The sequence below is a fragment of the Rhodoferax saidenbachensis genome, from assembly GCF_031457975.1.
Taxonomy (GTDB): domain Bacteria; phylum Pseudomonadota; class Gammaproteobacteria; order Burkholderiales; family Burkholderiaceae_C; genus Allorhodoferax; species Allorhodoferax saidenbachensis_A.
In genome coordinates, this window is record NZ_JAVDXO010000004.1 from 1 (window position 1) to 55,120 (window position 55,120).

The following is a 55,120-nucleotide window of genomic DNA, read 5'->3' on the forward strand; positions in this document are numbered from 1 at the left end:
GTTGTTGCGCGTGGTCATGGATCAAGCCAATGCGTGCAGGCCGACGCGGTTGCCGTCCAGGTCGGTGATGTGGGCAAAGAAGCCCATGCCCGGTGCCACGCGCTTGAGCGGCGCGGCCTTGCCGTGGCAGACCTGCATATAGCCCTGCTGCGGCACCGCGCAGCCCCGGCGGGCGTGCGCGGCGCAGGCCACGGCAATCCAGTTGTTGCGCGTGGTCATGGATCAAGCCAATGCGTGCAGGCCGACGCGGTTGCCGTCCAGGTCGGTGATGTGGGCAAAGAAGCCCATGCCCGGTGGCAACGCGATGCGCGGCTGGGCGATCTGGCCGCCCTGGGCCACGGCGCGCTTCAGCGCGGCGTCCAGCGAGGGCGATGCGTCCAGGTAGACCAGCGTGCCGCCGGTGGACACCTTGGGCGCCGTGGGCCCCATCATCAGCGCGCCGCCGGTGCCGTCGCCTTCCATGTCGTAGGGGAACACGGCGCCTTCGCTGGGGCCCATGTTCTCGCGGCGCATGGCGCGGCCCAGCACGGCTTCGTAAAAGGCCTGGGCGGCGTCCAGTTGGGTGGTGGGGATTTCAAACCAGCTGATGGCGTTTTTCATGGTGCATTTCCTTGTTGCGTTGAAGAAGCCCTGATGGTGCCGGGGGGCTACTGACAGCGGTGTGTCAGGAGGGTGCAACGCGTGCGTCACCGACTGGCGCCAACGCCACACCCATGTTTGCGTTTCGCGACGCCAACAACCCTCAGTCCATCGCGGCCCTGGTCATGGACATCAGCGAGGGCGGCGTGCAAATCCTCTCCCAAGCCGGGCTCCAGCTGACCGGCAAGTCTTCCCGGTGAGCGAACACGCACTGGCCTGAGGCCAAGCTACTGTTGCTGCGCCCTCCGGGCGTCGGCGCAGTCTTGACCGATTGCGCCACGGCCTCACAAAACAGAAAATAATTTCTAAGTGTTTACACCTAAGTAAATAATTTCCATTGTCACTATAGTCTGCGGAGATCATCACAACCCCATCTCTACCCGATGCGCCCACGCCTGCCCCTGCCCCCCTCCGTCGCCCGTCGGCTGGCGATGCTGGCTCTGCTGGGGCTGGCCTTGGTATTGCTTGCAGTGGGGGCAGCCATGGGGGTGTTGGAACAACGCAGCACTCGTGCACTGGTGGTGAGCGCTGTAGCCGAGCAGGTGCAGAGCATGGTGGCCGTAGCCGACACGGCCGACCAGATCAATCGCGGCATGGTCTTGCGGGCCTATGCCAGCTTCCGCCGTAACTTCGACCATCAACCCCAAGTGGACGAATCCACCGGTGAAATGCAGAGCGGTGGCAGCGTTGTGAACGACGACTTCCTCGCGGTGGACAGGTTCACGAAGGAAACTGCCGGCGTTGCCATGGTGTTTGCCCGCAAGGGTGACGCCATGGTCTGCATCTCCAGTTCTACACGTACGGAGTCAGGCGAACGCTCCCTGGACATACCATTTGACGCACATCACCCGGCCTACGCCACCATCATGGCAGGTCAGCCCTACACCGGCTACGCGCGCCTTTTCGGCAAGTCCTACCTCACCCGCTATGAGCCGCTCAAGGCCGCCGATGGCCATGTCATTGGCGCATTTGGTATCGGCAATGATGTGTCGCTGCAGGAATGGGTACTGGAGCAACAGGTTGCCAAGGTGAAGATTTTCGACACCGGTGGCATGTACTACCTGGATGCCAACGGCGCGCCCTCGGACTTCCGATTCCTCGTCCACCCCACAGCGAAGGGAAAAAAGGTGCTGGCAACAGCACCCGCCGCGGCCAGCTTTCTAGAGGCTTTGGCCCAGGCCCCCGATGGCCATGTGCACGAAGCCTACCCCCTGCTGGATGAGACCACCGGTGCACGCTGGGCCGTGATGCGCAAGACACAGTCCGGCAGCGGATGGCTGGTCGCCGAGGTGTCGGAGGCCGAGTCCATGCGTAGCTACTGGCGCAACATGACCATCATCGGGAGCCTGCTGGTAGCCACGGCCTTGCTACTGGGCACCGGTCTGTTCTACCTGGTGCGCCGTACCGTAAGCGCGCCATTGGGAGAACTCACCAAGGCAGTCACACTGGTAGCCCAAGGCGACCTGACCCAGTCCTTTGCCAGCAGGCGGCGCGACGAAATCGGCACTCTGGTCAGCGGCGTGGAACACCTGCGCAAGAGCTACCAGCTGGCACTGGACAAGGTACGCACCACGTCCGAGGGCATCCGCATCGCCAGCATGGAAATTGCCACCGGCAACCAGGACCTGAGCAACCGCACCGAACACACGGCAGGCAACCTGCAAAGCACCGCGTCCAGCATGGCCCAGCTGATGCACACGGTGCAACGATCCGAAGACGCTGCGCGCCAGGCCAACCAGTTGGCGGCCTCGGCCGTGCAGGTGGCGCAACGCGGCGGCGCGGCGGTGAGTGACGTGGTCGCCACCATGGGCGAGATCACGCAGAGCTCCCACAAAATTGCGGACATCACAGGCGTCATCGACGGCATTGCCTTCCAGACCAATATCCTGGCCCTGAACGCTGCGGTGGAGGCCGCGCGCGCTGGAGAACAGGGGCGCGGCTTTGCCGTGGTGGCCGCCGAGGTACGCAACCTGGCCCACCGCAGCGCCGAGGCGGCCAAGGCGATCAAGCTGCTCATCGACGCCTCGGTGGAACGCGTTGCGTCCGGCTCCCTGCAGGTGCAGCAGGCCGGTGACACCATGCAAGAGATTGTGGGTTCGGTGCAGCGGGTCAACCACATCATTTCGGAGATCGCCGCCACCGCGGCGGCGCAGTCTTCCGACATCTCACGCGTCAACGCAGCCGTGGTAGAGCTGGACCAGCTCACGCAGCAGAACGCGGCACTGGTGGAGCAGTCCACCGCGGCGTCTGAGAGCCTGCACGACCAGGCCAACACCCTGGCCCAGGCGGTCGTGGCCTTCAAGCTGCAGACCACGCCTGCGCTTCCCCTTTAACCCTCACCAAGGCCCCCCTATGAAGCACATCCGTGCGCGAGCGTTGCTCGCACTGGCACTGACTGCCCCATTTGCCGCGCAGGCCCAGAAAATCGGCCTGGCCATGTCCGAAGTCGATGCTTTTTTGTCGCTGCTGAAAAACGGCGTGCAGGTCGCCAGCGCCCGGGTGGGTGCCAGTGTGGTGATGGAGAACGCCCAGACGGACAAGGTCACCCAGCTCAACCAGATCCAGAGCCTGATTGCACAGAAAGTGGATGCCCTCATCGTGGTGCCGGTCGACACCAGCGCCACCCAACGCATCACCAGCATGGCGATGAATGCTGGCATCCCGCTGATCTACGTCAACCGCAAACCGGCAGACTTTGAGCAGTTACCCTCTGGCGCGGCCTTCGTCGGTTCGGACGAAAAAGTGTCTGGCACCCTCCAGGCGCGGGAAGTGTGCCGCCTCATGAACGGCCGGGGCCATGTGCTGGTGCTGATGGGCGACCTCTCCAACGAAGCCGCACGCACCCGCACCCAGGATGTGGAAGATGTGCTGGGTACCGGCCTCTGTAGCGGCATCAAGGTGCTCGACAAGCGCATTGGCAACTGGAGCCGGGATCGCGCTCGCATGATCACCACCAACATCCTGGCTGCGGCCAAGCTGTCGGGCAAGAGGTTCGATGCCATCATCGCCAACAACGATGAGATGGCCCTGGGTGCCATTGCCGCCCTAAAGGCAGCGCAGCAATGGACGCCGGAGTTCATCGTCGGCGGCATCGATGCCACCCCCGACGCCCTGCAAAGCATGCGCGAGGGCGAACTCAAGGTCACCGTCTTCCAGAACGCCGAGGCCCAGGGCGGCAGGGCCGTGGAGGCCGCGCTGCGCCTGATCCGCCAACAGCCGGTGCAGCGTTTTGTGGACGTGCCCTTTGAACTGGTGACGCCCCCCTCCCTGCCCAAGTACCTGGCCAAGAACTAGATCGTTGCCGCCGCTCAGAGCACCGCCGTGGTGAGACGCCGCGCCGCCTGCGTATGCCCGCCATAACCCCAGTCAGTCGCCGACACCTCCCGCACGATGACGTAGCTGGCGGGCTCCAGCCCGTGCCCGTCGCCCAGCTGGTCTTCCAGCTCGGCAAATGCGGTGGCGATGAAGGCGGCCTTCTGCTCGGCCGTGTTCGTGCCCTGGGTGATGCTGATCTCCAGCAGCGCCGTGGGGCGCTGCACATCGCTGCCACCCACGTGCCAGCGCGCGGCGGGCACGTCGTCAATGACAACCGCAGTCACTTCGGCACGCTTGCCCAGTTGTTCGTGGGTGATGCGCGTCAGCGCCTCGGCCAAGGCGCGGTAGCGCGAGGGGTTTTGCAGCGGCGAGATTTTGAGTTGCAGCGTAGGCATGGTCAGGCTTTCGTGGTGGAGGATGTAGAACGGTGGTGGCGGGCCAGGCGGGCCTTCAGGCGATTCGCACTGCGCTGGGCGAAGCCCTGGCTGCGCTGCCACACGGCGTCGGCACCGCGCCAGAAGTCATCCGACGCCTCGCCACGCAGACGGTGGATTTCGGCGCGGGCTTGGGCCTGCAGGCGGGCAATGGCGGTGGCACTGGGCGGGGTGGGGAACATGGTGGACTCCGGTGGGTTCAGGGGCTGAGGCGATGGTCTGAACTTTATTGATACAACCAGCCTTCGGAAACAGCACCAAATCCATATTGGTTTTGCAATATTTGCAAAACCAAGCCAACCCGCCGCACAATGACGCCATGCAACTCCAACTCGATGACGTCGCCCTGTTCACCCGCATTGCCCAACTGGGCACCCTGTCCGCCGCAGCGCGGGAGCGCAATGTGCCCGTGAGCCAGGTCACACGCGCGCTGACCCGGCTGGAAGCCGCCTGCGGCGTTCGCCTGCTACACCGCACCACCCACGGCCTGAGCCTGACCGACGAGGGCGACACGCTCTTGGCCTATGGCCAGCGCCTGCTGGACACCACGGCCGAGTTGGACAGCGAACTCAGTGGCAAGCTCAGCGGGCCCAGCGGCTGGGTCCGCATCAGCGTGAGCCCGCTGATGGCCGAGTGCGTGATTGCACCGAGCCTGGAAGGTCTGTACCAGCGCTGGCCGCTGCTGCACCTGGACATCAACGCCGACGACCGCATTGCCGACATGGCGCGCGATGGCATTGACGTGGCCATCCGCACCGGTGCGTCGGTCAGCGACACGCTGGTGGCGCGGCAGATTGGCGAGTATGGCCGCACGCTGTATGCATCACCGCGCTACCTCGCGCGCTGCGGCACGCCCCAGCACCCGGACGACCTGGCCCACCACCACCTCATTGCCAACAGCGCCAGCCCCGCCCTGAACCGCTGGAGCCGCGCCGGCCAGCCCGCACCACCCGACCTGCTGGTGCCGGGGCAGACGCGCACCGACAACACAGCCCTGCTGCTGAGCCTGGTGGTGCACGGCGTGGGCATTTCGCGCCTGCACGATCTGATGGCCGCGCCCTGGGTGCGCAGCGGCGCGCTGGTGCCGCTGCTGCAGGACCACTTTGCCAGCCCGCGCATCCCCATCTATGCGGTGATGCTGCAAGAGCGCCACCGCCTGCCCAAGATCCGGGCCTGTATCGACTACTGGGCCGAGTGTCTGGCCAAGCTGGCGCTACCGGGTGACATGCCCCAGCAAAGGGCGTAGCGCACACAAAACGCGCTCAAAATCACCACACTGGTGCGCAAATCTTGTATACCAGTGGCACATTTTGTGCTGCAATGGATGCCACATGGCCAACGCATCCGACATCAGCACCCGCATCATTGAAGCCGTTATGGCGCAAAAACTCGCCCCCGGCGCACGCCTGGGCGAACAGCAGTTGGCCATGCTGTTTGACTGCAGCCGCACCATCGTGCGCGAGGCGCTCACGCGCCTTGCGGCGCGCGGCATTGTCACAGTCAGCAGCCGGCGCGGCTGGTATGTGATCGAGCCTTCGCTGAGCGAAGCACGCGAGGCCTTTGAGGCGCGCCGGGTGATCGAGATGGGGCTGATCCGCTGCACCACCGAGGTGAGCAAGGTTGCCATCAAGAAACTCAAAGCCCACATCAAGACCGAAAAAGCTGCAGTGAAGGGCACGGACGTGGGGTTACGCAGCTACCTGCTGGGCGACTTCCATGTGTGCCTGGCCGAGTGCCTGGGCAACAACCTGCTGGCCGACACCTTGCGTGACTTCACCGCGCGCACCACGCTGATCGCCATGCTGTACCAGTCCACCCACGACGCCGCCCACTCCTGCGAAGAACACGGCCGCATCGTCGAGGCACTGGAAGCCTCCGACTGGGTGCTGGCCGAGCAGCTCATGCAGGCCCACATCGGCCATGTGCAGGACGCCCTGCGCCTGCAAGCCCCCAATGGCGACCCGCTGGCCGAGTTGCGTAGCGCGCTCAGCCCTGTGGGCGAAGGCACCAAACCGAAGCCTGTCCGTTTGGCACATGACTTGCATACAAGTCTTGGCGACAAATCTCCCAAAGACCCCTCAACCTACCTTGGAGCCCTGCTATGACCTTCCCCTTGAACAAACGCACCTTCACCCTGGCCGTGGCCGCTGGCGCCGTGCTGGCCGCCGCGGGCGCGCATGCGCAAACCGCACTGGACGACATCATGAAGTCCAAGGTGCTGAAGGTGGCGGTGCAAACCGACTCCGCGCCCTACGGCTTTGTGGGCACCGACCTCAAGCCCATCGGCCTGGACGTGGACATGGCCAACTACATTGGTAAAAAAATGGGCGTGCCCGTGGAGCTGGTGGTGGTGGTGAGCGCCAGCCGCATTCCCGCGCTGCAAACCAAGAAGGCGGACCTGGTGATTGCCACCCTGGGTAAGAACCCCGACCGTGAAAAAGTCATCGACTTCTCCTCGGCCTACTCGCCCTTCTTTCAGGCCGTATTCGGCCCCAAAAACGTCAGCGTCAAGGCTTTCACCGACCTGGGCGGTAAATCGGTGGGCGTGACGCGCGGCGCCATGGAAGACCAGGAGCTGGGCAAGGTGGCCCCCGCCAACACCGACATCAAACGCTTTGAAGACAACAACGCCACCATCGCCGCGTTCACCGCCGGCCAAGTGCAGTTCGTCGCGCTGGGTGCCTCCGTGGCCGGCAACATGATGACCAAGAACCCGCAGCTCTCCAGCGAATACAAGCTCTTGCTGAAAGACAGCCCCAACTTCATCGGCATTGCCAAGGGCGAAGACAAGCTCAAGGCCAAGGTGAACGAGATCATTGCCGACGCCAAGAAAAGCGGTGAGCTGGAAGCCATGGCCAAGAAGTGGCTGGGTCGTGGCCTCGGTGACCTTCCCCAGTAAAACCTGGATAGCACGCAGACCATGCGGATTCAGCTGGACTTTGGCGCCGTGCTGGCGGAGTGGCCCCTGCTGCTCACCGGCATCGGTTGGACCCTGACACTCACGGCCGCCGCCGTGCTGGTAGGCACGGCCCTGGGCATTGGCTGCGCCTGGGTGCGCGCGCGCGGCTTCGGGGCCGAGCACGCGCCAGCCTGGCTGCGTGCCGCGGTGAATGGCTATGTGGAGCTGATCCGCAACACGCCTTTCATCGTGCAACTGTTCTTCATCTTCTTCGGACTGCCAGCCGCGGGCTTCAAGCTATCGGCCGAAACCGCGTCCTTCATTGCCATGGTGATCAACCTCGGCGCCTATGCGACCGAGATCATCCGCGCCGGGCTGGAGGCCACGCCCAAGGGGCAGATCGAGGCGGCGGTGAGTCTGGCACTGACACGGCTGCAAACCTTTACCCGTGTGGTACTGCCCCCCGCACTCAAAAAAGTGTGGCCCAGCCTGGTGAGCCAGATCGTCATCGTGATGCTGGGCTCCTCGGTATGCGGGCAAATCTCCACGCAAGAGTTGAGCTACGCCGCTGACCTGATCCAGAGCCGCAACTTCCGCTCGTTCGAGGCCTTCATCGTGGTCGGCGCGCTGTACCTGCTGCTGTCTTTCGCGGTGCGCCACCTGCTCAACTGGGCGGGAGCCACCTTTCTGTTCGGGAGGCGCTAGGCCATGGTTGATTTTTCCCTGTGGGACATTGTCCGCAACCTGCTGCTGGCCCTGCGCTGGACAGTGGGCCTGTCGCTGATCGCCTTCATCGGCGGTGGGCTGGTGGGCTTGCTGCTACTCATGTTGCGCCTGAGCAAGCTGCCGGGCGCCGGCGTGTTTGTGAGTGCCTATGTGCAGCTGTTCCAGGGCGTGCCGCTCCTGGTGCAGCTGTTTTTGGCGTACTACGGCCTGGGCCTGTTTGGCATCAACACCTCGCCCTGGGTGGCGGCCGGCATGGGGCTCACGTTCTACGCCAGCGCCTTCCTCACCGAAATCTGGCGCGGCTGTGTGGCCTCCATCCCCCGCGGCCAGTGGGAAGCGTCGCAAAGCCTGGCACTCAACTTTGCCGAGCAGCTGCGCTACGTCATCCTGCCGCAGGCCTTCAAGATTGCCGTGGCGCCCACCGTGGGCTTTCTGGTGCAGGTCATCAAGGGCACGGCGCTGGCCTCGGTGATTGGTTTCATGGAGCTGACCAAGGTGGGCAAGACCATTGCCAATGCCACCTACAGCCCGTTTCTCGTCTTCAGCTGTGTGGCCATCATGTACTTTGTGCTGTGCTACCCCGTGAGCCTTTACGCCAAATCCTTGGAGAGGAAGTTGCATGCCCCCCGTTGAAACCAGCGTCACTGTGGCGCCCATTGTGGACATCCGCGCGCTGCGCAAATCGTATGGCAGCAACGAGGTGCTCAAGGGCATTGACCTGCAAATTGCCCCGGGCGAGGTGATCGCCATCATCGGCAAAAGCGGCTCGGGCAAGAGCACGCTGCTGCGCTGTATCAACGGGCTCGAAGAGTTCCAGAGCGGTGAACTCACCGTGGACAGCAAGCCGCTGCTGCACAAGAACGCCGCCGCCATGCGCGCACTACGCCAGCGCGTGGGGATGATTTTTCAGGGCTTCAACCTGTTCCCGCACCTGACGGTTGGTAAAAACATCATGCTGGCGCCCAGCCTGGTCAAAAGCAAAGACGCCGACAGCGCCCAGACCCATGCCCGCGCCCTGCTGGCGCGCGTGGGCCTGGCCGAAAAGTTTGACGCCTATGCCGACCAATTGTCGGGCGGGCAGCAGCAGCGCGTGGCGATTGCCCGTGCGCTGGCCATGGAACCCGCGGTGCTGCTGTGCGACGAGATCACCAGCGCACTGGACCCCGAGCTGGTAGGAGAGGTGCTGCGTGTGGTGGAAGGCCTGGCGCAGGACGGCATGACGCTGCTGATGGTGACGCACGAGATGAGTTTTGCACGCCGCGTGTCCAACCGCGTGATCTTCATGCACCAGGGCCGCGTGCACGAGATGGGGCCACCGGCCGACATCTTTGGCAAGCCGCAAACGCCCGAGCTACAGCAGTTTTTGTCGTCCCTGCACGACTGAGCCAGACGCCCTAAAGACGTCCGCCGCGGCGTCTTCGATAATCGGGGCATGCGTAACCCCGTGACCCTGATTCCGCTGGACACCGTCAGCGGCGCCCCCTTGACTCCTCCATCCTCCCGGCCGACCGCCAAATTCATGTTCGCCCACCCGGCGCATCTGCTGGCGCTGGGCTTTGGCTCGGGCCTGTCACGCATTGCGCCGGGCACCTCGGGCTCGCTGTGGGCCTGGATGGCCTTTGCGGCGCTGCAGCCCTGGATGGGCGACACCGGATGGGCCCTGCTGATTGGCTTGGGCACCCTGGTGGGCTGGTGGGCCAGCACCGTGACGGCGCGCCACCTGGGCGTGCTGGACCCCAGCAATGTGGTCATCGACGAAGTCATCGCCTTCTGGCTGGTGCTGTGGCTGGTGACCCCGACCTCGCTGGTCGGCCAGGTCATGGCGTTTGGCCTGTTCCGCTTTTTTGATGCCGTCAAACCTGGGCCCGTGGGCTGGGCCGACGCCCTGTTCCACCACGTGGACCCGCAAACCGACCGCCGCGCCTGGCCCAAGGCCGGCTTTGGCATCATGCTGGACGACCTGGTGGCCGCGGGCTGCACCGTGCTGGTGGTGGCGCTGTGGAGGTTCATCTGAGTACCGCCAAATCGCTATCAAATCAGGAGCTTCTCGCGCAATATTCACGGGGGCTAGTGGCCGATTTGATGCTCAAACACCAGTGGATGCTGGCCACGGCCGAGAGCTGCACCGGTGGCCTGATTGCCGGTGCCTGTACCGACCTGGCCGGGTCCAGCGCCTGGTTTGAGCGTGGCTTTGTCACCTACTCCAACGCCGCCAAGACCGAGCAGTTGGGTGTGGACGCCGCGCTGATTGCCACCCACGGCGCCGTGAGCGAACCCGTGGTGCGTGCCATGGCGCAGGGTGCGCTGCAACACTCGCACGCGCAGGTGGCCGTGGCCGTGACCGGCGTGGCCGGCCCCACGGGCGGCAGTGCCGACAAACCCGTGGGTACCGTCTGGTTTGGCTGGGCCACCCCTGCCGGCGTGCGCAGCGAGGTGCAGCACTTTGCCGGTGACCGCGCCGCCGTGCGCGCCGCCACGGTACAGCATGCGCTGGCGCGGCTGGTCGAGTTCCTGGCCTAACGCCCCGCGCGTGCAGGCCACATTGCGCGCAATCGGCACCACGTCCAGCCCCGACTCAGTGAAGGAAAACCACCATGCCCACACCCTGGTTTGAACATTTCGAAGAACGTGATTTCGAGGCCCACGGTGTGCGCATCCATGCCCGCGTACCCAACACAGCGCGCGCCGGGCGGCCTGCCTTGCTGTTGCTACACGGCTTTCCGCAAAGCCATGTGTTGTGGCACCGTGTGGCCCAGCAACTGCAGGACCGCTTCTACTTGGTGATGCCCGATTTGCGGGGCTACGGCGACTCGGCCAAACCCGAAGGGCTGGCCGACCACAGCAACTACAGCAAGCGCACCCTCGCCCATGACATGGTAGCCGTGATGGATGCGCTGGGCGTTGACCAGTTCTATCTCTGCGGCCACGACCGCGGGGGCCGCGTCGCGCACCGCCTGGCCGTGGACCACCCCAGCCGGGTGCTGGGCCTGTGCGTGATCGACATCGCCCCCACACTGGACATGTATGCCGCCACGGACTTTGCCTATGCGCGGGCCTACTACCACTGGTTCCACCTGATCCAGCCTAAACCCCTGCCCGAGACCATGATTGGCGGCGCCCCACTAGCCTATCTGCATGCCAAGCTGGGTGGCTGGGGTTCGGGCGGGCTTGGCTACATCGAGCCTCGGGCGCTGGCAGAGTACGAGCGCTGCTTCACCCTGCCCGGCACCCTCCACGCCATGTGCGAAGACTACCGCGCCAGCGCAGAGATCGACCTGGAACACGACCGCGCCAGCCGCGCCCTGCCCGGCACTGGAGGAAAGATTGCCTGCGACACGCTGGTGATTTGGGGCGAACGCGGCGTGGTGCATCGCATGTTCCAGCCCGTGCCGCTGTGGCAGGCGCAATGTGCGGGCACCGTGAGCGCGATAAGCCTGCCCGCAGGGCATTTCATACCGGAAGAACTACCCAAAGAGACGGCGCAGTGCTTGGCAAGTTTTTTCCAGCTCAAATAGCAAATTTGAGAACACAGTTTCGCGAAAAACACAACAGGGTTCACCATGAGCCATTGGAACTATTGAAACAATCCACTTAAAATGTAAGCGGTGCTTCGGAGGGAGTGCCTTCATTTCACAATTCACACGCCAATTACATATGAAAAAAATTCTGATCGCCGCAGCAGTCACCGTCGCCACTTTGGGCGCACCACAAGCCTTTGCACAAGCCAAAAACTTTGAAGGTTTCAGCGTGGGTCTGAACATCAATTCCACCGCAAGCGACACCGACATCTCCAACTCAGGTGGTTCCGTAAAAGCTACGGGCCAAACCTCTGCCAACGGCGCATTCCAAGTCCAATACAACCTGCCCCTGGGAAGCTCTTTTGTACTTGGCTTCGGCGGCACTTACGAATTCGGTGACATTGACATCGGCAGCTCGGCAATATTCTCCGGTAAACGGAAAGAGGCTTCCTCTGTGTATATAGCGCCAGGATTTGCGATCAATGACAGCTGGCTGATCTATGGAAAAGTGGCCAGCATTTCAGCCAAATTCGAGTCCACAGGCGCAGCTATTTTCACCGGCAAAGCAGATGCGACTGGCATGGGCTATGGTCTGGGCTTTCAAAAGATGCTGGGCAAGAACCTGTACCTGCAAGCTGAATACATGCAAAACAAGTACAACGACCAAACCATCGTGACCAGCCTGACAACGCAAGCCAAAGCGGAAGCCCGCACCGTCTCTTTTGGCGTGGGCTACAAGTTTTAATCCTGTAGTTCCAAAAACAAAAAAGCCCACAGCGATGTGGGCTTTTTTTATGCTTGTCGGCTTATACGTCGGCTCCTCAAGCCCCGTGGCACTTCTTGTATTTTTTGCCGCTACCGCAATGGCAGGGGTCGTTGCGGCCGGGTTCGGCTTCTTTGCGCACGGTCTCCACGCGCGGGCCGAAGTTGCGCCATAGCTCGCGCAGGTCGTAGGTGGCCCACACGCCATCGGCAAAGGCGTTGATGCGCTGCTGGCTCACGCTGGGCGGACCGTCATCGTCAAATACCGACAACGTAGCTTCGTCGGTATCGTCTTCAGTCAACGCCACGATGGACTGCAGCGAGGCGTCTAGCCACTTCTCGGCTTCCTTATCGCGCGGCGCTGCCCACTCTTCTGGCCAGCTTTCCACCGCAAACATGAAACCCAGCGCCCACACCTGGGCAAACGATGGCAACGCCTGGTCGGCCATGGCGGCGCGCTCTTCCTCGGGCAGCACGGCCACGGCACCGCGCACGTCCATCACCTCGGGGTGGTAGGCGTTGTCCTCGTCCAGACTTTGCACTTCGGTGTTCAGCCCGCGCACCACATCGTTCCAACGCCGCGTCCACAGCGCCTGGAACTGCCGTGCCTGCTCCACACTGGAGAAGTCCCCAGCTTCACCGTCTGCGGGCATCTCCATGTCCAGCAGTACCGGGAAATATTCGGCGGGTGCAATCGGGCGGCGGCAGCACACCAGCGCAGCCATGAAGCCCTCACAAAACTCCCACTGGGGAGTTTCATCATTGCGGGAGCGCAAGTCGTCGAGGATGGCGTCGATCGCGTCGAACTCATCAGGGGTCAAGGCGTCCACGGGCGCACCGGAGGCGGCGTCAGCAGAGGGAGTTAGGGTAGACATAGGCTGTGCAAAAAGAGAGCAGGCTGGTATTGTCTCTCCGAACAAAGGGTTTCCATGCTGCATACACTCAATTCCATCTTCCCCATCCGCTACACCGTTCTGGGGCTCAGCGCCTTCGCCTTTCTGCTGAGTGGCTTCAGTGTGGTGGTGTTCGGGGTGGCGTGGGGCACGCTGCTGCTGTCGGCCCTGCTGGTGGGGGTGGGGGTGTATGACCTACGGCAGACCAAGCGCTCCATCCTGCGCAACTACCCCATCATTGGCCATATCCGCTTCATGCTGGAGTTTGTCCGGCCCGAGATTCGCCAGTACTTCATCGAGAGCGACAACGAGGCCACACCGTTTTCACGCTCCCAGCGTTCGCTGGTTTACCAGCGCGCCAAGACCGAGCCCGACAAACGCCCCTTTGGCACCCAGCTCGATGTGCATGCCGAGGGCTACGAGTGGATGAACCACTCCGTGGCGCCCACCAAGCTGGCCTCGCACGACTTCCGCATCACCATAGGCGCCGACACGGCCCAGCCCTACAACGCCAGCGTGTTCAACATCTCGGCCATGAGCTTTGGAGCGCTCAGCGCCAACGCCATCCTGGCGCTCAACGCGGGCGCCAAGCGTGGCGGCTTTGCGCACGACACGGGCGAAGGATCGATCTCGGTGCACCACCGCGTGCATGGCGGTGACCTGGTGTGGGAAGTGGCCTCGGGCTACTTTGGTTGCCGCAACGACGATGGCAGCTTCAACCCCGACAAGTTCGCCGCCAACGCGCGAGACCCGCAGGTCAAGCTCATCGAGCTCAAACTCAGCCAGGGCGCCAAGCCCGGCCATGGCGGCATGCTGCCGGGCCCCAAGGTCACGGCCGAAATTGCCGCGGCACGCGGCGTGCCCGAGGGCGTGGACTGCATTTCGCCCGCCGCGCACAGCGCTTTCTCCACGCCCGTGGAGATGATGCAGTTCATCGCGCGCCTGCGTGAGCTCTCGGGCGGCAAGCCCACGGGCTTCAAGCTCTGCATCGGCCACCCCTGGGAATGGTTTGCCATGGTCAAGGCGATGCTGGAGACCGGCATCACCCCCGACTTCATTGTGGTGGACGGGGCCGAGGGGGGCACGGGAGCCGCGCCGCTGGAATTCACCGACCATGTGGGCTCGCCGCTGCAAGAGGGTCTGCTGCTGGTGCACAACACCTTGCGTGGGGCCGGCCTGCGCGAGCGCATCAAGATCGGCTGCGCTGGCAAGGTGGTTAGTGCGTTTGACATCGCGCGACTGATGGCGCTGGGCGCCGACTGGTGCAACAGCGCGCGCGGCTTCATGTTTGCGCTGGGCTGCATCCAGGCGCAGCACTGCCACACCGGCGCCTGCCCCACGGGGGTGACCACACAAGACCCGCTGCGCCAGCAGTCGCTGGTGGTGCCCGACAAGGCCGAACGCGTTTACAACTTCCACCAGCAGACCCTGTACGCGCTCAAGGAACTGGTGCAGGCCGCCGGCGTGCTGCACCCCAGCGAAATCACGGCCCACCACATCGTGCGCCGATCTACCGACCACAAGGTCAAGTCGCTGGCCCAGCTGATCCTGACGCAGCTGCCCAACGGCGCCCTGCTGCACGACAGTGTGGCCGCGCTGCCACTGATTTACCGCCACACCTGGCCCCGGGCCAGCGCGCGCAGCTTTGCATTGCAGGGAGACTAGGTTCCTTTTGCCTTTTGCTTTGGCGGGCTTCGGAGTACAGTCGTTGAAGGACAACCACAAGAGGAGCAGCCATGATGGGTACCAACTTGCGCATCGGCGCCAGGCTAGGCTTGGCATTTGGGGTTGTGCTGCTGATCACCGCCGTGATGGCTCTGACCGGCGTATGGCGACTGGGTGTCCTGAAAGACCAAGCCCACGCCTTGGCCTACACCGAAGTGGAACGCTCCTCGCTGGCCCAGAAATGGGTGGAAAACATCCGTATCAACTGGGTGCGGACCTCAGCTGCACTGCACGCATCGGACCCCAACCATGTGGCCCTGCTGCAAAAGGACATGGACGCGACGTCCAAGCTCATCAGTGATTTACAAAAGCAGCTGGAACCCCTGATTGCCGACGACAAAGGCAAAGCGCTGTTCGCTGACATTGGCAAGCAACGCGAGCTGTACCGCGGCCCGCGCACCGACCTGATGAAAAAGAAACAGGCCGGTGAGGACGTGAATGCGACCGTGGATACCACCCTGTTGCCCCTGGCCACCAACTACCTTAAGTCGCTGGACACGCTGATGGACCACATGGAAGACCAGCTCAAGGACGGCGTGGCCCAGACAGAGGCTGTCGCAAACAGCGGGCAGTGGATTCTGAGCGTCGGGGCTATCCTGTCGGCCGTCATCGGGCTCACACTGGCCGCGCTGGCCACGCGCTCCATCACCCACCCCATCCAGCACGCGGTGAAATCGGCCCAGGCCATCAGCGAGGGCGACCTGACCATCCACATCCAGCCCGATGGCACTGACGAGGCCGCCGAAATGATGCACGCCCTGATGGGCATGCGCGACAACCTGGCGCGCATGGTGGGCGGAGTGCGCACCAGTGCGGAGGGGGTGTCCAGTGCCAGTTCTGAAATTGCTACCGGCAACAACGACCTGTCGGCACGTACCGAGCAGCAGGCCAGCTCCCTGCAGCAGACTGCAGCCAGCATGGAAGAACTCAGTGCCACCGTGCGGCAAAACGCCGACAGCGCTGCCCAAGCGAATCAGCTCGCCGTGACAGCCTCTACCGTGGCGATTCGGGGCGGCGAGGTTGTGAGCCAGGTGGTGCAAACCATGAAGGGCATCAACGAGGCATCCAGCAAGATTGCCGACATCATCAGCGTGATCGACGGCATTGCGTTCCAGACCAACATCCTGGCGCTGAATGCGGCGGTGGAAGCCGCGCGCGCGGGTGAGCAGGGCCGCGGCTTTGCGGTGGTGGCCAGCGAAGTACGGGCCTTAGCGGGCCGCAGCGCCGAAGCCGCCAAGGAGATCAAGACCCTGATCAGCACCAGCGTGGAACGGGTGGAGCAAGGCACGGCCTTGGTGGACCAAGCCGGCAGCACCATGAGCGAGGTGGTGGCCGCCATCCGCCGCGTGACCGACATCGTGGGCGAGATCAGCGCGGCCAGCGGCGAGCAGGCCTCGGGCGTAACCCAGGTGGGCAACGCAGTAACGCAGATGGACCAAACCACCCAGCAAAACGCCGCCCTGGTGGAAGAAATGGCCGCCGCCGCCAGCAGCCTGCGCTCGCAGGCGCGCGCGCTGGTGGAGGTGATGGCAGTCTTCAAACTCACGGCGCCATCCCGCGCCAGCAACGACAGGCTGACACTCACGGCCTGAGCGCTCCTTGGCCTTGCACCACCTGCCCGCAAGCGGCTGTGGTGGCTTGTGTTGCTGTGGGTGCTGATGCTCGCGTCCTACCACGCGGGCATGCTCTGGAGTGACGCGCAGATCGCTGGCGTGCGCGCCCAACTGATTCCAGCAGCCGGCGCGTGATCGTCATCCATGACCAGAGCCGCCCCAACCTGCCACCAGCGCGGGCCGCAAGATGTCCACAAAGCGGCGCAGCTTGGCCGGGTAAAAGTGGGCATAGGGGTAGAGCAGGTAGATCGGCAGCGGCTCGGCCCGCCACTCGGGTAGCAGGTGCAGCAGCCGGCCCTCGGCCACGTCTTCGGCCACCGCCCAGCTGGACGCCACGCACACGCCCAGCCCCAAAAGCGCCGCGCTGCGCAGTGCGTACAGGCTGTCGGTGCTCATGCGCGGTTTCAGCGCCAGGCGCTGCTGCGTGCCGTCGCTGTGGCGCAGCGTGATGTCGTTGCGGTAGAAGGTGCGCAGCGCCAGCCAGGGCAGCGTGGCCAAGTCGGCCGCATGCACCGGCGACGGCGCGTCGCCCAGCACCGCAGGCGCAGCCACCACAATGCGCGGGATCTCCGCCAGCTTGACGGCCACCACCGCGGGGTCGTCCACCGTGCCCACGTGGATGGCGCAGTCAATGCCATCGGCAATGAAGTCCGGCGTGCGGTCGTGCAGCAGCCACTCCACGGCCACACGCGGGTGGCGCTGCAGGTAATCGGCCAGCGGGCCCACCAGCTGCTGCTGGCCAATGGCGTGGGGCACCACCACACGCAGCGTGCCCTCGGGCACCTCGGTGCTGCCGCGCAGGTCGGCCTCGAAGGCGTCCCAGTTCTGCAGCAGCTCCTTGGCGTGGGCGAAGCAACGCTGGCCTTCCTCGGTCAGTTGCATGGCGTGGGTGGAGCGCTGCAGCAGCTTGGCACCCAGCATGCGCTCCAGCGCCTGCAGGCGCCGACTCACCGTGGGCTGGGTGGTGCCCAGCTGCGCCGCGGCGGCTGACAGGCTGCCAGCCTCCACGATGCGCACCAGGGTCTGCATGAGTTCGATGCGATCGGGGGCGGTCTTCATACGCCAAGCGTATAACAATTGTGCTTGCCACGGGCGTTCCCAAGGTATTTGGGCGGTGACACACTGGCCTCCATTGCCAAACCAAGGGTTAACACCATGACTTCGACCACTTCTGCGCATAAGCCCGCCAACGCCCTGCCCGCGGCCCTGGTGCTGCTGCTGGCTACCGGCGCCGGCCTGGCCGCCGCCGCGCTGTACTACAGCCAGCCCATGCTGGGCGTGCTGGGCACCGAGTTCAGTGCCACACCCGGCGCCATTGGTCTGGTACCCACGCTGACGCAGTTGGGCTACGCGCTGGGCCTGGTGCTGCTGGCCCCGCTGGGCGACCGGTTTGACCGGCGCCGCATCATCCTGGGCAAGGCCGCCGTGCTGTGCCTGGCGCTGCTGGCTGCTGCGGCCGCGCCCTCGCTGGGTGTGATGCTGGCGGCCAGCTTGGTGATTGGTATCTCCGCCACGCTGGCACAGGACATCGTGCCCGCCGCAGCCACACTGGCGCCCGAAGCCAGCCGCGGCAAGATTGTGGGCACGGTGATGACCGGACTGCTGCTGGGCATTCTGCTGTCACGCGTGGTGTCCGGCCTGGTGGCTGAGCAGGCCGGCTGGCGCACCATGTTTGTGGCGGCGGCGCTCAGCATTGCGCTCCTGGGGGTGGCCGTGTGGCGCGGCCTGCCACGCTTTGCACCCACCACCCAGTTGCCCTACCTTGCCCTGATGCGCACGTTGGCCACGCTGTGGCAGCGCCACAGCGGCCTGCGCCGTGCTGCCCTCGCCCAGGGGCTGCTGAGCGTGGCCTTTAGCGCCTTCTGGTCTACGCTGGCGGTGATGCTGCATGCCGCGCCGGCCCACCTGGGCAGTGCCGCGGCCGGGGCCTTTGGCTTGGCCGGTGCTGCCGGTGCGCTGGCCGCGCCGTTGGCCGGACGCATGGCCGACCGCCGCGGCCCCGAGGTGGTGACGCGGCTCGGCGCCGCCCTTGTGGTGGCCGCCTTTCTGGCCATGGGCGCAGGCGCGCTGGGAGGCAATAGCCCGCTGTGGTTGCTGGCCGTGGGTGCCGTAGTGTTTGACCTGGGCGTGCAAGCCAGCCTGATTGCCCACCAAACCATCGTCTACAGCCTGGAGCCCGCCGCGCGCAGCCGCCTGAACGCCGTGCTCATGGGTGGCATGTTCGTTGGCATGGCCAGCGGCGCCTGGCTGGGCAGCTTGGCGCTGGCGCAGTGGGGTTGGGCTGGCGTGTGTGGTCTGGCAGCGCTGGCAGCGGCCACCGCACTGGCCGTTCGGCTCTGGCCCGCGGCTGGCGGCAGCGCTGCAGCGCTATCTATTCGATAGCTGCTCGCGCAGCAGCGCCGAGGGCTAGCAGCCGTTTTGCCATACAAAGCACGGCGTGGTCCTTGCTCAGCACCGGGCAGCGCTGGGCCACGGCCAGGTCAATGAATTTCTGGTCGTCCGGGTCTTTGCAGGTCACGCTGGCCTTGGGCGGCACGTCCACGGTCTGCACCTGGGCGTCACGCGTCTGCAGCACCTGCGCTCCTGTCAGGCCATAAAAGGCCAGGCGCTTGGCAATCTGCGGGTAGGCCAGCACACGCTCCAGTTCGTCACGCATGGGGGCGGTGGCCACCCACTGTAGGCGCCCGGCCTGCAAGGCATCGCGCAACGGGGGCGTAGCCGCGTCGTTGAAGACCAGCAGGTCCAGCACGATGTTGGTGTCCAGCACGATCTGGCGGACTCCCTCCTCCACCTCGTGCTCAGTCATTCGTTTCGTCAGCAGCGGCAGGCGCAGCACCCTTGGCCAGGCGGCCCTTGACCATGTCGAACTTGAACAGTCGGCACTCCAGTGGGCCGTTCCACATGGGCACGCGGCGCGACTCTTTCAGGCGCATCTTGCTGGGCAGCTTCAGGTCGGGCGTCAGCACCCAGGCGGTCCAGCCGCTGTAGTTCTTCTTCCAGTGGCTGGCCAGCTGGTTGAAGAAGTCCACGCCCTCGTCGGTCTGCGCCAGTTCACGGGCACCAAAGCGCGCCCCCTCGCCTTCGCCGGCCACGCCGCCAATGCCAATGCGCTCGCCATAAGGCGGGTTCAGCACCATCACGCCACCGCCCTCAATCGGGGGCATGCGCTGCAGCGCGTCGCCGCCGCGGAATTCGATCACATCGGCCACCCCGGCGCGTTGCGCATTGCGCTGGGCGAAGTCCACCATGCGGTGGGACACATCGCTGCCGTAGATCAGTGCGGTCTGGCCCGGTTCGGGCTTGACCACGTTGGCGGCGGCCTCGGCCTTCATGTCGGCCCATTCCTGCGAACGGAAAGGCCGGTATTTCTCGAAGGCAAAGCGGCGCAGCGAGCCGGCGGCAATGTTGCAGGCAATCTGTGCGGCTTCAATGGCCACGGTACCGCTGCCACAGCAGGGGTCGTACAGTGGCATCAAGTCGTCGTCGCCCGAGGCCCAGCCGCTGGCGGCGATCATGGCCGCGGCCAGGGTCTCTTTCAGCGGCGCGTCGCCCTTGTCCTCGCGCCAGCCGCGCTTGAACAGTGGTTCGCCCGAGGTGTCGATGTAGAGCGAGCAGCTGTCCGTGGTCAGGTGGGCGTAGATGCGCACATCGGGCCACTGCGTGTTCACGTCGGGGCGCACGCCGTTGGCCACTTCGCGGAAGCGATCGCACACGGCGTCCTTCACCTTGAGCGCGGCGAAGTTCAGTGATGTCAGCGGGCTGTGCTGCGCCGTCACCTCGACCTTGATGCTTTCTTTGGGCGTGAACCACTGCTCCCATGGCACTTGCAGGCCAGCGCGGTACAGGTCCTGTTCGCTGCGGTACTCGGTGTACGACACCAGCACCAGCACGCGCTGCGAGAGGCGGCTGTACAGGTTGAGCAACATGGCGTGCGCAAACGAGGTGCGCACGGCCACACCGCCGCGCTGCTTGGTGATGCAGCCAGGCGGCAGGCCGGTGATTTGCAAAATCTCCGGCGCCAGGTACTCCTCCACGCCGGCGGCGCAGGGGAGAAAAAGGGTCAGTTGGTTCATAGCGCTTTGCGGAGTGAGGCGGGGGCGATCTTCAGGCCCTCGCGGTATTTGGCCACAGTGCGCCGGGCGCATTCGATGCCCTGCTCCTTGAGCATGTCGGAAATCTGGTTGTCGCTCAAGGGCTTTTTGGCGCTCTCGGAGGCGATGAACTGCTTGATGAGCGCGCGCACCGCAGTGCTGGAGGCATTGCCACCGCTCTCGGTGCCCAGGCCCGAGCCGAAGAAGTACTTCAGCTCAAACGTGCCAAACGGCGTGGCCATGTACTTGGCCGTGGTCACACGGCTGATGGTGGACTCGTGCAGGCCCAGTTCGTCGGCAATCTCGCGCAAAACGAGCGGGCGCATAGCCAGCTCGCCGTGGGTGAAAAAGTTTTTCTGCCGCTCCACAATGGCCGTGCTCACGCGCAGGATGGTGTCAAAGCGCTGCTGGATGTTTTTGATAAACCAGCGCGCCTCCTGCAGGCGCTGCTGCAGCGCCGCGTGGCCCGCACCGTCGCGGCCCCCACGGTGGTTGCGCAGCACGTTGGCGTAAATGTCATGCACCTTGAGGCGCGGCATCACCTCGGGGTTGAGTTGCACGCGGAATTTGGGGATGCCACCGGCCTTGCCAATCGCCACCACCAGCACGTCGGGCACCACGATGTTGCGCTCCACATCCACAAAGCGGCGCCCGGGCTTGGGCTCCAGCCGTGCGATGAGCGCAATGGCTTCGCGCACCAGGGTGTCACTGCCCACGCCCATTTGCACCAGGCGCTTGATGTCGCGCCGCGCCAGCAGGTCCATGGGTTGGCGGCAAATGCCCAGCGCCACCTGCAGCACCTCTGCGCGCTCAATCTCGCCCTCTTCCTCGGCCTGGGCCAACAGGTAAGCCACTTGCAGGCGGAGGCACTCGCCCAGGTCTCGCGCCCCCACGCCTACGGGCTCCAGGCTGTGCAGCAGGCCCAGCGCCACAGTGAAGTGATGCACCAGATCCTGCAACTGCTCCTCGTCGCCGGGGCTCAGGCAGCGCGCCAGTTCTTCCAGCGGGTCTTCCAGGTAGCCGTCGTCATTGAGCGATTCGATGAGGAAGCGCAACGCCGCCGCGTCGGTGGCCGTGGTGCGCAGGCTCAGCGCCTGGCGGTGTAAAAAGGTCTGCAGCGACTCGGCCGAGCGCGCAAGCTCAGTGGCGTCCTTCTCTTCGTCGTCACCCAGGTTATTGGCCTTGCCCTTGGCGTCCACACCCCACTCGCCATCATCAGGCGTCATCTCGGTGGTGCCGTCGCCTTCCCAATTGGGCTCGTCGCTGCTGCTCAGCGGCGTGGTTTCTTCGTCATTGCTGCTGGTGCTGGTGGAGGTGGCGTAGTCCGCCACCGCGCTGGGCGCGTAATCGACTTCGCTGCTCTCGGACAAGCGGTCGCCTTCGCTGACCGTGGCGTCCACGGCATTCAGGCCAAAGTCTTCGCGCTCGGCCCGGTCCTCGGTCAGTTCGAGAAACGGGTTTTCGTCCAGCATCTGCTCCACCTCCTGGCTCAGCTCCAGCGTGGAGAGCTGCAGCAGACGGATGGACTGCTGCAACTGGGGCGTGAGCGCCAGGTGTTGGGAGACGCGTAATGAAAGACCCTGCTTCATCACATTTTGAAATGCTCACCGAGATAGACACGGCGCACATCTGCGTTGTTCACGATCTCGGAAGGAGTGCCCTGCGCCAGCACATGGCCGTCGCTGATGATGTAGGCGTGGTCGCAAATGCCCAGGGTCTCGCGCACGTTGTGGTCGGTGATGAGCACGCCGATGCCACGGCCCTTGAGGAAGTTGATGATGCGCTGGATCTCGATCACCGCAATGGGGTCGATACCGGCAAACGGTTCGTCCAGCAGGATGAAGCGCGGCCGCGTGGCCAGCGCGCGCGCAATCTCGACACGGCGACGCTCCCCGCCCGACAGGGCCAGCGAGGGCGACTCGCGCAGGTGCTCCACGCGCAGGTCTTGCAAGAGCGCGGTCAGGCGCGCCTCAATCTCGGCCGACTTGAGCGGGTTGCCTGCGTCGTCGCGCTGCAGCTCTAGCACGGCGCGCACGTTGTCTTCCACATTCAGTTTACGGAATATCGAGGCTTCTTGCGGCAGGTAGCCCAGCCCCAGCCGCGCGCGGCGGTGGATGGGCATGTGCTCAATCGAGTGACCGTCGATGGTGATATCCCCCGCGCTGGCGCGCAGCAGGCCCACGATCATGTAGAACGAGGTGGTTTTGCCCGCGCCGTTGGGGCCTAGCAGCCCCACCACCTCGCCCGTACTTACGGTGAGCGACACGTCCTTCACCACCTGGCGCTTGCCATAGGACTTTTGCAAATGCCGGGCTTCCAGCCGCCCGGTGCTGGTGTCCGGGGCTTCTTGGGTCGGCTCGCTCACTGGGCGGCCTTCTCAAGTTGCGGCGTGGCGCGCAGGGTGACACCGGGCTGGGGTGCGGTCGCGGCTTCGCCCTCGGGCTTGGGCTTGGGCGTCAGCATGGCGCGCACCCGGCCCGCCGGGGCGGCGGCAGTCTTGGGGGCGCCGTCCACCGTGAATTTGTCGGTCAGGTTTTCGTACAGGATGACGGCGCCCGTCACCTCGTCGGCCAGCGTGGCCCCGCGCAGGCGGCGCAGCTGGGCTTTTTTGACAAAGCGCACGGTGTCGGCCTTGCCGTCGTATTCAATGGTGTCGCCGTCGCCTTCAATGAATTCGTCCAGGCCTTCGCGCTTTTGCCGGAAGAACGCGGGCGTGGCGGTCGAACCGGTGACTAGCCCATACTGGTAACCATCGGGGTCCTGGCGCACCTCGATCTGGGCACCGCGGATCAGGATGCTGCCTTTGGTCAGCACCACATGGCCACTGAAGACGCTGACCTGCTTGACGTCGTCGTAGCGCAGGGCGTCGGCCTCCACGTTCATGGGCTTGTTTCGGTCGGCCTTTTCGGCCCAGGCGTGCCCCGCCACGCTGGACAGAGCCAGCCACAAGGACACCGACAAAAGGGTATTTTTCATAAAGGCACGAAACTTGCTCAAAAGCGCTTCGGCCATTGTACCGAGCGCTTTGCGCATTTCGCACCCTGGCCGACTCAGCCGTCGGCGTTAATTTTGGTGATCAGCGCCTGCAACACGTCCGCGGCACGGTCGTTCTCCACTTGGCAGGTGCCCGCATTGGCGTGGCCGCCCCCGCCGTAGCTCAGCATCAGGTCGCCAATATTGGTCTTGGAGCTGCGATTGGTGATGGACTTGCCAGTGGCAAACACGGTGTTTTGCTTCTGCAGGCCCCACAGCACGTGGATGGAGATATTGGTCTGCGGGAATAGCGCGTAGACCATGAAACGGTTCACCGCAAAGATGGTGTCTTCGTTGCGCAGGTCCAGCACCAACAGGTTGCCATGCACGGTGGAGCAGCGCAGCAGCTGCTCCTTGGCCTTGGCCGCGTGCTCAAAGTACAGGTCCACGCGCTCCACCACGTCGGGCAGCTGCAGAATTTCGTCAATGCCGTGGTGGCGGCAATACTGAATCAAATCCATCATCAGCTGGTAGTTGCTGACGCGGAATTCGCGGAAGCGGCCCAGGCCGGTCCGCGAGTCCATCAGGTAATTCAGCAGCACCCAGCCCGTGGGGGCCATGATTTCGTCGTGGCTGAAGCGGGCCGAATCACCCTTGTCCACGGCTTCCATCATGTCGTGGAAGCGTGCCGGGAAGCGGTTGGCACCGCCATAGTGGTCAAACACCACGCGCGCGGCCGAGTCAGCGTCGGGCAGGATGATGTGGTTGGGGCGCTCTCCCGTGTTGCGCACGGTCTCGGACTCGTGGTGGTCAAAGGCCAGATGCACGCCCGGCACGTACGGCAGGTTGGTGGTGATGTCGCGGTCGGACACCTCCACCTTGCCGTCCTGCATGTCTTTGGGGTGAACGAACTTGATGTCGTCGATGAGGTCCAGCTCATTGAGCAGGACTGCGCACACCAGCCCATCAAAATCACTGCGGGTGACCAGCCGGTACTTGGGGTGTGCCATGGGAAGACTCTCCACAAAGGGGGTGAATGACAAATCATTCTAGCCCTGCGGGATCCCTCTGCGGCGCGTGCAGAGGGGCGTTTCTTAGCGGGCGGTGCGCGCCTGGACGATCAACGCGTCCACGATCTGCAGCGCGCGCTGCATGTTGCCGGCGATGGAGCCATCGGTGTAGTAGCGACCGGCCACGCCCAGGGCAGGCACGCCTTCGACCTTGTAGGCGTTTTGCAGTTGCGCCGCCTTGGTGGCCTTGGTGGCTACGCTGAACGAGCTGTACTGCTCAACAAACTTGGCCTTGTCCACACCTTGCTTGGCCACCCACTCGACGATGGCGTCGCCACCGCTGAGGTTTTGCTTCTCGGCATGGATGGCGGCAAACACCTTGGCATGCAGCTTCTCCACCAAGCCCATGGCTTCGAGCGCGTAGTACAGGCGCTGCTGGGGCACAAAGCTGTCCTGGAAGGCCACGGGCACGCGTCGGAAAGACACGTCCTTTGGCAGCTTGGGTATCCAGGCCTGCAGCGTGGGTTCAAACGCATTGCAGTGCGGGCAGCTGTACCAGAAGAACTCGACCACCTCGACCTTGCCTGCGGGTGCTTCCACCGGAGCGCGCGGGTCCACGGGCTGGTAATCGGTGCCGGGCTGAGGGCCTTTGGCCTGCGCCTGGGCACTGCCGACCCACAGGGCGGAGGATGCAAAGGCAGCGCCAGTGGCGGCTTGGGTAAATTCGCGACGTTTCATGGGTTCAAAAGCTCCAAAGTGCCCGGATGTGAGTGGACTGGGCGGGGAAAGTTCCAGCGCCGCTTAGCGCTGCACGCGCACCAAGGCGGTTTCCAGGCCGCTCTTGTCCAGCTTGTCCTTGGCCTTGTCGGCGTCGTCCTTTTTATCGAACGGGCCCACGCGCACACGGAACACGGGTCGGCCCGACTGCTCGCGCTCGGAAATCTTGGTCTCGATGCCGCTGAGCGAGAGCTTGGCGCGGTGGGCCTCGGCGTCTTCGGCCGTGCGGAAGGCGCCTACCTGCACAAAGTACGAAAACGCGTCCGCCTCGGTGGTCGCGGCGCCGGCCTTGGCCTTGGCCAAGTCACCCAGCGGATCTGCCGACACGGCAGGCTTGAGTTCGCCCTTGGCATCGGGCTTGGCTGCGGTCTTGGCGTCTGGCTTACCCTCGGTTTTGGCTTCCGTCTTGGGATCGGCTTTTACGTCAGGTTTGGCTGCCGTCTTGGCACCCGACGCAGAAGACGCCGGTGCGGTGGCCGTGGGCACGGCGGGGGCCGGGTTCTTGCCGTAGAGCAGCGCGTTGGGGTCCCAGTTCTTGTTCTTCTGGGCTTCGGCCGCGTCCTGGTCGGCGCTGCGGCTCTGGCTCTTATTCATGAACGGCACAGGCACCTTCGTGACGTACACCGCCACCGCCAATGCAGCCCCCAGGCCCACTACCACGCCCACAATGAAACCCACAATGGTTCCGCCACGTTCAAACTTCATGCGCTGCTTTCTCTCTCTTAATCGGTGGGGGTCAGAGCACGTTGCCACGCAAGTGGTCTGACCCCCAGGTATTACATCTTTTGCGGGGCACTCACGCCCAGCACAGCCAAGCCATTGTGCAACACCTGCGCCGTGGCCGCGACCAGCGCCAGGCGCGCCAGCTTCACCGCTTCGTCGTCCACCAGGATGCGTTCGGCATCGTAATAGCTGTGGTAGCTGGCGGCCAGTTCACGCAGGTAGAAGGTCACGTCGTGCGGCGCTTCGTCGGCCGCCGCGGCGGTCAGCATCTCGGGGTATTTGGCCAGCAGCAGCATCAACGAAAGCGCCTGGGGACTTTGCAGTACAGACAGGTCTACACCTTTCAGGTCGGCCAAATCACCGCCCCAAGTGGCCAGCACCGAACAGATACGTGCGTGCGCCATCTGAACGTAGTAGACGGGGTTGTCATTTGACTGGGTCAGAGCCAGATCGATATCGAAGAGGAATTCGGTATCGGGCTTGCGCGACAGCAGGAAGAAGCGCACCGCGTCCTTGCTAGTCCACTCGATCAAATCGCGCAGCGTGACATAGCTGCCCGCGCGCTTGCTGATCTTGACCTCTTCACCGCCCTTGACCACACGCACCATGGTGTGCAGCACGTAGTCAGGGTAACCCTGGGGAATGCCCACGCCAGCAGCTTGCAGGCCGGCGCGTACGCGGGCGATGGTGCCGTGGTGGTCAGTGCCCTGGATGTTCACCACCTTGGTGAAACCGCGCTCCCACTTGGCGATGTGGTACGCCACGTCGGGCACAAAGTAGGTGTACGTGCCGTCCTGCTTGCGCATGACGCGGTCCTTGTCGTCGCCGTACTCGGTGGACTTGAGCCACAGCGCGCCATCCAGCTCATAGGTCTTACCGGCAGCCTGCAAGCGCTTCACGGCGTCGTCCACGCGGCCGCTGGTGTACAGGCTGCTTTCCAGGTAGTAATTGTCAAACTTCACCGCAAAGGCCTGCAGATCTAAATCCTGCTCGTGGCGCAGATAGGCCACGGCGAACTGGCGCATGCCGTCGAGGTCGTTGATGTCACCGCTGGCGGTGAATTCGCGGTCGTCAGACTTGACGGTCTTGCCGGCCAAAAAGTCGGCAGCAATGTCGGCGATGTAGTCGCCGTTATAGGCCGCGGCCTTCTCGCCGCTGGGCCATTGGTCATCGCCGGGCTTGAAGCCCTGGGCGCGCAGATGCGTGCTGCTGGCCAGGGTGCCGATTTGCACACCCGCATCGTTGTAATAGAACTCGCGGTACACATCCCAACCCTGGGTTTCCAGCAGGTTGCAGATCGCATCGCCCAGCGCGGCCTGGCGGCCATGGCCCACGTGCAGCGGGCCCGTGGGGTTGGCCGATACAAATTCGACCAGCACGCGCTGGCCGTTGGAGGGCTGGTGGCCAAACTGGGTGGCCTGGCCCAAGACCTCGCGCACAACTTCCTGCTTGGCAGCGGGCTTGAGGCGGATATTGATGAAGCCGGGGCCGGCAATTTCTACCGCATCCACCCAGGCCACGTAAGCAGGGTGGGCCAGCAGGGCGTCGCGCAGCTGCTCGGCCAGTTGGCGTGGGTTGAGCTTGAGGGGCTTGGCCAGTTGCATGGCGGCCGTGGTGGCCAGGTCGCCATGGGCGGCCACTTTGGGGGATTCGAAGGCGGCTTTGGCACCTGCGCCGGGAGAAATGGTGTCCAGGCAGGCGGCCAGCGCCTGCAGGAGTTCGTGTTTGACAGTGAGCATCTGCCGATTTTACGGGGCGGCTCCGAAAACCCGTCTGGTGGTCAACGGCGCTGTCATCTTTTCGTTATAAGCTTCAAACCGTTGGGGTTTTTCTGCAACGGCAGCCACGCTGCCCTCTTTTTGATTGGATGACTGATGAAACAACTGATCTCCCTCATGGCTCTGGGTCTGGCATTGGCAGTGGGTGGCGCGCATGCTGCTGACGCAAAGGCGCCCACAGCACAGCAAAGCAAGATGAAGACCTGCAACGCCGATGCCAAGACCAAGGCCCTCGCAGGCGATGAGCGCAAAGCCTTCATGAAAAGCTGCCTGAGCGCCAAGGCAGAAGCCGCCCCCGCTGCAGAGGGTGCCACCACCCAGCAAAACAAGATGAAGACCTGCAATGCAGACGCCAAGACCAAGGCCCTCGCAGGCGATGACCGCAAGAAGTTCATGAAAGAGTGCTTGAGCGCCAAGTAAGCGGCCCAGCCTGGCCCCGCTAGCGCGGTGGCCTCCAAAGCCCGCCCGGCTCGCCCGCGCGGGCTTTTTTACGCCCCGATGGCCAGCGCCAGACCGACAAACACCGCCAGCCCCACCCAATGGTTCAGGCGGAAGGCCTTGAAGCAGCCGTCGCGGCTGCGGTCGGCTATCAGCGTGCCGTGCCACACCACCTGGGCACCGGCCACCGCCACGCCCAACCACCAGGCCCAAGGGCGGGCAAGCGCAGGCTGCACCAACCAGGACCACAGGGCCAGGTAGACAACATAAAACATCAGCACCGCCGGCACATCCCAGCGCCCCAGCGTGATGGCCGAGGTCTTCATACCGATCTTGAGGTCGTCGTCACGGTCCACCATGGCGTATTCGGTGTCGTAGGCCAGTACCCAGAACAGGTTACCCACCAACAGCGCCCAGCCCTGCCAGGGCACGCTGCCGAGCATGGCGGCAAATGCCATGGGAATGCCAAAGCTGAAGGCCACACCCAGCACCGCCTGCGGCATGGAGACATAGCGCTTGGCATAGGGGTAGACCAGCGCCACGGCCAGCGCGGCAAAGGACCAGGCAATGGTCACCGCATTTGTGGTCAGCACCAGGCCAAAGGCAGCCAGCGCCAGCACGGCGCCCACTAGTAGCGCCTCGCGCGCAGAGATGCGGCCGCTGGTAACCGGGCGCTGGGCCGTGCGTTTGACGTGTTTGTCGAACTCGCGGTCGGCCACATCGTTGACGCAGCAGCCCGCACTGCGCATGAGGATGGTGCCCAGCGTGAACACGGTGATCAGGTGCCAGCCCGGAAAGCCGTCCGCCGCCAGCCACAGCGCACTGAGCGTGGGCCACAGCAGCAGCAGCCAGCCCGCGGGGCGGTTCCAGCGGATCAGGTCCAGGTACAGAGAGAGTTTGGAAAAGAAAACAGAAGGCACAGGATTGCTATGAATAAAGGAGCTGCTTGCGCAATATCGGCGAGGGCTAGCAGCCTATTTGGCTTAAAAATCAGGACAACCGCGTGACACCGGGCAGTTCGCAGCCATAGACGGCGTTACGCAGCGCGGCGATGGCCTCGTAGCGCGTAAAGCTGCGCCGCCAGGCCAGCACGACGCGGCGCGTGGGCGGGGGCAGGCTTTTGCCGTCTTGCACGGGCAGGTACTTCACAAAGGGCTCGTCGCCACGGCGCTTCTTGGTCTCGAAGGCGTCCTTGGGCACGGAGAGACGCGGCACCAGCGTGATACCCATGCCCGCGGCCACCATGTGTTTGATGGTTTCCAGCGACGAGCCTTCAAAGCTCTTGCGGATGCCCTCGGCATCACTGGAGAAGCGTGCGAACTCGGGGCACACCTCCAACACATGGTCGCGGAAGCAGTGACCGTTGCCCAAGAGCAGCATGGTCTCGCTCTTGAGCTCTTCGGTGGTCACGCTGTCTTGCTTGGCCAGCGCATGGCTGGTGGGCACAGCAGCAAAAAACGGCTCGTCGTAGAGTGGCGCCAGCGCCAGCCCCGTGTCGGGGAACGGTTCGGCCAGAATGGCGCAGTCGATCTCACCGGTGCGCAGCATTTCCAGCAGCTTGACGGTGAAATTTTCCTGCAACACCAGCGGCATCTGCGGGCTGTGGGTGATGACCTGGCGCACCAGATCGGGCAACAGGTAGGGCGCGATGGTGTAGATCACGCCCAACTTCAGCGGCCCGGCCAGCGGGTCCTTGCCGCGCTTGGCAATGTCCTTGATGTTGGCGGCCTGCTCCAGCACGCTTTGCGCCTGGCGCACGATCTCTTCGCCCAGTGGCGTCACGGTCACCTCGTTGGCGCTGCGCTCGAAGAGTTTGACGTCCAGTTCCTCTTCCAGCTTCTTCACCGCCACCGACAGCGTGGGCTGCGAGACGTAGCAGGCTTCAGCGGCCTTGCCAAAGTGCCGCTCGCGCGCCACGGCCACGATGTATTTGAGTTCGGTCAGGGTCATGGCGCTATTCTCCTCCCACCCGGCCTGTCGGTTCCACAATCACCAGCGCAATCCCACACACCAAGAGGCCCGCCCCCAGCCAAAAGGCCAGGTCCGGCGCCTCGGCAAACAGCAGCCACCCCAGCGTGGGGCTGAACAGCAGCAGCGAGAAGCTGCCCGCCTCCACCGCCGAGGCGTCGCCCGCGCGGTAGGCAAAAAAGTAGCTCAGGTAGATACCCGCGGCCGCCACGCCCACCACCGGCAGCAGCGGCCACAGCGCCACGGGCACGCTGGGCAGGGTGAAGCCCGTGAACACGCCAAAGGTGAGCCAGCAAGCCACCTGACTCCAGGTCAGCACCGCAATCGGGTGCTCCTGGCCCGAGTACTTCTTGAGCACCACGCCCAGCATGGACTCCATGAGGGCGCCGAACAGCGCCACCAGCGCCGCGGGGTGGAAGGCCTCGGCCCCGGGCTGCAAGATCACCAGCACCCCGCCAAAGCCCACGACCACGCCGCTCCAGCGCAACCAGTGCGGCTGCTCGCGCAAGAACCACACGCCCATGGGCAGCATGAACAACGAGCCCGTCATCAGGTAGGCGCTGGCCTCGGCCAACGGCAGGTGCGACACCGCATACGCCGCACACCAGGCCGAGGTAACGATGAACACCGCGCGCAGCAAATGGATGCGCGGCTGGCGCGTGGCGACGATGCGCCCGCGCGTCCACGCCACCACGGGCGCCAGCATGGCCAGCACGACCGTGGCCTGTAAAAACAGCACTTGCTTGGGCGCAATACCCGTGGCCATGAGCCGCTTGTTGCAGGCGTCCAGTACGGACCAGCAGGCCATGGCCAGCACCACCAGCAGCACGCCGCGGGTATTGCCCGCCAGCGCCAGCCAGCGCGCACGTAATCTTGAAACCATGGGCCCTTCAGCGCAGAGAAAGCGGGCGACTATACCTGCGCAACGACCGGAGCATCAGCGTACCGAAATTTCCCCGCTGCGCAGCTTGTCGCACAAAATCTCGATGCGCTCTTTCCAGGCACGGCGCACATCCGAGTGCGCGCCCTTGAACAAACGGAACACCTGCAGCTCCGGCTCCGCTTCGGACCAGTATTCGTCGCGCACACCGATCTCCAGCTCGGCACCCAGCGAGACCACCGTGGCGCCCAGCAGGTTGGTGTGGATCACCAGCTTGTTCGCATAGAGCGTGATGCGGCCGCGCGTATCGAGGTCAATGAACCAGTCGATTTTGCCGTCCTGGGTGTAGCCCACTTCGCTGGTGCCACTGAATCCGGCCGTCCTACGCCATTGCACGATCTGATCGGCGGGGTCTATCTCGTTCATCGGGGCCTGCGCCGCAGCCTTTTTGGCACGAGCGGCGCGTGCGATTTCGGCCGCCTCGGCGTCCAGCTTCTGCTGCGCCAACTGGGCCTGGTGCGCCAGGTTCTTCTCCAGCTTTTCGACCCAATTGCGCACCTGGCCGGCAAACTGGTTGAAGCCCATGGCAATTTTTTCGTGCACATGGTCCATGCGCAGCGCCGAGCGCTCGCCACCGGTCTTGCCCTGCGCAGTGAACGCCATTTCGTCAGACGCGTGGAACTCGATAGTGCACAGCCCCGTGGGCTGGGCCTCTTCCTGGTCGGGCAGCTTGCGCATGGCGCGCGACACCTCGATGCGCAGACCCGGTGCGGGCAGGGTCACCGTCAGGCTGCCGTCCTGTTCCTGCTCCTCGCCCCCTTCCAGCGCCTGGTGCACATAGCGCCCGCGGTCGGTTTGCACCACCACCTGCTGCGCACCGCGGTGCACCTCCACACTGAAACCATGGGCGCTAAAACGCAGGCCACCGGGAATGGCGGTGGTGCGGGTTTTCAGCAAGGAGGCCTGGTACTCCAGGTAGCCATACAGCCCCCCCACCATGAGGGCGGCGGCGCCCACCAGCCAGATGATCCATTGCCACGACTCGCTCATGCGCGCAGCCCCTGCATGTAGGCAACCAGCTGGTCCAGCGCGGTGCTCCAGCCGTGGGCAAAGCCCATGGTCTCATGCTGCTGGCGGGTGGCCACGTCTTTGTGCTGCACCAGCGCGGTGTAGCGGGTGCCTGTGCCCTCTGGTTGCAGGGTGATGCTGGCGGTGACAAAGGGGTTGTTGGCCGGGCGGTAGCCCGGGCCCAGGGCGTCGGTCCAGACCAGGCGCTGGTGCTCCACGACCTCCAGGTAGCAACCGGTGTGGTTGTTGTCCTGCCCTTCGGGCGAGCGCATGGTGGTGCGGAAGATGCCGCCGGAGCGCAGGTCAATCTCGCAGTCCACCGTGGTCCATGGCGCGGGGGTGAACCAGTGCACCACATGTTCGGGCTGGGTCCACGCGGCCCACACCAGCGCGGGGGCAATGGGCACCACCCGCTCTAGCAACAGATCAAGCTCGGGGTTGAACGCAGGAGTGGCAATGGAAGGCATGAAGAGACTTTCTTGGCAACGACCGTTCGCTATTATTTCAGGAGCTACCGGCGCAGCATGGGCGGGGTCTAGACCCCATTTTGGCAAAAACCGCCACCGCCACCACCGGGATAGCCCTAGCTTAGCGTAGCAGGCCTTGGGCGCGCGCCTCATAAATGGCCTCGGCCTTGGAGCTGACATTGAGCTTTTTGTAGATGCGGCGCACAAAGGTCAGCACCGTGTAGCGCGAGATTTGCATCAGGTTTGCGATCTCGTCCGCCGTGAAGCCCTTGGTGATCAGCTCCAGCACCTCCTGCTCACGCGCCGACAGGCTGGTGAGCGGCCTGGTCTCGTCGGCCCCGTCGCTGCGCTCGCCCCCTGTGCGTTCGCGGCTGGACTGCCGGAACCGGGTCAGCACATGGCGCGCGATCAGCGGACTGATGGGGCTGCCACCACTGAACAGGCTGCGAATCTCGGCGGCCAGGCGCTCGGGCTCGCGGTGCTTGAGCAGGTAGCCGGCGGCACCTGCTTCGATAGAGCGGATCACATGGGCCTCGTCGCCAAAGGTGGTGCTGACCATAGTGCTGCAGTCCGGCCACAGCGTGGCCGCCGCGCGAATCACATCGATGCCCGAGCCGTCGGGCAGGCCCAGGTCAACGATCAGGATGTCGGCGGACGGCCCCTGCAACAGGTCCAAGCCCGCCGAGCGTGTGCTGGCGGTGCCCGCAAGCTCCATATCCACTTCTTCTTGCACGGTTTGGGTCAGGGCGTTCAAAAAGTCCATGTCGTCTTCGACGATGGCGACGCGGATGCTGCTGGCGACGTTCATAGCGGTGCGGGCCGGGAATCGGCAAAAGGAGCGAGCAGTGGCAGCCACAAGGTGGTCACCGCGCCCTGGGGGGAACTGGCCCACGACACGCGGGCGCCAATGGCCTGGGCACGCCGCCCCTGATTGGCTAGGCCTTTGCCCCCGCTTTGCAGGGCGGCCGCAGTGTCATAGCCCGGTCCGTTGTCGGCAATGCAGACGAACACGCCCTCGCCGTCCTGCCCGGTGGACACCGTGATCTCGGTGGCCTCGGTGTGTTTGAAGGTGTTGGTCAGCGCCTCTTGCAGGATGCGCAGCACATGCAGGGCACGCCGCGGGTCCAGCCATGTCACCGGGGGGATGTCCTCCACCCCCCATTTCAGCGCAATGCCAGCTGTCTGCAGGCGCGGCCCCAGGCGGTAGCGCAGGGTGGCCAGCAACAACAGCAGGTCTGCATCCACCGGCTCCATCGAGTCGATGGTGAGGTGCAGGTCGTCGATGCATCCACGCAAAATATCGGCCACCGCCACTTCAGTCACCTGGCCTTTTTCGATGGCCCGCAGCGCGCTGTGCAGCGACGAGCCCAGACCGTCGTGCATGTCCTGCATCAGGCGCTGTCGTTCATGGGCCACGGTTTGCTTGTGCTCTATCTTGCGCAGGCGGCCATAGCTCTCGGTCAGCGCGTTTTCGCGCTCGCGCAGCTTGTGCGCCAGTTCGTGGTTGGCGTGCTCCACCCGCAGCAGCGCGTTCATGTAGTGGCGATGCATCAGGTAGCTGAAGACCATGAAGTTCAGCAGGTTGGCGTAGGGCCCCAAATACCAGCTCTCGGGGTCCAGAAAATTGCTCTGAATGGCCCAGTCGTTCAAGCCAAACAAAGTACTCACGCCTATGCCTATGGCCAACAACATGCCGTCCAGCGAGCACCCCCACGACAAGCGGATACCCACGCCCGTTACCGTCAACCCCGCCAGCATGGCAAACGGGTAAATCAAAGGGGTGATCTGCGGCGAGTTGGGCAAGCCCCCCACCCCGGGCAAGGTCCCCAGCAACACCACCGCAGCCAGCCCCAGCAGACTGCGCGTGAGCCAGGGCTGGCGCTTGCGGTGCAGCAGCATTTGTAAAAAATGCACCGCCGCAATCAACCAGAACAGCGAATTGACGGTGAGCCAGGAAAACCAGTCGTCGTCCACCCGCACATCCACATAGAAATGCAGCGCACGCACAAACGACAACACCGCCAGCAGCGCAAACAGGCCATAGCCCGGCGCACTCTTGCCGCGCGCCCAGATAAAGAATGCAAAAAATCCCACGGCCAAAAATGCCCCCCCGCTCATGGCCGGCGTGTGCAGTTGCAGCCACTGGCGCGCCTCAAAACGCCATTTCAGCGCGGCGCTGGGCCCCAGCCAGACCGAGGCCAGCGCGGTGTGCGTCTGGGCGCTGTGCTGCATGCGGACCAAAATTTCCCGTGGCTGCGTCAATCGGCTGCCTGCGTCAATGGCAATCAGCTGCGGGTCCCAGTACCACAGCGCGCCGTCCAACTGCCACTGGGTGACCCGCACGCCATCCACATACACGGCAATGGGGCCATAGGCCTTGGTGCGCGCGGTGTAGAGCATCAGGGGCGCAGCACCCGGTTCAAAGTCTGGCACGGCCAGCCGGTACCAGGTGGTGCGCGTGCCATGCGGTTGCGTCATGTCGGCCTGGTCCAGCAGGTCCGACGAATGCCCAAAGGGCAGCGCTACGGGTTGCCACAGGCCCGCCAGCGCGTGGCTGTCCACCATAGTGGGGGCGGGGCTTTCCAGGGCCTGCCCCTGCTGCAACACCTCCGCACGCGTGAGGTGAATGGATGCGTTCTGCGCAGGGCGAGCATCATGCGCCGCCCCGTACAACCACCATACCCCCAGAGCCAGCATTAGCACGGCGCAAGCCACCCAGACCACGGCCAGGCGGGGGATCGGTGCGCGTCGCGAAAAAGAAACCATGCGGTGGTTGTAACAAAAGTGGACAGGGGAAGGACCCGCAGTATGTAGCACATACAGGGGACATACAGGACGCGCAGGGTTCTTGAAAATCCGCACTCGTGGTCCTCTGCGGCCCGTTTTCAAGGAGAAGCCCTGTGTGGATACAACACCTGATCGCGCTGGTACGGCGCATCGCCCTGTTCAAAACCCTGGCCGCCGTGGCCCTGCTGGCGGTGTGCGCAAGCGCCGTGCACGCCCAGGACCGACGCCTGATGGTGCTGGACCCCACGTTCTACCTGAACAAGTACCCCGACCTGCTAGCGGCCTTTGGCCCGAACAACACCGAAGCCGCCAAGCAACACTGGCTGAACTACGGCATCAAGGAAGGCCGCCAAAGCAGCTTCGTCTTCAGCCTACCGGCCTACCAGGCGCGCAACCCGGACATCCTGTGGGACCGCAACATCCGCAGCTACGAAGCCGTGTTGAACTACTACGTCAACCAGGGCTTCAAGGAAACCCGTGACACCACGCCACAGGACACCCCCTTTGACATGCCAATGGGGTTTGACCCGGACTTCTACCGCCAGTACTACCCCGACCTCGCCAGAGCCTTTGGCACCAACTTCGGGGCATTGACCCGGCACTGGCGAGAAAACGGTAGCAGAGAAGGTCGCCTGCCCAGCCGCAAGGCACTGAGCGAAGCGCTGGCTTTGGGCGTGGACCCCGAGTTCTATGCCAACCGCTACTCCGACCTGCGCAACGCCTTTCGCCTGAATGCACTGGCCCTGGTGCAGCACTACCAAAATATCGGCCGAACCGAAGGCCGCTTTGCCATGCCGGGGGTGGAAAACGCGTTTGAAGCAGGACCTCCCAGCTCGGGCCATGGCCGCCAGTATTTGCGAAAAGGAGACTGGCTTTCCACCGATCAGTACCTGAGATCCGCCTCGCGGGCCTACATCGCCGTCCAGCAGGGCGACGGAAACTTCTGTGTCTACAAGGTGGGAAGTCCGCAGGACCCTACCTACCCCGGCCTGAACTGGTGCAGCCGCAACGCCCCGGCCCCCGCCGGTCAGTACTTCACCATCTTTCAGGGTGACGGCAACCTCTGTACTTATGCCGGCACTGGCCCGGCCGACAACAAGGGTTTCATCACCTGCCCCTCGGGTCCGCGCAACGGCGACTTCTACCTGATCGTGCAAGACGACGGCAACCTCGTCATGTACCCCGGCAAGAACCCGGCCACCCGCAAGGGCGACGCCAACTGGAACGTGGGCTACTACAAGAACCCCAGGCAATCGCCCGGTCAGTGGATCACCAACGCCGCCAACACCGTGGCCAACGGTACCGTGATGGCCGCCAACACGGTGGCAAACGCAGCAGTTATTGCAGCCAATGCCACGGCCAGTGGCGTCACCAACGCGGCCAATACCGTGGCCGGGGGCACCACCCAACTGGCCAACACCATCGCCAGTGGCACCGTGATGGCCGCCAACACCGTGGCCAGCACCACGGTGGATGTGGCCAACCAGACCGCCGCATTCGCCACCCTGGTGATCGACATGATGCGCAACAACTGCAGCTCGTATTCCAAGTTCTTCCCCGACCCCTTGGCGGGCGGCCTGGTCGGGATGGCGCAGGTGATTAACGCCACGCATAGCAATGCCATTACCGGCGAGGTGACGGCGTGTGCGAGTGAGTTCAAGTCTGGCTTCTACTGCCAGATTCCCGAAGAGATCGTGAGCTTGGTGTCGGATGTCAAAAGCCTGGGTGACGTGGCCAAACGCGCGGCCGAGCAAGCCATCACCAAAGAATGTGCCGCCAGCTTTGCACTCACGGCGCCCCCCATGCTCATGGTGCAGGCGCCTCTGGCCTGCGGCGCCATCAAGAGCATGGTGGAAGACAGCATCAAGATGACCACCTGCCTGATCGCTGCTGAAAAAGACGGTGTGCTGGGTCAGCTAATCTCGGAGTCTGGTGAGGGTGGCGGCAACATCAGCACCGCCCAGGCCTGCCAGGTGGCGGGCAAGGTCACGCTCAAGATCGCCAAGAAGCAGCTGACCAAGCAAATTCCTCCCGGCAGCCAGGCGGCCAAGGTCTGGAGCTATTTCAGCAAAGGTGCACTGGCCAATAAGGCCGGTGGCGAAATCTACACTCGGTTGATGTCCCTGGACGCCTGCAAGGGGATGTAGGCATCACGCACGGTGGGGTCCTCAGGCTTTGAGGTACTCCGCCTTGCCACCCAGCCAGCGCGCCACATGCTTGTGGGCCAGGTGGGGGTAGCGGTCCAGCAGCATGGGGGCCTCGGCACGCGCCCATTCCAGCAATGCGGTGTCGGTGGCCAGATCGGCAAAGCGCAGCATGGCCTCGCCGCTCTGGCGGGCCCCCAGAAACTCTCCCGGCCCGCGGATCTCCAGGTCGCGCCGTGCGATTTCAAAACCATCGTTGGTCTCGGCCATGGCGCGCAGGCGCTCGCGTGCAGCCTCCCCCAGGCGCGGCGCATCGCCCGTGGAGTACAGCAGCACACAGGCCGAGGCCGCCGCACCGCGGCCCACCCGGCCGCGCAGCTGGTGCAGCTGGGAGAGGCCAAAGCGCTCGGCGTGTTCAATCACCATGAGCGAGGCGTTCGGCACGTCCACGCCCACCTCGATCACCGTGGTGCTGACCAGTACCGACATCAGCCCCGCGGTGAAGGCACCCATCACGGCCTTTTTGTCATCCACGTGCATGCGCGAGTGCAGCAGGCCGATGAGCACCGGCTGGCCGTCGGCACTCGTGGCACCCTGCAGCGCCTCGGCCAGGTCGGCATGGGTTTGTGTGGCATTGGTCAGGTCCAGCGCCTCGCTCTCTTCGATCAGCGGGCACACCCAGTAGACCTGCCGCCCTTGGGCAATCTGACCGCGGATGCGTTCAATCACCTCGTCACGCCGGTGGTCGCTCACCACCTTGGTGACGATGGGCGTGCGCCCGGGCGGCAGCTCGTCCAACGTGGACACGTCCAGGTCGGCGTAGTAGCTCATGGCCAGCGTGCGCGGGATGGGCGTGGCCGTCATCATCAGCATGTGCGGCTCCATCGCGTCGTGCTGCAGCTTGTTGCGCAGCGCCAGCCGTTGGGCCACGCCGAAGCGGTGTTGCTCGTCAATGATGGCCAGCGCCAGGTTCTTGAACTTCACCTTGTCCTGGATGATGGCGTGCGTGCCCACCACCAACTGGGCCTCGCCACTCTCGATCAGCGCCAACATGGCGCGGCGCTCCTTGGTCTTCTGGGTGCCGGTGAGCCAGGCGGTGGTGATGCCCAGCGGCTCCAGCCAGCCCAGCAGCTTGCGAAAGTGTTGCTCGGCCAATATCTCGGTGGGCGCCATCAGTGCGCACTGCCAGCCCGCGTCGATGCAGGTGGTGGCGGCCAGCGCGGCCACCACGGTCTTGCCGGCGCCCACATCGCCCTGCAGCAGGCGGTGCATGGGAATGTGGCGCCCCATGTCGTGCGCGATCTCCTCGCCCACGCGCTGCTGGGCGTTCGTCAGGCCAAACGGCAGGGTGGCCAGCAGGCGCGCATGCAGCGTGCCGCCCAGCACCGCCTGCAGCATGGGTGCGCGCAGGGCGGCGCGCTCGCGCCGGCTTTGCAACTGGCTCAGCTGCTGGGCCAGCAGTTCTTCGGCTTTCAGGCGCTGCCAGGCCGGGTGGCTGTGGTCCGAGAGCGTGTCCAGCGACACATCGGGCGTGGGGTGGTGCAAAAAGTGTAGCGCCTGGCGCAGTGTCCATAAGGGCTGGTGGCCGATTCCATGGTGCAACACATCCAGATCGCCGGGCGCAAAGGTGTCCGACAAATCAGACCGCGCCAGCCCTGAGAGGACCGCCTTGCGCAGATAAGGCTGGGGCAGGCCGGCCACCGTGGGGTAGATGGGGGTGAGCGCGGTGGGCAGGCTGCCTCCCGCCGCACGGAACGTGGGGTGCAGCATGGTGCGGCCCAGAAAGCCGCCCTTGACCTCGCCGCGCACGCGGATGCGGTTGCCCACCGCCAGCGCCTTTTGCTGAGAGCCATAGAAGCTGAAGAAGCGCAGCGTGCAGGTGTCCGAGCCATCGTCCACCGTCACGATGAGCTGCCTGCGCGGGCGAAACGTCACCTCCTGGTGCGTCACCACCGCCTCGATCTGCGCCTGCTGGCCCTCGCGCACCTCGGTCAGCTTGACGATGCGGGTCTCGTCCTCGTAGCGCAGCGGCAGGTGCAGGGCCAGGTCGATATCCCGCTTCAGGCCCAGTTTCTCCAGCGCCTTTTGCGCGGGAGATTTGGTGGCCACCGCCCCGCTGGCCGCAGCTTCCCCGGCGCTGTCGTCGGGGCGGGGGGCGGGTTTCTTGGGCATGGGACAATTCTGCCCTGTCTTTTTCCCTTGGAACGGGCCCGTCCGGCCCTCAAGCACCATGCAAGCTTTCTTTCCCGGCACCGAACGTGCCTTCGCCCTGAGCGACTTTGATTTCGAACTCCCCGAAACCCTGATTGCCCAGCACCCCGCGGCCGAACGCTCGGGCTCGCGCCTGCTGGATGGCATGGGCGCCACCTCGGTGGACCGCATCTTCCGCGAACTGCCCAACCTTTTGAAGGCCGGTGACCTGCTGGTGTTTAACGACACTAAGGTCATCAACGCCCGCCTGTTTGGCGAGAAGTCCACGGGCGGCAAGGTGGAGCTGCTGATCGAGCGCGTGCTGGGCGGCAACCAGGTGGCAGCCCACATGCGCGTGAGCAAAAAGCCCGAGGTGGGCGCCACCATCAAGATGACCTGCGCCCCTGGCCATGAAGACGGTCTCTGCGCCACGCTGCTGGGTCGCTGGCCCAACGTGGATGGCCCCATCTACCGCTTTGTGCTGAGCAATGACAAAGGCGACGACCCCTACACGCTGATGGAACGCCACGGCCATGTGCCGCTGCCCCCCTACATCACGCACAGCGACTCGCCCGAAGACGTGCAGCGCTACCAGACCGTGTTTGCCAAGAACCCCGGCGCCGTGGCGGCCCCCACCGCTGCGCTGCACTTTGACGAGGCGCTGTTTGCGCAGCTGGATGCCATGGGCGTGCAGCGCGCGCACGTGACGCTGCACGTGGGCGCAGGCACCTTCCAGCCCGTGAAGACCGAGAACCTGGCCGAGCACCACATGCACAGCGAGTGGTACAACGTGCCCGCCGAGACCCAGGCCGCCATTGCCGCCTGCAAGGCGCGCGGTGGCCGTGTGGTGGCTGTGGGTACGACCACCGTGCGCACACTGGAGAGCTGGGCCAAAACCGGGCTGGCGAGTGGCGACACCACCATCTTCATCACCCCGGGCTTTGCGTTCCAGCTCATCGACGTGCTGGTAACCAACTTCCACCTGCCCAAGAGCAGCCTGATGATGCTGGTGAGCGCCTTTGCGGGCTACGACCACATCATGGGCCTGTACCGCGACGCGATTGCCCGCGAGTACCGCTTTTTCAGCTATGGCGACGCCATGCTGTTGCAGCGCGCGGCTTGACGCGCCCCAACCCCATACCAGACCATACGATCATGCTGAAATTTGAACTCCTGAACAACGACCCCGCCACCGCCGACGGCGCCTACCTGGGCAGCCACGCGCGCCGCGGCCGCCTGACGCTGAACCACGGCGTGGTGGAAACCCCCATCTTCATGCCCGTGGGCACCTACGGCACGGTCAAGGGCGTCACGCCCCAGAGCCTGACCGACATGAACGCCCAGATCATCCTGGGCAACACGTTCCATTTGTGGATGCGTCCAGGCTTGGACGTCGTTGAAAAGTTTGGCGGCCTGCACCAGTTTGAAAAATGGGACAAACCCATCCTCACCGACAGCGGCGGCTTCCAGGTCTGGAGCCTGGGCGAGATGCGCAAGATTTCGGAAGAAGGCGTGAAGTTCGCGTCGCCCGTGAACGGCGACAAGCTGTTCCTGACGCCAGAAATCAGCATGCAGATCCAGACCACGCTGAACTCCGACATCGTGATGCAGTTTGACGAGTGCACACCCTACCTGTCGGTCGAGCCCAAGACCAAGGGCCAGATCACCACCGAGCGGGAAGCGCGAAGCTCCATGGAGCTGAGCCTGCGCTGGGCCAAGCGCTGCCAGGATGAATTTGCGCGCCTGAACAACCCCAACGCGCTGTTCGGCATCGTGCAGGGCGGCATGTTCGAGCACCTGCGCGACGAATCGCTGGCGGGCCTGGAGGCGCTGGACTTCCCCGGCATCGCCGTGGGTGGCCTGTCGGTGGGTGAGCCCAAGGAAGACATGATGCGTGTCTTGAAGCACATCGGCCCCAAGCTGCCCAAGCACAAGCCGCACTACCTGATGGGCGTGGGCACGCCGGAAGACCTGATTGCCGGTGTACAAAACGGCATCGACATGTTTGACTGCGTAATGCCCACGCGCAATGCGCGCAACGGCACGCTGTTCAGCCGCTACGGCGACCTGAAGATCCGCAATGCACGCCACAAGAGCGACGCGCAGCCGCTGGATGTGACCTGCACCTGCTACGCCTGCGCGGGCACCGGCGGCGTTGCTTGGGCCGATGGTGGGCGCGAAGGCTTCAGCCGCGCCTACCTGCACCACCTGGACCGCTGCGGCGAGATGCTGGGCCCCATGCTGGCCAGCGTGCACAACCTGCACTACTACCTGAACCTGATGCAGGAAATCCGCGATGCGCTGGATGCAGGCCGTTTTGGTACGTTCATCCAGCAGTTCCACACCGACCGCGCACGCGGCGTGTAAGCCGAAAAAGCAACCCAGTCGCTCCTGAATCAGGAGCGACTGGCGCATATTCCACGCGGGCTAGCGGCCTATTTTGCTTAAAAAGTTTCCCAATCCTCGTCGCCCCCGGCAGGGGTGATTTTGGTGCTGGTTTTGGGTGCCACGGCGGGCGCTTGCGAAGGGGGTGCTTTGGGCGCGCCCAAGGTCGACTTGACAGGCGCACTGTGATTCAGAACTTTGGGCGCTGGTGCCTTCAATGCAGCACGCGCTGCGGGCTGGGAGGGGGGCGAGCGCAAACTGCTCTGATTGGCGGAAATCTGGAAGACCGCAACACCATCTACCAAATCCCGTGCTTGGGTTTTCAGACTGGCCGCTGCAGCGGCCATTTCTTCCACCAAAGCCGCATTCTGCTGGGTCGCATGGTCCATCTGCGTCACAGCCTCACCGATCTGAGAAACACCGGCACTTTGCTCGGAGCTGGCCGCACTGATCTCGCCCACGATGTCGGTAACCCGGCGGATGCTCTGAACCACCTCTGTCATCGTAACGCCCGCCTTGTCCACCAGCATGGTGCCTTGCTCCACCCGCTCGACGCTGGTGCTAATAAGCAGCTTGATTTCCTTGGCGGCTTCTGCACTGCGACCGGCCAAGCTTCGGACTTCACTGGCCACGACGGCAAACCCTCGCCCCTGCTCGCCCGCGCGGGCAGCTTCCACCGCCGCATTGAGGGCCAGAATGTTGGTCTGGAAGGCAATTCCGTCGATCACACTGATGATGTCCGCAATTTTGCGGCTGGACTCGTTGATGCCCTTCATGGTCTGCACCACCTGCCCCACCACCTCGCCGCCTTGCGTAGCAACCGTGGAGGCATTCATGGCCAGCTGGTTGGCTTGTCGGGCGTTATCGGCGTTCTGCTTGACCGTTGCGCTCAGTTGCTCCATTGAGGCTGCGGTTTGCTCCAGTGCACTGGCCTGGTTTTCCGTGCGTGCGCTGAGGTCCTGATTGCCCTGGGCAATTTGTGTGCTTGCCGCGGCAACGCCTTCCGACCCTTGCCGCACCCCACTGACCACTCGCACCAAGGCGTCTTGCATCGCCCTCAACGCACTGAGGAGCGGGCTGACTTCATCGTTGGCGGAATCCACCACGTGGGTCATGAGATTGCCGTCTCGCACATGTTCGGCGACCACCTGAGCCTGTGCAATGCGGCGACGCAACAGGCCCGCAACGTACAAGGAGAAGCCCAGTAGCCCGACGGCGAGCAATACGACTGCCCCAACGAGCAAATTTCGGGTCACGTGGACATTGCTCTCGATCAGCTCAATCTCCGTGACCAGCTTCCCGCCTTGGCGTTTTTTCTCGGCATCCAGCGCGGACAGGTACTCGTTGCGGGCGGGAATGGTTTTGTCCACCAGGAACGCGAAGGCCTCGTCCACCTTGCCCTCCTGGATGGGCTTCATGTTCTCCACACCCACGGCCCAGAACTTCGCATTCAGTTCATTGGCTTTGGCAATGAACTCGCGGTCCGCCGGCGTCCAAGCACTTTTTTCATAGCCTTTGAGGGCTTCTTCTATGTGTTTTCGCTTCTCGCCTATGTCCGCAAACGCCGTTGCGATTCCCTCCGGGGTTTTGATCAACATGGCATGGCGCAGTTGCAGGGATACACGGGTCACGTCCAACTGAACATCCGCCATGCGCATCAATTGCGGCGCGCGGTTGTCACTGGCCCGTATGGCCAAAACCGCTACCTCATTCAGGGAGACCCACGCCGAAATGGCGACTCCGACCAAAGCGAGGACCAATACCCCGCAGACCAGATAAAGACGCTTTGCGATGCTTAGCTTCATGATCGACTCCTATGTTTTTGTTCTGACTCGTAAATCCATTTAGCGCCACGACTACGCCTGGGTGTGAGACATCGTATCGATGTGGTCGACAAAGGGGAAGCTAAATTGAGGAAACTTTCCACAAAGAATGAGAAAAAAAGTGTTCGTCCGAATAACACCTACAGCCTGAAGATCGCCACCACCTGCACCAGGTCCTGCGCTTGAGACTTCAGACTGCTGGCCGCGGCGGCCATCTCCTCCACCAACGCAGCGTTCTGCTGCGTGGCTTGGTCCATTTGCGTGACGGCTTCACCCACCTGGGAGACTCCGGCACTCTGCTCGTTGCTGGCCGCGGCAATCTCTCCCATGATGTCGGTCACGCGCTTGATGCTGCTCACCACCTCCGTCATGGTGGCTCCGGCCTTGTCCACCAACGTGGTGCCTTGCTCCACACGCTCCACACTGGTACTGATGAGGCTCTTGATCTCCTTGGCCGCCTCGGCACTGCGGCCAGCCAGGGAACGGACCTCGGACGCCACCACGGCAAACCCCCGGCCTTGTTCTCCCGCACGGGCGGCTTCCACTGCGGCGTTCAGCGCCAGGATGTTGGTCTGAAAAGCGATGCCATCGATCACGCTGATGATGTCGCTGATCTTGCGCGATGCGTCGTTGATACCTTTCATGGTTTCCACCACTTGGCCGACCACTTCACCGCCCTGCACCGCAACCGAGCTGGCACTTTGGGCCAGTTGGTTGGCCTGGCGGGCGTTGTCGGCGTTTTGTTTCACCGCAGAGTTGAGTTGCTCCATGGAGGCTGCGGTTTCTTCCAGCGCGCTGGCCTGTTGCTCGGTGCGAGCGCTCAGGTCGTGGTTGCCTTGTGCAATTTCAGAACTGGCCGTGGATACCGACTCGGAGCCGCTGCGCACGCTACGCACGACCTGCACCAGGCTGCCCTGCATCTCTTGCAGGGCGCGCAATAGTTGGCCCATCTCATCGCGCGTGGTCGCCGCCACCGAAGTCGACAAATCGCCCTGCGCCACCCTGGCGGCCAAGCCCAGCGCGGAATCCAGAGGCCCGGTGATGGAACGGGTAATCAGGGTAGCCGCCAAGCCGGCTATCACCAAAGCCACCACCACGGCCACCACCATGGTGGTCTTTGCCATGACGTAGGCATCCGCAGCGGTCTTGGCCGCTTCGTCAGAACCTGTGTGGTTCAACAACACAATTTTGTCCAGCGCGTCACCGGCTTTGTCAAAGAGTACCTTGGAGTCCCCCTCCAGCATCTTTCTGGCGTAGTCGTTGTCGTTGCGGCGTGATGTGTCCACCATCTCGTCATGGACCTTCATATATTGGGTCCAACTGGCTTCAAAAGCCTCATAGAGCTTGCGCTCCTCATCGCCGCTGATCAGGCTTGCGTAAATCTGGCGCTCCTGGTCCATTTTGGCTTTGGTCGCCGCCATGTCCTTCTCTACCGCCGCCTTGGCGGCATCCTCAGTGTTCAGAATGTGCTGCATTTCAAACACCCTGAAATCGGACTTGGCCGTGTTGATCTTGTTGGCCGCTTCGACACTGGGCAACCAGTTTGTCGCAATGTCGTTGGCACTGCCGTTCATGGAAGCCATGCGCCCCATGGCCAGAACCACCACAACCACCAGCACGGCCATCAACAGTGCAAACCCCGCATACAGGCGCGCAGCGATCTTCAGTTTTCCCATACAGCCACCTTCTCAGTTAACTTGCCTGGCTCGCTGTCTAAGCGGCCGTCGTGAACACCGTCAGCACCCCGGTATAGCCAAACACATGGCGGTGGCCGATCTCACCACCCGCAAAAAAACCAACCAGCGGCACATCGCCCAGCGCGCGGCGCACGATGTGCATCTCGGCACTGGGCCCGCCAAAGTGCGGGCCACCGCGGCCCGAGCAGCTCACATACAGCGCGCCAGCGATGCGCCGCGCCGGGTGCGGTGCGGCCTCCGCCTCGCTCTGCTGCAGCGCAGTGGCCACTTCCAGGGTTTGCTCCTGGGGCTCTAGTTCTTCGCGCACCTCGGCGCAAATGCGCATCAGGTCGGCCTTGGCAGCCTGCATATGGCGCTGGCAGAACGCCAACTGTGCGCCCTCCTGCACCTGGTCGGCCACGGCGATGCCACGGCGCCCAGGGTCCAGACCGATGATGTGGCGCACGGTCACGTCGCTGCCAAAGTTACCGGTCTGGCGCACCATGGCGGCATCGTGGGCGACGCCCTCCCGCGGCTGCACCAGCCCTACCAGCGTGGCGCGCACCACCTCCAGCGCTTCCTGTGGCCGCTCCAGCGACACGCCCAGGTCGCGCAGCATCACATCCAGCGCGGGTTCACCATCCAGCGCCACCACCACGTTGTGGGCCGCCTCGGTGACCACGTGGGTAGGCGACACGGGCTTGCAGCCCTGGGTCACGCGCGAGACCAGGTCTACCCCCTCGCCAAACGCCACACCGCTCAGCCCCCCGGTGAACACGCCGCTGGCAGCACCATGGCCGCTCAGGTTGCCATCGGCCGCCACCGCAAACTGCACGCTCTGGGTGCGGCTGCTGGAGAGGCCGCCAAACAGGTAGCCACTGTCGGTGCGCCGCGCCATCTCGTCGATCAGCTCAGCCAGGTCTGGCGTGTCGCCATCGGCATGCACCAACGCGGTATGGGCCTCAAAACCCAGCCCCAACGGTGCAATACCCGAGAACACGCGGTACTGGTGGCTGGGCAGCTCTAGCAGCATCACGGCCAGGGCCGGCTCGTCAAAGTACTCCACGTTGTTCGACGCAATGCCAATGCCCACGGTGCCTGACCAGTCGGTGACCAGAGGCAGCTCGCCACTCAGGTGCTCCAGGATGTCCTGGGCATGGGGTGCGTAGTGGTCGGTGATATAGAGCAGCGCCAGGCACGGCGCCGTGGCGTAGCCGGGCAGCGTCATCTGTGCGCGCAACTGTGCCAGCACCAGGGCAGCGGCCATGGGCCACTGTGGGTGCGTTGCATGGGCGTACGGAAACAGGGACATGCGCCTGCGCCTGGACGACGAGCTGGACGCCTAGCGACCGGTGGTCTTACGGGCGGTGGTTTTGCGGGCTGCGGGCCGCTTGCTCACGGCCTTTTTGCCCGCGGCAGTGGCGGACTTCAATGCTTCCTTGGCCAGGCCGGTGGCCATGTTCTTGGTCATGTCCACCGCGGTCTTGGTGGTGGCCTCTTTCATGGCGCTGGCGGCAATGTTCTGGAACTGCTGGGTCAGCGAACCCCACAGCTGCAGCGGATCCACCAGCCCCGTCGCGCTACCCGCCTTGGCGGGCTTGGGAGTGCCGGTCACATCGGAAAAGGTTTTGGCGGTAGAGGCGGCTTTTTCGGTCACACGCTGCACGCTGCTGGCCACCGAATCGGCCGCCTTGAGCTTGAGGGCGTTGGCCACGTCACCGATATTGAAGTTCATACCCTTGAGCGTGGCCAGGGTCATCTTCTGCACTTCCAGCGCCTGGATGGTGGCGCCCAGGGCGCGGGAGTTTTGCTCCAGCCAGAAGTGCACGTTCTTGAGCTCTTCGATGCGTTTGTCCAGCTCTTCCACATTCAGCGTGGGGGCCACCCAGTTGGCCAGGTTGGGCATCTGCGGGATGTTGGTGGCGGCACCTTTGGCCAGGTTTTGCAAGAAGTCAAAGCCCGGGACAAATTTGCCAAAGCCGGAGGTGTCTGCATCGCTCATGGTTGCTCCAATGGGCCTGTAAAGCAGGCCACTGCGCACAGCTTACACCCAATGTACGGGCCGTGGCCACCGCCACGGCCCGTACCCGCTCAGGGTTTGCCCGGCATGGGCGCGCTGGTGGCCACAGGCACCAGCAGCTCCTTTTTACTCTCCACGCCCTTGGCGTCCTTGAACACCAGCGTCAGCGGTATGGTGGTGTCCTTGCGCAGCGGCAGCTTCAGGTCCATCAGCATCACGTGGTAGCCGCTGGGGCTCAGCGCCACAGCCTTGCCAGCCGGCAGCTCCAGCCCGCCCTGGACGGCGCGCATCGTCATCACGTCGCCCTCCATCTTCATCTCATGCACTTCAGCCACACCCGCTACCGGGGTGGCGACGGCCACCAGCCGCGTGCCCTCTTTGGCGGTGAGCTGCATAAAGGCGCCGCTGGCCTTCTGGCCCTGCACGGTGGCGCGGGCCCAGGCGCCGCTGACGTCCACGGTCTGCGCCAACAATGGGGCGGATACGGTGGCAGCCAGCAGGGTGGCGATCACAAATTTCAAGGATTTCATGGGGGACTCCGTGGGGTTGAAGGGGCTGAATCAGTGGGCGTGGCCACCGGCGGCCTGCACGTCCAGCACTTCCAGCGCAGCGGCGGGGGATTTCAAGCTGTGGGCGTCCTGGCCCGCGGCGGGAATCTCGACCCACTCGGTGCGGCCGACCTCACACACCTGCACCACCTTGAACCACAGCGTGCCGGGCTTGCGCGGCGTGGTGCCGCGCAGCACAAACTCGTCGTACAGCGCGCTGGGCAAGGCGTTCTCTGCGCCCTTGGCGGTCCAGGTGATTTCCTGCACACCCTCGGTGTAGCGCGTGCCGTGCATCTCATAGGGCTGGGCCAGCGGGCCGACCTTGGTGGACACGGCCCAACCGGCTTTCACCATAGGTTGCGCGCCGTTAAAACCGGCGGGGATGGTGACCTGAATGGTGGTGGTGGCCGAACCGGCGCAGCCGTGGCCCACCTGCAGCACTGCGCGGTAGGTGGCGCCGGCCGCAGCGGCCGGATCTTGCAAGGTTACGTGCCCAAAAGAGGCGCTAGCCCCCGCCAACGCTGCGCAAGCAGCTACGAATTGAATAGCAAATTTTGAAGCCATACGGAATACCAATAGTGCGCAACCCACAGCAGGGGCCACGCGGACGAAGCACCGCCCCAACAGACGGTGCTTCGAAAAACAAAAAAAGGGGAGGGGAAAGTTCAGACCAGCGCAGGCGGGCCGCGCGCGGCGGACGCCGCCACGATGGCACCTACGGGGCGCTGTGCCAGCGCGCTGCGCTGCACATGGGCCAGGGCAGCGGGCGCCTGCACCACCACAGGCGCCGCGGGTGGCGCACCGGCCACCATGCACAGCACGCAGTCCAGCGTATGGCCCATGGGCTGGGGCGCATCGCCATCGGTGCCCGCCTTGAGCTGCACCCCCCCCGCGGCAGAGCACACCAGGGTGAGTGCCTGCGGGTTGACCACTGGCGAGGCCACCGCCACCCCCAGCGACAAGGCAAACCACACCAGCATCCAACGGACGATGGTGCGGGCTTCTCGCAGGGTTTGCAGGGACGGCATGGGTGCGATTATCGCCCACCACGCTGCGCGACACTGCTATTCTTCGCCGCACACCATGATGAATTACACCTTCGCCTCGGCGACCATTTTGCTGATCCTGATCACCGACCCGGTCGGCAACATTCCCATTTTTGCCAATGCGCTCAAACACGTGGCGCCCGAACGGCGGCCCAAGGTCATCCTGCGCGAGATCCTGATTGCGTTTGCGCTGCTGCTGACCTTCATGTTTGTGGGCGAGAGCTTTCTGCGCGTGATGAACTTGAGCGAGCTGTCACTGCAGATCGGTGGCGGTGTGATCCTGTTTTTGATCGCACTGCGCATGGTGTTTCCGCCGGCAGCCACGGCCGAGGGCGAACTCACGACGGAGCCGCTCATCGTCCCCTTGGCGGTACCCGCCATCGCCGGCCCGTCCGCCCTCGCGACCGTCTTGCTGTTGGTATCCCAGCAGCCCGACCGGCGCATGGAGTGGATTGGCGCACTGTGCGTGACCATGCTGGTCAGCGCCGTAGTGCTGGTGTCGGCCGAGCGCATTCAGCGCTGGATTGGCACGCGGCTGGTCGTGGCCGTAGAACGGCTGATGGGCTTGGTGCTGGTGTCGGTGGCCATTGAGATGATGCTGCGCGGTATCAAGACCTTTGTGCAACAGGTGGCCGCCGCCACCTGATCACGCCGCGAGGCCCAGCCCCTGCGCGTGGTGGCGCAGGTGGTTTTCCATAAAAGTACTGATGAAGTAATAGCCGTGGTCGTAGCCCGCGTGGCGGCGCAGCATGAGCGGCTGGCCGGCCTTAGCACATGCAGCCTCGAACAGATGGGGGTGTAGTTGCACTTCCAGAAACTTGTCGGCCAAGCCCTGGTCCACCAGGATGCCCTGTGCCAACAGCGGCGCACTGCGCTGTCCCATCAAGGCTGAAGCATCGTGCGCGGCCCACGCCGTGCGGTCCTCGCCCAGATAACCTGCAAACGCTTTGTGCCCCCAAGGACATTGCGTAGGCGCACAGATGGGCGCAAAGGCCGACAGACTCTTGAACCGCGTTGGATGGCGCAGGGCCAAGGTCAGCGCCCCATGGCCACCCATCGAGTGGCCGAACAGTCCCAGCTGGTTCACGTCAATCGGTAAGTGCTCGCCCACCAGTGGCAGAAATTCCTTCAACAGGTAACTTTCCATGCGGTAGTGCTGCGCCCAGGGCGCCTGCGTGGCGTCCAGGTAGAAACCGGCGCCCACGCCAAAGTCCCAGGACTCGGCCTCGCCCGGCACACCCGCGCCGCGCGGGCTGGTGTCGGGTGCAATCAGCGCCAAGCCCAGCTCAGCTGCCACGCGCTGCGCACCGGCCTTGGCCATGAAGGTTTCTTCATTGCAGGTCAGTCCCGCGAGGTACATGACCGCCGGCACCGCGTGCTGCTGCGCCTGCGGCGGCAGAAACACCGAGAAGCGCATGGGCAGGCCGATGACGCTGGAGGCGTGCTGGTAGTAACGCTGCACGCCTCCAAAGCAGGCGTGTTCGCTAAGCAGTTCCAAACCGGGCACGGTGGCCATCAGTAAATCACCACGCCGCGGATCGACTCGCCGCGCTTCATCAAATCAAAGCCCTTGTTGATGTCTTCCAACGGCATGGTGTGGGTGATCAGGCTGTCGATGTTGATCTTGCCTTCCATGTACCAGTCCACAATCTTGGGCACATCGGTGCGGCCGCGTGCGCCGCCAAAGGCCGAGCCTTCCCACTTGCGGCCGGTGACCAGCTGGAAGGGGCGCGTGCTGATTTCCGCACCGGCCTCGGCCACGCCGATGATGATGCTGCGGCCCCAGCCCTTGTGCGTGCACTCCAGCGCCTGGCGCATGACCTTGGTGTTGCCGATGCACTCAAAGCTGTAATCCGCGCCGCCATCGGTGAGCTGAACAATCGCGTCCACGATGTTGCCGCCTGCGGCTTCGATGTCTTTGGGATTCAAAAAGTGCGTCATGCCGAACTGGCGGGCCATGGCTTCACGGGCAGGGTTCAGGTCCACGCCGATGATCTTGTCCGCACCCACCATCTTCAGGCCCTGGATCACGTTCAGACCAATGCCGCCCAGGCCGAACACCACGGCGTTGGCACCCGCCTCCACCTTGGCGGTGAAGATCACCGCGCCAATGCCGGTGGTGACGCCGCAGCCGATGTAGCAGACCTTGTCAAAGGGTGCGTCCTCGCGGATTTTTGCCAGCGAGATTTCAGGCGCCACCGTGTAGTTGCTGAAGGTGGACGTGCCCATGTAGTGGAAGATGGGATCGCCATTCAAGCTGAAGCGCGAGGTGGCATCGGGCATGAGGCCCTTGCCCTGCGTGCCACGGATCAGCTGGCACAGGTTGGTCTTGCGACTCAGGCAGAACTTGCAGGTGCGGCATTCGGGCGTGTAGAGCGGGATGACGTGGTCGCCCTTCTTGAGCGTGGTCACACCGGGGCCCACGTCCACCACAATGCCTGCGCCCTCGTGGCCCAGGATGGCGGGGAAGATGCCTTCGGGGTCGGCACCGCTGAGCGTGTAGTAGTCGGTATGGCAGATGCCGGTGGCTTTGATCTCCACCAGCACTTCACCAAACTTGGGGCCTTGCAGGTCCACGGTTTCGATGGTCAGGGGTTGGCCTGCTTTCCAGGCAACGGCGGCGCGTGTTTTCATTCGGGTGTCTCGGTAGGGGTTTCGGTCGGTGGTTCGGGGGTGTCAGATGTATCGGCAATGGCCGCAGTGACAGCGGGAGCCACTGCGGGTGCGCGGCCCTTGAATTCGGGTGGCACCACTTCCTGCAGGATGGCGCCAAACACGCTTTGCCCGTCACGGCCTTTCACCTCGATGCGGATGGTGTCGCCGTACTGCATGTACTCGGTGCTCGGCTGGCCGTCCTGGAGGGTCTCCATCGCGCGCTTTTCCGCAATGCAGCTGTAGCCGTTGGGCCAGTCAGTGCGGTTCTTGCGCGCTACGCCCTTGTTGCTGATGGTGCCCGAGCCGATGATGGAGCCGGCGCGCACGCGGCGCGTCTTGGCCAGGTGAGCCACCAACTGGCCGAAATGGAAGGTCATGTCATTGCCCGCCTCGCACAGGCCGACCTTGCGGCCATTCCAGGTGCACTGCACGGGCAGGTGCACGCGGCCGCGGGCCCAGGCATCGCCCAGTTCATCGGGTGTGATGGCCACCGGGCCAAACGCCGTGGCAGGCTTGCTCTGCACAAAGCCAAAGCCCTTGGCCAGTTCGTCGGGAATCAGGTTGCGCAGCGTCACATCGTTCACCAGCACCAAGAGGCGCACCGCGTCGATGGCGCGGTCTGCCGGGCAACCCATGGGCACATCACCGGTGATGGCGGCCAGCTCGGCCTCGAAGTCCACGCCCCAGGCGGGGTTGGCGCAGACGATGTCGGCCTGCGGGCCGGCCAGGTCGTCACTACCACCCTGGTACATCAACGGGTCGGTGTAGAAGCTCTCGGGCACTTCGGCACCGCGGGCCTGGCGCACCAGCTCCACATGGTTCAGGTAGGCCGAGCCATCCGCCCACTGGTAAGCGCGCGGCAGCGGCGCCATGCACAACGCCGGGTCAAACGGAAAGGCATGGCGCGCGCGGCCGTGGTTCAGGCTCACGTACAGGTCTTGCAGTTGGGGAGACAAAAAGTTCCAGTCGTCCAGCACCTGCTGCAGGCGGTTGGCAATGTGGGTGGCGTAGTGCGCCTGGGTCAGATCCCGGGAGACGACCACCAGCTGCCCGTCGCGGGAGCCGTCTTGGTAGGTAGCGAGTTTCATGGCGGCATTTTCGCCGGGTTTGGCTCGGCGGCCCGCCCGATGTCTACCGTACACTGGACTTTTGCGTTCTATCCAGCATGTCTTTGGCTTTGCCTCCGGTCGCACTTTCCCCCACACCCTTCATTTCCTGGCCCTTCAAGGGTTTGGCGTTGGTGTTGGCCGCCGTGTTGGGGCTGCACTGGTGGTTGCTAAGCGGGGCACCGCTGCAGACGCTCTGGGGCTTTTCCGACACACCGCAAGAAGTGGCCGTCGTAGCGATGCAGACCCGGGTGCTGCCGCCTGTGACGCCCTCTGTGCAGCCCCGGCCGGCAGAACCAGCGCCCGTGCGCACTGCCGCCAAGCCCACCCACCTGCCAGCGGGCGCCGCACAGGACACTTCCATGCCTTTTTCGCCTCCAGCCCCCGTAGATATTGCGCCAGCAGCTCCTGAATTAATAGCAAAACCTGTCCTTTCCCCACCTGCTGCGGAGGCCCCCACCGTGACCACGGCTGCGGTGTCTCCAGTCCAGGAGAGTCCCCAGCGCTATGCCTTCCCGCCTCCGGTACGGTTGAATTACGACCTGGACGCACTGACAGGTGGCAGGCGTGATACCGGGGGTGCCAAACTCATCTGGACGCACGACGGCACCAGCTACCAAGCCAACCTGATAGCCACCAAGTTTTACGTCAATCTGCGGCAGTGGACCAGCAAAGGCGCGCTGACGGATGCCGGCCTGGCACCGCTGCGATTCGGTGACAAGGGGCGTGGCAGCGAGGTGGCTGCGCATTTCGTGCGCGACGAGGGCAAAGTCATCTTCAGCGCCAACACGCCCGAGGCGCCGCTGCTGCGGGGTGCGCAGGACCACCTCAGCGTGTTCATGCAGTTGGCCAGTCTGTGGGCTGGCGAGCCGCAGCGCTATGCGGCGGGCGACAGCCTGGCCTTCCAGTCCATAGGCCCACGGCAAAGCGAAACCTGGACCTTTGTGGTCTCCGCCGAAGAAAACATCACCGTGCCCGGCGGCACCTTCAGCGCTGTCAAGCTAACGCGCGAGCCCACCGGGGACTACAGCACCAAGGCGGAGCTCTGGCTGGCTCCCAAGCTCGCCTACCTGCCTGCCCACATTCGCCTGACAGAATCGAACGGCAATGTGCTGGACATGGTGTGGACCGACAGCGAACAACCCTGACCTCTTTCTATGCCTGCAACCCAACTCCGCCGCCTCTGCGCCGCCGCCCTGCTCGCCTGCACTTTGGCCGTGCTGCCATCGATGTCTGCCGCACAAAGCGTTAGCGTGCCGCCCGCAGTGCGCCTGAACTATGACTTCGAGGGCGTGATCTCCTCGCCCTACACAGGCAGCGCCGAACTGCTCTGGCAGCGTGAGGGCAACCACTACACCTCGCAACTGGTGGTGCGCAAGTTTGGCCTGAGCCTGCAAACCTGGACCAGCAAGGGCACGCTCACTGCGCAAGGCCTGGAGCCATTGCGCTTTGGCAGCAAGCGCCTGGGCAAAGACGAAATCAGCGCCAACTTCCTGCGGCCCCAAGGCAAGATCACGTTCAGCGCCAACACGCCGGATGCCACCCTGGAGGCCGGGGCGCAAGACCAGCTCAGCGTTTTCATGCAGCTGGCCAGCGTGGTGGCGGGCGAGCCCGGGCAATGGACGGCGGGAAAAACCGTGACCTTCCAGGCCGTGGGCGACCGCTACGCGGAGAACTGGACCTTCAGGGCCGGCGCGCTGGAACCCATCAAGGTGCCCGGCGGCACCTTTCCCGCCATCAAACTGACGCACGAGCCCACGGCAGAGCGCAGCCAGAAACTGGAGTTGTGGTACGTGCCCAGCGTGGGGTATTTGCCACTGCGCATCCGCATTACGGAATCCAACGGCGACTTTCTCGATTTGTTGTGGGCCAGCAGCCAAAAACCCTGAGCTTTGCACCAGCGGGCACTTTTCCTGCTACTCTTGAAACCGTAAAGACGACACCCATTTGGCATGTATCTCTCGTTGGAAAATACTATGCACACCCTGTACGACTCTGAAACCTTCTCTGTCACCCACATGCTGGCCAATGGCGAGCCCGAGG

General features: G+C 64.0%; 57 protein-coding genes (1 of these 57 cut by a window edge). 24 read left to right on the forward strand and 33 right to left on the reverse strand.

Annotated features, from left to right (window positions below):
- Positions 1–21: 21 nt before the first annotated feature.
- Entirely contained in the window at positions 22–219 is a 198-nt protein-coding gene (locus J2X15_RS09890; RefSeq protein ID WP_310342133.1) for an EVE domain-containing protein, read from the reverse strand.
- Positions 220–222: 3 nt separating this feature from the next.
- Complete coding sequence (locus J2X15_RS09895; protein ID WP_310342137.1) at positions 223–600, reverse strand: VOC family protein; 378 nt, start codon at positions 598–600, stop codon at positions 223–225.
- A 113-nt stretch (positions 601–713) separates the two neighbouring features.
- Here J2X15_RS09895 and J2X15_RS09900 point away from each other — a divergent pair, with 113 nt between their 5' ends.
- The 3 genes from J2X15_RS09900 (at position 714) to J2X15_RS09910 (ending at position 3,933) form a co-directional block, all read left to right on the forward strand.
- Positions 714–839, forward strand: coding sequence for a hypothetical protein (locus J2X15_RS09900; RefSeq protein ID WP_310342140.1), 126 nt, complete (start codon positions 714–716; stop codon positions 837–839).
- Between the two features lie 183 nt (positions 840–1,022).
- Complete coding sequence (locus J2X15_RS09905; RefSeq protein WP_310342142.1) at positions 1,023–2,972, forward strand: methyl-accepting chemotaxis protein; 1,950 nt, start codon at positions 1,023–1,025, stop codon at positions 2,970–2,972.
- A gap of 19 nt (positions 2,973–2,991) precedes the next feature.
- Complete coding sequence (locus J2X15_RS09910) at positions 2,992–3,933, forward strand: substrate-binding domain-containing protein (RefSeq protein WP_310342145.1); 942 nt, start codon at positions 2,992–2,994, stop codon at positions 3,931–3,933.
- A 14-nt stretch (positions 3,934–3,947) separates the two neighbouring features.
- On the opposite strand, the gene J2X15_RS09915 is transcribed toward J2X15_RS09910, so the two are convergent.
- Both J2X15_RS09915 and J2X15_RS09920 read right to left on the reverse strand, forming a co-directional pair.
- A complete protein-coding gene (locus tag J2X15_RS09915) occupies positions 3,948–4,349 on the reverse strand; it encodes a tautomerase family protein (protein ID WP_310342146.1) in 402 nt (133 codons plus the stop codon).
- Positions 4,350–4,351: 2 nt separating this feature from the next.
- Positions 4,352–4,570, reverse strand: coding sequence for a hypothetical protein (locus J2X15_RS09920; RefSeq protein WP_310342147.1), 219 nt, complete (start codon positions 4,568–4,570; stop codon positions 4,352–4,354).
- Between the two features lie 137 nt (positions 4,571–4,707).
- On the opposite strand from J2X15_RS09920, the gene J2X15_RS09925 reads away from it, so the two are divergent.
- The 10 genes from J2X15_RS09925 to J2X15_RS09970 all read left to right on the forward strand — a co-directional run bounded on the left by J2X15_RS09925 (position 4,708) and on the right by J2X15_RS09970 (position 12,276).
- Positions 4,708–5,634 carry a LysR family transcriptional regulator gene (locus J2X15_RS09925; RefSeq protein ID WP_310342150.1) on the forward strand — a complete coding sequence of 309 codons (927 nt, stop codon included), beginning with the start codon at positions 4,708–4,710 and terminating at the stop codon, positions 5,632–5,634.
- Positions 5,635–5,719: 85 nt separating this feature from the next.
- Positions 5,720–6,493, forward strand: a complete 774-nt coding sequence (locus tag J2X15_RS09930) for a GntR family transcriptional regulator (RefSeq protein WP_310342152.1) — start codon at positions 5,720–5,722, stop codon at positions 6,491–6,493.
- Positions 6,490–7,287, forward strand: coding sequence for a transporter substrate-binding domain-containing protein (locus J2X15_RS09935; RefSeq protein WP_310342154.1), 798 nt, complete (start codon positions 6,490–6,492; stop codon positions 7,285–7,287). Before J2X15_RS09930 ends, J2X15_RS09935 begins: the two co-directional genes overlap by 4 nt.
- A gap of 21 nt (positions 7,288–7,308) precedes the next feature.
- Positions 7,309–7,992 (forward strand): amino acid ABC transporter permease, encoded by a 684-nt coding sequence (locus J2X15_RS09940; protein ID WP_310342156.1) that lies wholly within the window; start codon positions 7,309–7,311, stop codon positions 7,990–7,992.
- Positions 7,993–7,995: 3 nt separating this feature from the next.
- Complete coding sequence (locus tag J2X15_RS09945) at positions 7,996–8,646, forward strand: amino acid ABC transporter permease (protein WP_310342159.1); 651 nt, start codon at positions 7,996–7,998, stop codon at positions 8,644–8,646.
- Positions 8,633–9,397 carry an amino acid ABC transporter ATP-binding protein gene (locus J2X15_RS09950; protein WP_310342162.1) on the forward strand — a complete coding sequence of 255 codons (765 nt, stop codon included), beginning with the start codon at positions 8,633–8,635 and terminating at the stop codon, positions 9,395–9,397. The genes J2X15_RS09945 and J2X15_RS09950 overlap by 14 nt, the downstream gene beginning before the upstream one ends.
- Before the next feature lie 48 nt (positions 9,398–9,445).
- Positions 9,446–10,027, forward strand: coding sequence for a phosphatidylglycerophosphatase A family protein (locus J2X15_RS09955; protein WP_310342165.1), 582 nt, complete (start codon positions 9,446–9,448; stop codon positions 10,025–10,027).
- Positions 10,024–10,533 carry a CinA family protein gene (locus J2X15_RS09960; RefSeq protein WP_409034282.1) on the forward strand — a complete coding sequence of 170 codons (510 nt, stop codon included), beginning with the start codon at positions 10,024–10,026 and terminating at the stop codon, positions 10,531–10,533. Before J2X15_RS09955 ends, J2X15_RS09960 begins: the two co-directional genes overlap by 4 nt.
- A gap of 74 nt (positions 10,534–10,607) precedes the next feature.
- Complete coding sequence (locus J2X15_RS09965) at positions 10,608–11,528, forward strand: alpha/beta fold hydrolase (RefSeq protein WP_310342167.1); 921 nt, start codon at positions 10,608–10,610, stop codon at positions 11,526–11,528.
- 139 nt (positions 11,529–11,667) lie between these two features.
- The gene (locus J2X15_RS09970) at positions 11,668–12,276 is read left to right on the forward strand and encodes an outer membrane protein (RefSeq protein ID WP_310342169.1); all 609 of its coding nucleotides are present in this window, start codon (positions 11,668–11,670) and stop codon (positions 12,274–12,276) included.
- A gap of 76 nt (positions 12,277–12,352) precedes the next feature.
- Here J2X15_RS09970 and J2X15_RS09975 read toward each other — a convergent pair whose 3' ends face one another.
- Positions 12,353–13,168, reverse strand: coding sequence for a UPF0149 family protein (locus tag J2X15_RS09975; RefSeq protein WP_310342171.1), 816 nt, complete (start codon positions 13,166–13,168; stop codon positions 12,353–12,355).
- A gap of 54 nt (positions 13,169–13,222) precedes the next feature.
- Between J2X15_RS09975 and J2X15_RS09980 the strand changes: the two genes are divergently transcribed.
- Positions 13,223–14,851 carry an FMN-binding glutamate synthase family protein gene (locus J2X15_RS09980; RefSeq protein ID WP_310342173.1) on the forward strand — a complete coding sequence of 543 codons (1,629 nt, stop codon included), beginning with the start codon at positions 13,223–13,225 and terminating at the stop codon, positions 14,849–14,851.
- Positions 14,852–14,922: 71 nt separating this feature from the next.
- Positions 14,923–16,503 carry a methyl-accepting chemotaxis protein gene (locus J2X15_RS09985; protein WP_310342175.1) on the forward strand — a complete coding sequence of 527 codons (1,581 nt, stop codon included), beginning with the start codon at positions 14,923–14,925 and terminating at the stop codon, positions 16,501–16,503.
- A 159-nt stretch (positions 16,504–16,662) separates the two neighbouring features.
- Here the strand turns inward: J2X15_RS09985 and J2X15_RS09990 are convergent, their stop codons facing one another.
- On the reverse strand, positions 16,663–17,583 hold the full coding sequence (locus J2X15_RS09990) for a LysR family transcriptional regulator (protein WP_310342178.1): 921 nt from the start codon (positions 17,581–17,583) through the stop codon (positions 16,663–16,665).
- A 96-nt stretch (positions 17,584–17,679) separates the two neighbouring features.
- Between J2X15_RS09990 and J2X15_RS09995 the strand changes: the two genes are divergently transcribed.
- Positions 17,680–18,906, forward strand: coding sequence for an MFS transporter (locus tag J2X15_RS09995; protein ID WP_310342180.1), 1,227 nt, complete (start codon positions 17,680–17,682; stop codon positions 18,904–18,906).
- Here J2X15_RS09995 and J2X15_RS10000 read toward each other — a convergent pair.
- The 9 genes from J2X15_RS10000 to argS all read right to left on the reverse strand — a co-directional run bounded on the left by J2X15_RS10000 (position 18,896) and on the right by argS (position 27,837).
- A complete protein-coding gene (locus J2X15_RS10000) occupies positions 18,896–19,330 on the reverse strand; it encodes a putative toxin-antitoxin system toxin component, PIN family (protein WP_310342182.1) in 435 nt (144 codons plus the stop codon). The two genes, J2X15_RS09995 and J2X15_RS10000, sit on opposite strands and share 11 nt — an antisense overlap.
- Positions 19,323–20,597, reverse strand: a complete 1,275-nt coding sequence (locus J2X15_RS10005) for a THUMP domain-containing class I SAM-dependent RNA methyltransferase (protein WP_310342185.1) — start codon at positions 20,595–20,597, stop codon at positions 19,323–19,325. The genes J2X15_RS10000 and J2X15_RS10005 overlap by 8 nt, the downstream gene beginning before the upstream one ends.
- A complete protein-coding gene (gene rpoN, locus J2X15_RS10010) occupies positions 20,594–22,204 on the reverse strand; it encodes an RNA polymerase factor sigma-54 (protein WP_310342187.1) in 1,611 nt (536 codons plus the stop codon). The genes J2X15_RS10005 and rpoN overlap by 4 nt, the downstream gene beginning before the upstream one ends.
- Positions 22,204–22,980, reverse strand: coding sequence for an LPS export ABC transporter ATP-binding protein (gene lptB, locus J2X15_RS10015; RefSeq protein ID WP_310342189.1), 777 nt, complete (start codon positions 22,978–22,980; stop codon positions 22,204–22,206). Before lptB ends, rpoN begins: the two co-directional genes overlap by 1 nt.
- Positions 22,977–23,591, reverse strand: coding sequence for a lipopolysaccharide transport periplasmic protein LptA (lptA, locus tag J2X15_RS10020; RefSeq protein ID WP_310342192.1), 615 nt, complete (start codon positions 23,589–23,591; stop codon positions 22,977–22,979). Before lptA ends, lptB begins: the two co-directional genes overlap by 4 nt.
- Before the next feature lie 74 nt (positions 23,592–23,665).
- Entirely contained in the window at positions 23,666–24,598 is a 933-nt protein-coding gene (locus tag J2X15_RS10025) for an exopolyphosphatase (protein ID WP_310342195.1), read from the reverse strand.
- 84 nt (positions 24,599–24,682) lie between these two features.
- Positions 24,683–25,336, reverse strand: a complete 654-nt coding sequence (locus tag J2X15_RS10030; RefSeq protein ID WP_310342197.1) for a thiol:disulfide interchange protein DsbA/DsbL — start codon at positions 25,334–25,336, stop codon at positions 24,683–24,685.
- A 63-nt stretch (positions 25,337–25,399) separates the two neighbouring features.
- Entirely contained in the window at positions 25,400–26,080 is a 681-nt protein-coding gene (locus tag J2X15_RS10035) for an SPOR domain-containing protein (protein WP_310342199.1), read from the reverse strand.
- 71 nt (positions 26,081–26,151) lie between these two features.
- The gene (gene argS, locus J2X15_RS10040; protein ID WP_310342201.1) at positions 26,152–27,837 is read right to left on the reverse strand and encodes an arginine--tRNA ligase; all 1,686 of its coding nucleotides are present in this window, start codon (positions 27,835–27,837) and stop codon (positions 26,152–26,154) included.
- Between the two features lie 135 nt (positions 27,838–27,972).
- Between argS and J2X15_RS10045 the strand changes: the two genes are divergently transcribed.
- Positions 27,973–28,296, forward strand: coding sequence for a PsiF family protein (locus J2X15_RS10045; RefSeq protein WP_310342203.1), 324 nt, complete (start codon positions 27,973–27,975; stop codon positions 28,294–28,296).
- A gap of 68 nt (positions 28,297–28,364) precedes the next feature.
- Here J2X15_RS10045 and ubiA read toward each other — a convergent pair whose 3' ends face one another.
- The 7 genes from ubiA to J2X15_RS10080 all read right to left on the reverse strand — a co-directional run bounded on the left by ubiA (position 28,365) and on the right by J2X15_RS10080 (position 35,463).
- Positions 28,365–29,234, reverse strand: coding sequence for a 4-hydroxybenzoate octaprenyltransferase (gene ubiA / locus J2X15_RS10050; protein ID WP_310342205.1), 870 nt, complete (start codon positions 29,232–29,234; stop codon positions 28,365–28,367).
- A gap of 70 nt (positions 29,235–29,304) precedes the next feature.
- Entirely contained in the window at positions 29,305–30,264 is a 960-nt protein-coding gene (locus tag J2X15_RS10055; RefSeq protein WP_310342207.1) for a LysR substrate-binding domain-containing protein, read from the reverse strand.
- A gap of 4 nt (positions 30,265–30,268) precedes the next feature.
- Positions 30,269–31,165 carry a DMT family transporter gene (locus J2X15_RS10060; RefSeq protein ID WP_310342208.1) on the reverse strand — a complete coding sequence of 299 codons (897 nt, stop codon included), beginning with the start codon at positions 31,163–31,165 and terminating at the stop codon, positions 30,269–30,271.
- A gap of 54 nt (positions 31,166–31,219) precedes the next feature.
- Entirely contained in the window at positions 31,220–32,212 is a 993-nt protein-coding gene (locus J2X15_RS10065; RefSeq protein WP_310342210.1) for a hypothetical protein, read from the reverse strand.
- A complete protein-coding gene (locus J2X15_RS10070) occupies positions 32,209–32,697 on the reverse strand; it encodes an SRPBCC family protein (RefSeq protein WP_310342212.1) in 489 nt (162 codons plus the stop codon). The genes J2X15_RS10065 and J2X15_RS10070 overlap by 4 nt, the downstream gene beginning before the upstream one ends.
- Before the next feature lie 121 nt (positions 32,698–32,818).
- Entirely contained in the window at positions 32,819–33,505 is a 687-nt protein-coding gene (locus J2X15_RS10075; protein ID WP_310342213.1) for a response regulator, read from the reverse strand.
- Positions 33,502–35,463 (reverse strand): sensor histidine kinase, encoded by a 1,962-nt coding sequence (locus tag J2X15_RS10080; RefSeq protein WP_310342215.1) that lies wholly within the window; start codon positions 35,461–35,463, stop codon positions 33,502–33,504. Before J2X15_RS10080 ends, J2X15_RS10075 begins: the two co-directional genes overlap by 4 nt.
- A gap of 134 nt (positions 35,464–35,597) precedes the next feature.
- On the opposite strand from J2X15_RS10080, the gene J2X15_RS10085 reads away from it, so the two are divergent.
- Positions 35,598–37,631 (forward strand): hypothetical protein, encoded by a 2,034-nt coding sequence (locus tag J2X15_RS10085; RefSeq protein WP_310342216.1) that lies wholly within the window; start codon positions 35,598–35,600, stop codon positions 37,629–37,631.
- A gap of 21 nt (positions 37,632–37,652) precedes the next feature.
- Here J2X15_RS10085 and recG read toward each other — a convergent pair whose 3' ends face one another.
- Complete coding sequence (recG, locus tag J2X15_RS10090; RefSeq protein WP_310342218.1) at positions 37,653–39,800, reverse strand: ATP-dependent DNA helicase RecG; 2,148 nt, start codon at positions 39,798–39,800, stop codon at positions 37,653–37,655.
- 58 nt (positions 39,801–39,858) lie between these two features.
- Between recG and queA the strand changes: the two genes are divergently transcribed.
- Together queA and tgt are read left to right on the forward strand one after the other, a co-directional pair.
- Entirely contained in the window at positions 39,859–40,941 is a 1,083-nt protein-coding gene (gene queA / locus J2X15_RS10095; protein WP_310342221.1) for a tRNA preQ1(34) S-adenosylmethionine ribosyltransferase-isomerase QueA, read from the forward strand.
- Positions 40,942–40,973: 32 nt separating this feature from the next.
- Positions 40,974–42,185 (forward strand): tRNA guanosine(34) transglycosylase Tgt, encoded by a 1,212-nt coding sequence (gene tgt / locus J2X15_RS10100; RefSeq protein WP_310342223.1) that lies wholly within the window; start codon positions 40,974–40,976, stop codon positions 42,183–42,185.
- Positions 42,186–42,262: 77 nt separating this feature from the next.
- Here tgt and J2X15_RS10105 read toward each other — a convergent pair whose 3' ends face one another.
- From J2X15_RS10105 to J2X15_RS10135, 7 genes are all read right to left on the reverse strand, one after another.
- Positions 42,263–44,008, reverse strand: a complete 1,746-nt coding sequence (locus tag J2X15_RS10105) for a methyl-accepting chemotaxis protein (RefSeq protein WP_310342224.1) — start codon at positions 44,006–44,008, stop codon at positions 42,263–42,265.
- A 158-nt stretch (positions 44,009–44,166) separates the two neighbouring features.
- Complete coding sequence (locus J2X15_RS10110; protein WP_310342227.1) at positions 44,167–45,702, reverse strand: methyl-accepting chemotaxis protein; 1,536 nt, start codon at positions 45,700–45,702, stop codon at positions 44,167–44,169.
- Positions 45,703–45,739: 37 nt separating this feature from the next.
- Positions 45,740–47,014, reverse strand: coding sequence for an FIST signal transduction protein (locus J2X15_RS10115; protein ID WP_310342229.1), 1,275 nt, complete (start codon positions 47,012–47,014; stop codon positions 45,740–45,742).
- Between the two features lie 30 nt (positions 47,015–47,044).
- Positions 47,045–47,704: a PhaM family polyhydroxyalkanoate granule multifunctional regulatory protein gene (locus tag J2X15_RS10120; RefSeq protein ID WP_310342230.1), complete on the reverse strand. Its 660-nt coding sequence runs from the start codon at positions 47,702–47,704 to the stop codon at positions 47,045–47,047.
- 89 nt (positions 47,705–47,793) lie between these two features.
- Complete coding sequence (locus J2X15_RS10125; RefSeq protein WP_310342231.1) at positions 47,794–48,252, reverse strand: copper chaperone PCu(A)C; 459 nt, start codon at positions 48,250–48,252, stop codon at positions 47,794–47,796.
- Between the two features lie 30 nt (positions 48,253–48,282).
- Complete coding sequence (locus J2X15_RS10130) at positions 48,283–48,753, reverse strand: YcnI family copper-binding membrane protein (protein WP_310342232.1); 471 nt, start codon at positions 48,751–48,753, stop codon at positions 48,283–48,285.
- 182 nt (positions 48,754–48,935) lie between these two features.
- Positions 48,936–49,298, reverse strand: coding sequence for a DUF2946 family protein (locus tag J2X15_RS10135; protein WP_310342233.1), 363 nt, complete (start codon positions 49,296–49,298; stop codon positions 48,936–48,938).
- 58 nt (positions 49,299–49,356) lie between these two features.
- On the opposite strand from J2X15_RS10135, the gene J2X15_RS10140 reads away from it, so the two are divergent.
- Positions 49,357–49,962 (forward strand): MarC family protein, encoded by a 606-nt coding sequence (locus J2X15_RS10140; protein ID WP_310343031.1) that lies wholly within the window; start codon positions 49,357–49,359, stop codon positions 49,960–49,962.
- Here J2X15_RS10140 and fghA read toward each other — a convergent pair whose 3' ends face one another.
- From fghA to J2X15_RS10155, 3 genes are read right to left on the reverse strand one after another with little or no spacing between them, the layout of a single operon-like run.
- Positions 49,963–50,832, reverse strand: coding sequence for an S-formylglutathione hydrolase (gene fghA / locus J2X15_RS10145; RefSeq protein WP_310342235.1), 870 nt, complete (start codon positions 50,830–50,832; stop codon positions 49,963–49,965).
- Positions 50,832–51,950 carry an S-(hydroxymethyl)glutathione dehydrogenase/class III alcohol dehydrogenase gene (locus tag J2X15_RS10150; RefSeq protein ID WP_310342238.1) on the reverse strand — a complete coding sequence of 373 codons (1,119 nt, stop codon included), beginning with the start codon at positions 51,948–51,950 and terminating at the stop codon, positions 50,832–50,834. Before J2X15_RS10150 ends, fghA begins: the two co-directional genes overlap by 1 nt.
- Positions 51,947–53,059 (reverse strand): fumarylacetoacetate hydrolase family protein, encoded by a 1,113-nt coding sequence (locus J2X15_RS10155; protein WP_310342240.1) that lies wholly within the window; start codon positions 53,057–53,059, stop codon positions 51,947–51,949. Before J2X15_RS10155 ends, J2X15_RS10150 begins: the two co-directional genes overlap by 4 nt.
- Positions 53,060–53,136: 77 nt before the next feature.
- Here J2X15_RS10155 and J2X15_RS10160 point away from each other — a divergent pair, with 77 nt between their 5' ends.
- The 3 genes from J2X15_RS10160 to J2X15_RS10170 form a co-directional block, all read left to right on the forward strand.
- A complete protein-coding gene (locus J2X15_RS10160; RefSeq protein WP_310342241.1) occupies positions 53,137–54,225 on the forward strand; it encodes a DUF3108 domain-containing protein in 1,089 nt (362 codons plus the stop codon).
- A 9-nt stretch (positions 54,226–54,234) separates the two neighbouring features.
- On the forward strand, positions 54,235–54,966 hold the full coding sequence (locus J2X15_RS10165; protein ID WP_310342242.1) for a DUF3108 domain-containing protein: 732 nt from the start codon (positions 54,235–54,237) through the stop codon (positions 54,964–54,966).
- 87 nt (positions 54,967–55,053) lie between these two features.
- Positions 55,054–55,120 carry the 5' portion of a BTH_I0359 family protein gene (locus J2X15_RS10170; RefSeq protein ID WP_310342244.1) on the forward strand. The gene runs 236 nt beyond the window's last position, so the window shows 67 of its 303 coding nt (coding positions 1–67); its start codon is at positions 55,054–55,056; its stop codon lies off the right edge, out of view.

Excerpts from the sequence above, each read along its gene's own strand:
- J2X15_RS09890 (WP_310342133.1), bottom strand. The coding sequence starts at position 219 with ATGACCACGCGCAACAACTGGATTGCCGTGGCCTGCGCCGCGCACGCC.
- J2X15_RS09895 (WP_310342137.1), bottom strand. The coding sequence starts at position 600 with ATGAAAAACGCCATCAGCTGGTTTGAAATCCCCACCACCCAACTGGAC.
- J2X15_RS09900 (WP_310342140.1), top strand. The coding sequence starts at position 714 with ATGTTTGCGTTTCGCGACGCCAACAACCCTCAGTCCATCGCGGCCCTG.
- J2X15_RS09905 (WP_310342142.1), top strand. The coding sequence starts at position 1,023 with ATGCGCCCACGCCTGCCCCTGCCCCCCTCCGTCGCCCGTCGGCTGGCG.
- J2X15_RS09910 (WP_310342145.1), top strand. The coding sequence starts at position 2,992 with ATGAAGCACATCCGTGCGCGAGCGTTGCTCGCACTGGCACTGACTGCC.
- J2X15_RS09915 (WP_310342146.1), bottom strand. The coding sequence starts at position 4,349 with ATGCCTACGCTGCAACTCAAAATCTCGCCGCTGCAAAACCCCTCGCGC.
- J2X15_RS09920 (WP_310342147.1), bottom strand. The coding sequence starts at position 4,570 with ATGTTCCCCACCCCGCCCAGTGCCACCGCCATTGCCCGCCTGCAGGCC.
- J2X15_RS09925 (WP_310342150.1), top strand. The coding sequence starts at position 4,708 with ATGCAACTCCAACTCGATGACGTCGCCCTGTTCACCCGCATTGCCCAA.
- J2X15_RS09930 (WP_310342152.1), top strand. The coding sequence starts at position 5,720 with ATGGCCAACGCATCCGACATCAGCACCCGCATCATTGAAGCCGTTATG.
- J2X15_RS09935 (WP_310342154.1), top strand. The coding sequence starts at position 6,490 with ATGACCTTCCCCTTGAACAAACGCACCTTCACCCTGGCCGTGGCCGCT.
- J2X15_RS09940 (WP_310342156.1), top strand. The coding sequence starts at position 7,309 with ATGCGGATTCAGCTGGACTTTGGCGCCGTGCTGGCGGAGTGGCCCCTG.
- J2X15_RS09945 (WP_310342159.1), top strand. The coding sequence starts at position 7,996 with ATGGTTGATTTTTCCCTGTGGGACATTGTCCGCAACCTGCTGCTGGCC.
- J2X15_RS09950 (WP_310342162.1), top strand. The coding sequence starts at position 8,633 with ATGCCCCCCGTTGAAACCAGCGTCACTGTGGCGCCCATTGTGGACATC.
- J2X15_RS09955 (WP_310342165.1), top strand. The coding sequence starts at position 9,446 with ATGCGTAACCCCGTGACCCTGATTCCGCTGGACACCGTCAGCGGCGCC.
- J2X15_RS09965 (WP_310342167.1), top strand. The coding sequence starts at position 10,608 with ATGCCCACACCCTGGTTTGAACATTTCGAAGAACGTGATTTCGAGGCC.
- J2X15_RS09970 (WP_310342169.1), top strand. The coding sequence starts at position 11,668 with ATGAAAAAAATTCTGATCGCCGCAGCAGTCACCGTCGCCACTTTGGGC.
- J2X15_RS09975 (WP_310342171.1), bottom strand. The coding sequence starts at position 13,168 with ATGTCTACCCTAACTCCCTCTGCTGACGCCGCCTCCGGTGCGCCCGTG.
- J2X15_RS09980 (WP_310342173.1), top strand. The coding sequence starts at position 13,223 with ATGCTGCATACACTCAATTCCATCTTCCCCATCCGCTACACCGTTCTG.
- J2X15_RS09985 (WP_310342175.1), top strand. The coding sequence starts at position 14,923 with ATGATGGGTACCAACTTGCGCATCGGCGCCAGGCTAGGCTTGGCATTT.
- J2X15_RS09990 (WP_310342178.1), bottom strand. The coding sequence starts at position 17,583 with ATGAAGACCGCCCCCGATCGCATCGAACTCATGCAGACCCTGGTGCGC.
- J2X15_RS09995 (WP_310342180.1), top strand. The coding sequence starts at position 17,680 with ATGACTTCGACCACTTCTGCGCATAAGCCCGCCAACGCCCTGCCCGCG.
- J2X15_RS10000 (WP_310342182.1), bottom strand. The coding sequence starts at position 19,330 with ATGACTGAGCACGAGGTGGAGGAGGGAGTCCGCCAGATCGTGCTGGAC.
- J2X15_RS10005 (WP_310342185.1), bottom strand. The coding sequence starts at position 20,597 with ATGAACCAACTGACCCTTTTTCTCCCCTGCGCCGCCGGCGTGGAGGAG.
- rpoN (WP_310342187.1), bottom strand. The coding sequence starts at position 22,204 with ATGAAGCAGGGTCTTTCATTACGCGTCTCCCAACACCTGGCGCTCACG.
- lptA (WP_310342192.1), bottom strand. The coding sequence starts at position 23,591 with ATGAAAAATACCCTTTTGTCGGTGTCCTTGTGGCTGGCTCTGTCCAGC.
- J2X15_RS10025 (WP_310342195.1), bottom strand. The coding sequence starts at position 24,598 with ATGGCACACCCCAAGTACCGGCTGGTCACCCGCAGTGATTTTGATGGG.
- J2X15_RS10030 (WP_310342197.1), bottom strand. The coding sequence starts at position 25,336 with ATGAAACGTCGCGAATTTACCCAAGCCGCCACTGGCGCTGCCTTTGCA.
- J2X15_RS10035 (WP_310342199.1), bottom strand. The coding sequence starts at position 26,080 with ATGAAGTTTGAACGTGGCGGAACCATTGTGGGTTTCATTGTGGGCGTG.
- argS (WP_310342201.1), bottom strand. The coding sequence starts at position 27,837 with ATGCTCACTGTCAAACACGAACTCCTGCAGGCGCTGGCCGCCTGCCTG.
- J2X15_RS10045 (WP_310342203.1), top strand. The coding sequence starts at position 27,973 with ATGAAACAACTGATCTCCCTCATGGCTCTGGGTCTGGCATTGGCAGTG.
- J2X15_RS10055 (WP_310342207.1), bottom strand. The coding sequence starts at position 30,264 with ATGACCCTGACCGAACTCAAATACATCGTGGCCGTGGCGCGCGAGCGG.
- J2X15_RS10060 (WP_310342208.1), bottom strand. The coding sequence starts at position 31,165 with ATGGTTTCAAGATTACGTGCGCGCTGGCTGGCGCTGGCGGGCAATACC.
- J2X15_RS10065 (WP_310342210.1), bottom strand. The coding sequence starts at position 32,212 with ATGAGCGAGTCGTGGCAATGGATCATCTGGCTGGTGGGCGCCGCCGCC.
- J2X15_RS10070 (WP_310342212.1), bottom strand. The coding sequence starts at position 32,697 with ATGCCTTCCATTGCCACTCCTGCGTTCAACCCCGAGCTTGATCTGTTG.
- J2X15_RS10075 (WP_310342213.1), bottom strand. The coding sequence starts at position 33,505 with ATGAACGTCGCCAGCAGCATCCGCGTCGCCATCGTCGAAGACGACATG.
- J2X15_RS10080 (WP_310342215.1), bottom strand. The coding sequence starts at position 35,463 with ATGGTTTCTTTTTCGCGACGCGCACCGATCCCCCGCCTGGCCGTGGTC.
- recG (WP_310342218.1), bottom strand. The coding sequence starts at position 39,800 with ATGCCCAAGAAACCCGCCCCCCGCCCCGACGACAGCGCCGGGGAAGCT.
- queA (WP_310342221.1), top strand. The coding sequence starts at position 39,859 with ATGCAAGCTTTCTTTCCCGGCACCGAACGTGCCTTCGCCCTGAGCGAC.
- tgt (WP_310342223.1), top strand. The coding sequence starts at position 40,974 with ATGCTGAAATTTGAACTCCTGAACAACGACCCCGCCACCGCCGACGGC.
- J2X15_RS10105 (WP_310342224.1), bottom strand. The coding sequence starts at position 44,008 with ATGAAGCTAAGCATCGCAAAGCGTCTTTATCTGGTCTGCGGGGTATTG.
- J2X15_RS10110 (WP_310342227.1), bottom strand. The coding sequence starts at position 45,702 with ATGGGAAAACTGAAGATCGCTGCGCGCCTGTATGCGGGGTTTGCACTG.
- J2X15_RS10115 (WP_310342229.1), bottom strand. The coding sequence starts at position 47,014 with ATGTCCCTGTTTCCGTACGCCCATGCAACGCACCCACAGTGGCCCATG.
- J2X15_RS10120 (WP_310342230.1), bottom strand. The coding sequence starts at position 47,704 with ATGAGCGATGCAGACACCTCCGGCTTTGGCAAATTTGTCCCGGGCTTT.
- J2X15_RS10125 (WP_310342231.1), bottom strand. The coding sequence starts at position 48,252 with ATGAAATCCTTGAAATTTGTGATCGCCACCCTGCTGGCTGCCACCGTA.
- J2X15_RS10135 (WP_310342233.1), bottom strand. The coding sequence starts at position 49,298 with ATGCCGTCCCTGCAAACCCTGCGAGAAGCCCGCACCATCGTCCGTTGG.
- J2X15_RS10140 (WP_310343031.1), top strand. The coding sequence starts at position 49,357 with ATGAATTACACCTTCGCCTCGGCGACCATTTTGCTGATCCTGATCACC.
- fghA (WP_310342235.1), bottom strand. The coding sequence starts at position 50,832 with ATGGCCACCGTGCCCGGTTTGGAACTGCTTAGCGAACACGCCTGCTTT.
- J2X15_RS10150 (WP_310342238.1), bottom strand. The coding sequence starts at position 51,950 with ATGAAAACACGCGCCGCCGTTGCCTGGAAAGCAGGCCAACCCCTGACC.
- J2X15_RS10155 (WP_310342240.1), bottom strand. The coding sequence starts at position 53,059 with ATGAAACTCGCTACCTACCAAGACGGCTCCCGCGACGGGCAGCTGGTG.
- J2X15_RS10160 (WP_310342241.1), top strand. The coding sequence starts at position 53,137 with ATGTCTTTGGCTTTGCCTCCGGTCGCACTTTCCCCCACACCCTTCATT.
- J2X15_RS10165 (WP_310342242.1), top strand. The coding sequence starts at position 54,235 with ATGCCTGCAACCCAACTCCGCCGCCTCTGCGCCGCCGCCCTGCTCGCC.